The organism is Streptomyces sp. NBC_00448 (assembly GCF_036014115.1).
In the GTDB taxonomy this organism is placed as follows: Bacteria; Actinomycetota; Actinomycetes; order Streptomycetales; family Streptomycetaceae; genus Actinacidiphila.
Genome location: NZ_CP107913.1, coordinates 9,569,159 through 9,626,829, shown reverse-complemented (window position 1 = coordinate 9,626,829; position 57,671 = coordinate 9,569,159). Strand labels below are relative to the sequence as shown.

The 57,671-nt window shown below is 69.1% G+C and carries 45 protein-coding genes and 3 pseudogenes (1 of these 48 cut by a window edge); 22 read left to right on the top strand and 26 right to left on the bottom strand.

Annotation, left to right across the window (positions count from 1 at the left end; translation table 11 throughout):
- Positions 1 to 575 precede the first annotated feature (575 nt).
- From OG370_RS41275 to OG370_RS41260, 4 genes are all read right to left on the bottom strand, one after another.
- Positions 576 to 4,616, bottom strand: coding sequence for an Eco57I restriction-modification methylase domain-containing protein (locus OG370_RS41275; protein ID WP_328473675.1), 4,041 nt, complete (start codon positions 4,614 to 4,616; stop codon positions 576 to 578).
- On the bottom strand, positions 4,616 to 7,546 hold the full coding sequence (locus OG370_RS41270; RefSeq protein WP_328473673.1) for a helicase-related protein: 2,931 nt from the start codon (positions 7,544 to 7,546) through the stop codon (positions 4,616 to 4,618). The genes OG370_RS41275 and OG370_RS41270 overlap by 1 nt, the downstream gene beginning before the upstream one ends.
- Before the next feature lie 32 nt (positions 7,547 to 7,578).
- Positions 7,579 to 13,878, bottom strand: a complete 6,300-nt coding sequence (locus OG370_RS41265; RefSeq protein WP_328473671.1) for a protein kinase domain-containing protein — start codon at positions 13,876 to 13,878, stop codon at positions 7,579 to 7,581.
- Between the two features lie 520 nt (positions 13,879 to 14,398).
- A complete protein-coding gene (locus tag OG370_RS41260) occupies positions 14,399 to 15,658 on the bottom strand; it encodes a tyrosine-type recombinase/integrase (protein ID WP_328473669.1) in 1,260 nt (419 codons plus the stop codon).
- 344 nt (positions 15,659 to 16,002) lie between these two features.
- On the opposite strand from OG370_RS41260, the gene OG370_RS41255 reads away from it, so the two are divergent.
- From OG370_RS41255 to OG370_RS41230, 6 genes are all read left to right on the top strand, one after another.
- On the top strand, positions 16,003 to 16,383 hold the full coding sequence (locus OG370_RS41255) for a hypothetical protein (protein WP_328467943.1): 381 nt from the start codon (positions 16,003 to 16,005) through the stop codon (positions 16,381 to 16,383).
- Between the two features lie 20 nt (positions 16,384 to 16,403).
- Positions 16,404 to 17,408 (top strand): DDE-type integrase/transposase/recombinase, encoded by a 1,005-nt coding sequence (locus OG370_RS41250; protein ID WP_328467945.1) that lies wholly within the window; start codon positions 16,404 to 16,406, stop codon positions 17,406 to 17,408.
- 517 nt (positions 17,409 to 17,925) lie between these two features.
- Complete coding sequence (locus tag OG370_RS41245; protein ID WP_328473667.1) at positions 17,926 to 18,711, top strand: endonuclease domain-containing protein; 786 nt, start codon at positions 17,926 to 17,928, stop codon at positions 18,709 to 18,711.
- Between the two features lie 418 nt (positions 18,712 to 19,129).
- Positions 19,130 to 19,255: a hypothetical protein gene (locus OG370_RS41240; protein ID WP_328473665.1), complete on the top strand. Its 126-nt coding sequence runs from the start codon at positions 19,130 to 19,132 to the stop codon at positions 19,253 to 19,255.
- Positions 19,256 to 19,439: 184 nt separating this feature from the next.
- On the top strand, positions 19,440 to 19,820 hold the full coding sequence (locus OG370_RS41235; protein ID WP_328467943.1) for a hypothetical protein: 381 nt from the start codon (positions 19,440 to 19,442) through the stop codon (positions 19,818 to 19,820).
- 20 nt (positions 19,821 to 19,840) lie between these two features.
- Positions 19,841 to 20,845, top strand: a complete 1,005-nt coding sequence (locus OG370_RS41230) for a DDE-type integrase/transposase/recombinase (RefSeq protein ID WP_328467945.1) — start codon at positions 19,841 to 19,843, stop codon at positions 20,843 to 20,845.
- A 66-nt stretch (positions 20,846 to 20,911) separates the two neighbouring features.
- Here OG370_RS41230 and OG370_RS41225 read toward each other — a convergent pair whose 3' ends face one another.
- From OG370_RS41225 to OG370_RS41210, 4 genes and pseudogenes are all read right to left on the bottom strand, one after another.
- The gene (locus OG370_RS41225) at positions 20,912 to 21,748 is read right to left on the bottom strand and encodes a hypothetical protein (protein ID WP_328473663.1); all 837 of its coding nucleotides are present in this window, start codon (positions 21,746 to 21,748) and stop codon (positions 20,912 to 20,914) included.
- Between the two features lie 58 nt (positions 21,749 to 21,806).
- Positions 21,807 to 22,502: a DUF4145 domain-containing protein gene (locus OG370_RS41220; protein ID WP_328473661.1), complete on the bottom strand. Its 696-nt coding sequence runs from the start codon at positions 22,500 to 22,502 to the stop codon at positions 21,807 to 21,809.
- Between the two features lie 195 nt (positions 22,503 to 22,697).
- Positions 22,698 to 23,282 (bottom strand): restriction endonuclease, encoded by a 585-nt coding sequence (locus OG370_RS41215; protein WP_328473659.1) that lies wholly within the window; start codon positions 23,280 to 23,282, stop codon positions 22,698 to 22,700.
- Positions 23,283 to 23,409: 127 nt separating this feature from the next.
- Positions 23,410 to 23,819: pseudogene (locus OG370_RS41210) on the bottom strand (restriction endonuclease).
- A 282-nt stretch (positions 23,820 to 24,101) separates the two neighbouring features.
- Between OG370_RS41210 and OG370_RS41205 the strand changes: the two are divergent.
- Together OG370_RS41205 and OG370_RS41200 are read left to right on the top strand one after the other, a co-directional pair.
- A complete protein-coding gene (locus OG370_RS41205) occupies positions 24,102 to 24,995 on the top strand; it encodes a hypothetical protein (protein ID WP_328473657.1) in 894 nt (297 codons plus the stop codon).
- On the top strand, positions 24,992 to 25,198 hold the full coding sequence (locus OG370_RS41200) for a hypothetical protein (protein ID WP_328473655.1): 207 nt from the start codon (positions 24,992 to 24,994) through the stop codon (positions 25,196 to 25,198). Before OG370_RS41205 ends, OG370_RS41200 begins: the two co-directional genes overlap by 4 nt.
- Positions 25,199 to 25,297: 99 nt before the next feature.
- On the opposite strand, the gene OG370_RS41195 is transcribed toward OG370_RS41200, so the two are convergent.
- Positions 25,298 to 25,801: a relaxase domain-containing protein gene (locus OG370_RS41195; protein WP_328473653.1), complete on the bottom strand. Its 504-nt coding sequence runs from the start codon at positions 25,799 to 25,801 to the stop codon at positions 25,298 to 25,300.
- A 159-nt stretch (positions 25,802 to 25,960) separates the two neighbouring features.
- Between OG370_RS41195 and OG370_RS41190 the strand changes: the two genes are divergently transcribed.
- Positions 25,961 to 26,161 carry a hypothetical protein gene (locus OG370_RS41190; RefSeq protein WP_328473651.1) on the top strand — a complete coding sequence of 67 codons (201 nt, stop codon included), beginning with the start codon at positions 25,961 to 25,963 and terminating at the stop codon, positions 26,159 to 26,161.
- 146 nt (positions 26,162 to 26,307) lie between these two features.
- Here OG370_RS41190 and OG370_RS41185 read toward each other — a convergent pair whose 3' ends face one another.
- From OG370_RS41185 to OG370_RS41175, 3 genes are all read right to left on the bottom strand, one after another.
- The gene (locus OG370_RS41185) at positions 26,308 to 27,765 is read right to left on the bottom strand and encodes a restriction endonuclease (protein ID WP_328473649.1); all 1,458 of its coding nucleotides are present in this window, start codon (positions 27,763 to 27,765) and stop codon (positions 26,308 to 26,310) included.
- A 225-nt stretch (positions 27,766 to 27,990) separates the two neighbouring features.
- Positions 27,991 to 28,641 carry a hypothetical protein gene (locus OG370_RS41180; RefSeq protein ID WP_328473647.1) on the bottom strand — a complete coding sequence of 217 codons (651 nt, stop codon included), beginning with the start codon at positions 28,639 to 28,641 and terminating at the stop codon, positions 27,991 to 27,993.
- A complete protein-coding gene (locus tag OG370_RS41175) occupies positions 28,589 to 32,443 on the bottom strand; it encodes a hypothetical protein (RefSeq protein WP_328473645.1) in 3,855 nt (1,284 codons plus the stop codon). The genes OG370_RS41180 and OG370_RS41175 overlap by 53 nt, the downstream gene beginning before the upstream one ends.
- Positions 32,444 to 32,545: 102 nt before the next feature.
- Between OG370_RS41175 and OG370_RS41170 the strand changes: the two genes are divergently transcribed.
- Together OG370_RS41170 and OG370_RS41165 are read left to right on the top strand one after the other, a co-directional pair.
- A complete protein-coding gene (locus tag OG370_RS41170; protein ID WP_328467943.1) occupies positions 32,546 to 32,926 on the top strand; it encodes a hypothetical protein in 381 nt (126 codons plus the stop codon).
- A gap of 20 nt (positions 32,927 to 32,946) precedes the next feature.
- On the top strand, positions 32,947 to 33,951 hold the full coding sequence (locus OG370_RS41165; RefSeq protein WP_328467945.1) for a DDE-type integrase/transposase/recombinase: 1,005 nt from the start codon (positions 32,947 to 32,949) through the stop codon (positions 33,949 to 33,951).
- Positions 33,952 to 33,964: 13 nt separating this feature from the next.
- Here OG370_RS41165 and OG370_RS41160 read toward each other — a convergent pair whose 3' ends face one another.
- The 3 genes from OG370_RS41160 to OG370_RS41150 form a co-directional block, all read right to left on the bottom strand.
- On the bottom strand, positions 33,965 to 36,364 hold the full coding sequence (locus OG370_RS41160) for an AAA family ATPase (protein WP_328474884.1): 2,400 nt from the start codon (positions 36,362 to 36,364) through the stop codon (positions 33,965 to 33,967).
- A 235-nt stretch (positions 36,365 to 36,599) separates the two neighbouring features.
- Complete coding sequence (locus OG370_RS41155; RefSeq protein WP_328473643.1) at positions 36,600 to 37,688, bottom strand: IS3 family transposase; 1,089 nt, start codon at positions 37,686 to 37,688, stop codon at positions 36,600 to 36,602.
- A 5-nt stretch (positions 37,689 to 37,693) separates the two neighbouring features.
- Complete coding sequence (locus OG370_RS41150) at positions 37,694 to 38,104, bottom strand: transposase (protein ID WP_328459253.1); 411 nt, start codon at positions 38,102 to 38,104, stop codon at positions 37,694 to 37,696.
- A gap of 77 nt (positions 38,105 to 38,181) precedes the next feature.
- On the opposite strand from OG370_RS41150, the pseudogene OG370_RS41145 reads away from it, so the two are divergent.
- The 3 genes and pseudogenes from OG370_RS41145 to OG370_RS41135 form a co-directional block, all read left to right on the top strand.
- A pseudogene (locus OG370_RS41145) lies at positions 38,182 to 38,901 on the top strand (IS30 family transposase); the annotation flags it as partial.
- Complete coding sequence (locus OG370_RS41140) at positions 38,882 to 39,214, top strand: integrase core domain-containing protein (protein WP_328473641.1); 333 nt, start codon at positions 38,882 to 38,884, stop codon at positions 39,212 to 39,214. The pseudogene OG370_RS41145 and the gene OG370_RS41140, both read left to right, overlap by 20 nt.
- Before the next feature lie 26 nt (positions 39,215 to 39,240).
- Positions 39,241 to 39,463: pseudogene (locus OG370_RS41135) on the top strand (transposase); the annotation flags it as partial.
- 256 nt (positions 39,464 to 39,719) lie between these two features.
- On the opposite strand, the gene OG370_RS41130 reads toward OG370_RS41135, so the two are convergent.
- Both OG370_RS41130 and OG370_RS41125 read right to left on the bottom strand, forming a co-directional pair.
- The gene (locus tag OG370_RS41130) at positions 39,720 to 40,238 is read right to left on the bottom strand and encodes a hypothetical protein (protein WP_328473639.1); all 519 of its coding nucleotides are present in this window, start codon (positions 40,236 to 40,238) and stop codon (positions 39,720 to 39,722) included.
- On the bottom strand, positions 40,235 to 40,996 hold the full coding sequence (locus tag OG370_RS41125; RefSeq protein WP_328473637.1) for a hypothetical protein: 762 nt from the start codon (positions 40,994 to 40,996) through the stop codon (positions 40,235 to 40,237). The genes OG370_RS41130 and OG370_RS41125 overlap by 4 nt, the downstream gene beginning before the upstream one ends.
- Positions 40,997 to 41,864: 868 nt before the next feature.
- Here OG370_RS41125 and OG370_RS41115 point away from each other — a divergent pair.
- From OG370_RS41115 to OG370_RS41095, 5 genes are all read left to right on the top strand, one after another.
- Positions 41,865 to 42,911 (top strand): aldo/keto reductase, encoded by a 1,047-nt coding sequence (locus OG370_RS41115; RefSeq protein ID WP_328473635.1) that lies wholly within the window; start codon positions 41,865 to 41,867, stop codon positions 42,909 to 42,911.
- 100 nt (positions 42,912 to 43,011) lie between these two features.
- On the top strand, positions 43,012 to 43,356 hold the full coding sequence (locus OG370_RS41110; protein ID WP_328473633.1) for a VOC family protein: 345 nt from the start codon (positions 43,012 to 43,014) through the stop codon (positions 43,354 to 43,356).
- A 43-nt stretch (positions 43,357 to 43,399) separates the two neighbouring features.
- Positions 43,400 to 44,170, top strand: a complete 771-nt coding sequence (locus tag OG370_RS41105) for a transposase (protein WP_328473631.1) — start codon at positions 43,400 to 43,402, stop codon at positions 44,168 to 44,170.
- A 66-nt stretch (positions 44,171 to 44,236) separates the two neighbouring features.
- A complete protein-coding gene (locus OG370_RS41100; protein ID WP_328473629.1) occupies positions 44,237 to 44,731 on the top strand; it encodes an NUDIX domain-containing protein in 495 nt (164 codons plus the stop codon).
- Between the two features lie 69 nt (positions 44,732 to 44,800).
- Positions 44,801 to 45,364 carry a hypothetical protein gene (locus tag OG370_RS41095; RefSeq protein WP_328473627.1) on the top strand — a complete coding sequence of 188 codons (564 nt, stop codon included), beginning with the start codon at positions 44,801 to 44,803 and terminating at the stop codon, positions 45,362 to 45,364.
- Here the strand turns inward: OG370_RS41095 and OG370_RS41090 are convergent.
- Together OG370_RS41090 and OG370_RS41085 are read right to left on the bottom strand one after the other, a co-directional pair.
- On the bottom strand, positions 45,361 to 46,044 hold the full coding sequence (locus OG370_RS41090; RefSeq protein ID WP_328473625.1) for a response regulator: 684 nt from the start codon (positions 46,042 to 46,044) through the stop codon (positions 45,361 to 45,363). The two genes, OG370_RS41095 and OG370_RS41090, sit on opposite strands and share 4 nt — an antisense overlap.
- Positions 46,041 to 47,762 carry a sensor histidine kinase gene (locus tag OG370_RS41085; RefSeq protein ID WP_328473623.1) on the bottom strand — a complete coding sequence of 574 codons (1,722 nt, stop codon included), beginning with the start codon at positions 47,760 to 47,762 and terminating at the stop codon, positions 46,041 to 46,043. The genes OG370_RS41090 and OG370_RS41085 overlap by 4 nt, the downstream gene beginning before the upstream one ends.
- 218 nt (positions 47,763 to 47,980) lie before the next feature.
- Here OG370_RS41085 and OG370_RS41080 point away from each other — a divergent pair, with 218 nt between their 5' ends.
- The gene (locus OG370_RS41080) at positions 47,981 to 49,372 is read left to right on the top strand and encodes a cation:dicarboxylate symporter family transporter (protein WP_328473621.1); all 1,392 of its coding nucleotides are present in this window, start codon (positions 47,981 to 47,983) and stop codon (positions 49,370 to 49,372) included.
- Between the two features lie 70 nt (positions 49,373 to 49,442).
- On the opposite strand, the gene OG370_RS41075 is transcribed toward OG370_RS41080, so the two are convergent.
- From OG370_RS41075 to OG370_RS41045, 7 genes are all read right to left on the bottom strand, one after another.
- Positions 49,443 to 50,168 (bottom strand): glycoside hydrolase family 16 protein, encoded by a 726-nt coding sequence (locus OG370_RS41075; protein WP_328473619.1) that lies wholly within the window; start codon positions 50,166 to 50,168, stop codon positions 49,443 to 49,445.
- A gap of 220 nt (positions 50,169 to 50,388) precedes the next feature.
- On the bottom strand, positions 50,389 to 51,345 hold the full coding sequence (locus OG370_RS41070) for a hypothetical protein (RefSeq protein WP_443060833.1): 957 nt from the start codon (positions 51,343 to 51,345) through the stop codon (positions 50,389 to 50,391).
- A gap of 2 nt (positions 51,346 to 51,347) precedes the next feature.
- Entirely contained in the window at positions 51,348 to 52,274 is a 927-nt protein-coding gene (locus OG370_RS41065) for an SRPBCC family protein (RefSeq protein WP_328473617.1), read from the bottom strand.
- A gap of 6 nt (positions 52,275 to 52,280) precedes the next feature.
- Complete coding sequence (locus OG370_RS41060) at positions 52,281 to 52,952, bottom strand: hypothetical protein (RefSeq protein ID WP_328473615.1); 672 nt, start codon at positions 52,950 to 52,952, stop codon at positions 52,281 to 52,283.
- A gap of 600 nt (positions 52,953 to 53,552) precedes the next feature.
- Complete coding sequence (locus OG370_RS41055; RefSeq protein WP_328473613.1) at positions 53,553 to 54,569, bottom strand: iron-containing redox enzyme family protein; 1,017 nt, start codon at positions 54,567 to 54,569, stop codon at positions 53,553 to 53,555.
- Positions 54,553 to 54,927, bottom strand: a complete 375-nt coding sequence (locus OG370_RS41050; protein ID WP_328473611.1) for a CDGSH iron-sulfur domain-containing protein — start codon at positions 54,925 to 54,927, stop codon at positions 54,553 to 54,555. Before OG370_RS41050 ends, OG370_RS41055 begins: the two co-directional genes overlap by 17 nt.
- Positions 54,911 to 55,594 carry a HemK2/MTQ2 family protein methyltransferase gene (locus tag OG370_RS41045; RefSeq protein ID WP_328473609.1) on the bottom strand — a complete coding sequence of 228 codons (684 nt, stop codon included), beginning with the start codon at positions 55,592 to 55,594 and terminating at the stop codon, positions 54,911 to 54,913. Before OG370_RS41045 ends, OG370_RS41050 begins: the two co-directional genes overlap by 17 nt.
- 455 nt (positions 55,595 to 56,049) lie before the next feature.
- Here OG370_RS41045 and OG370_RS41040 point away from each other — a divergent pair, with 455 nt between their 5' ends.
- Both OG370_RS41040 and OG370_RS41035 read left to right on the top strand, forming a co-directional pair.
- Entirely contained in the window at positions 56,050 to 57,624 is a 1,575-nt protein-coding gene (locus OG370_RS41040) for an FMN-binding glutamate synthase family protein (RefSeq protein WP_328473607.1), read from the top strand.
- A gap of 30 nt (positions 57,625 to 57,654) precedes the next feature.
- On the top strand, positions 57,655 to 57,671 hold the 5' end (the start) of the coding sequence (locus OG370_RS41035; RefSeq protein ID WP_328473604.1) for a thiamine pyrophosphate-dependent enzyme. Its footprint extends 1,741 nt past the window's final position; the window shows 17 of its 1,758 coding nt (coding positions 1-17); its start codon is at positions 57,655 to 57,657; its stop codon lies beyond the right edge, outside the window.

Here is a 57,671-nt window from a genome sequence, read left to right as displayed (position 1 = left end):
AAGCTGTCCAGATCAAAGGGGGAACCTCAGTTGTCACTTCTCATCGACATCTTCGGGCTGTCTGATCGCCAAGTGCTGCCCGAAACCATCGATAAACGTTGCTCGCTCTCGCTTACGAAACCACAAGATCGACCCTCCAGCTACGTCTTCTCACCGCCTCGTGGGGGAACGGGGCAATCGAGTTGGAAGAGGATGTCCCAGTACGCCGGGTCGGGCCGCCGTCTGTCCGAGTCGACCACGATCACCGATAGCAGGGGATCCGCTTCGGCAGTTTCGCGGGCAGCTTCAACAAGGACGGTGACCTTGTCTTTCGGTAGAAGGGCTGCCAACCTCGGGTCTGCCCATTCAGCGAGCCGATCCCAGCTGAGCACCTGCTTGCTGCGAACGACGAGCACAAGCGCCCGCCGGAAGGTGGCCCCAAGACGGGCTCATCCAACCGGCCCCGCCCGGCCACGGCCGTCTGAACCTTCCGGGTGTCCTCGTCGTCAACGGACACGATGCGCTGCGGATGATGACGGTCGTAGGCCGAGGGATCCGTTCGAGCCGTGCCCTCCGAGTGATGAGGCGCAGGAAGGTCAGTCAGATTCGCTTCGGGCGGGGTGTCGCGGACCGTGGCCGGGGAGCGGGGTGAGGGCGGAGGTGAAGTTCTCGCCGTCGACGAGGGGGGTATCGAGGGAGACGCCAGCTGCGGCCATGCGGTCGTAGAGGTCGAGGATCAACTCCTTGGTGCGGTAGGAGCCATACTTGGCCTCATCCTTGCGCTTCACGATGGGGAAAGTATCGAGGATGTAGTCCACGTCTTCGCGGGCGACGCCGTAGAGGTGGAAGAAGAGTGCGTCCAATTCGGCCCGGATGACGGCGCGGCGTTCCTCGTCCCAGCGGAAGGGCTCTCCGACGTCGCCGAGGTCACGGGAAAGGGCAACCATGTCCCAGGCGGTATAGGTGAGCTCAAAAACGCGGGCCACGATGAAATCCTCGAAGGGCTGAAGGACTCCCGGAAGCAGAACGGGAAGTTGCTGCCAGATGAAGAAATTCATCGTTACTCCGCCCACCTTTTGACGGCTTGCGAAGTCATGTACGAATGACGTCTGGCAGGCGACAAGGGTAAGTGCCGTCCACGGCTCTTGTTTGGCGCACATCAAAGGAACCTTGTTGCCGACGGCGGACTTCGGAAAAGCGAACGAAATCGCAGTCCGCTCGTCAGTGGCGCGGCAGATGTCGCGCCAGCCTAGAAGCCAGTCACGGTCCCAGGACTTGTGGGCGGATTGGGCGTCGACCTCAGGCTCAGCCACCCAGTAGCGCGGAAGGACCACCGCAGAAGGATCGTGCTTCTCCGCGAGGGTGAAGTCTTGGGTGGAGCCGTCTAGGTCGTAGGTCGCCCAACGGTGGTCGTAGTGGTGCAGCATCTTCGCTTCGTAGAGCGGGAGCATCCGGGCCGCGCCGCGGGTGAAGGTGTTACCGGTGAGGGTCCAGCCGTCGGCTTCGAGCTGGTCGCGGGTATGGAAGAGGTGCGAGTCATTCGACATGTGGAACATCGTCATAAACGACAGGCCCCAGGGGTTGCCGTTGGGGTCGCCCTCCTTGATGAGGACGGGGACGCGGCGGTAGATGCCGAGGGTGATTTCGGCGTCGCGACGGGTGCGGAAGACCGGGCAGGTACCAGTGTTGGGGTTGAGGAGGGTGATCTCCTCCGGGGTGAGGATGAAGCGCTTGTCCGCCGCGTCGAGTTCAGCCGGATCGTGGAGGAAGAAGGCAAACGTTGCGGCGGGTTCGCGGGCGGTGCGACCGGCGAGGGTGAGCAGGCTGAACTTGAATGAGCGGTGCACGCCGGGAAAGAGCGGCGCGGCGTTCTCGAAGTCGTAGAGCGAGGCGAGTGAGCCGCGCTGGACGAGGTCCTTGAAGAAGAATTGTGTGGTGGCGTCGGTGGCGATACCTGTGGGCACGATCACGCCGGTCCGACCCGTGGGGCCCATGAGACTGCGGTCGGTCTCGGCGAAGACGGCGTAGGTGTTGATGTCGCCTCGGCCCGTGAGCGGGTAGCGCACCGAGGAGCGTAGGAACTGGCTCTCGCCCTCGGCGCGGCGCTTGGCAGCGGTGAACTCGGCGAAGAGCTCGGGATTCGTTGCCGGTAGGTCTGCGATGAGATTCTTTCGGGCGGCGGCGTTCGGGGCGGCGGCGATGGCCGCGTCACGCTGAGCGAAGAACTCCTGCTCCTGGAGCTTGATGCGCTCCCACGGCGGGTTCCCCAGCACGCAGGAGAAGCCGCCGGCCCAGCCGACATACGTGTCGACGCTAGCGTCCGCAGTCGCGGGGACGAGGAAGACGTCGGGGAACTCCAGGTGCCAGTGGAAGAACTTGTACTGCTGGGCGATACGGACGATCTCGTCTCGTGTGGTCGCCGGTATGCCGCCGCCGGGGTTCTGGAGGTCGCGGAAGACGCCCTCCGTCACCGGGGTAGGGGCGCTCTGGACCTTGGGCCAGACGAAGGCTGCGCACCAGGCGTCGGAGGCGTTGAGGGCGTGGAGGTAGTCCGCGGACTGTTCCAGGTCGCGGAAGCGGCTGGACTGGATGCGGACGTCGCGCAGGGTGTCGGCCGGGGCGTCGGTGATGTCGCGCAGGCTAGCCGCAAAGGAGGCGTTGGAGACCCAGATGCGGTCTTCGGTGTGGAAGCTGAGCTGGCCGCCGCGTTCGGTGGCGTTCCGCTTCTTCAGAGCCGAAGCGATCTTTCTGTCGTCGCCCTCGATCGGCTTGAAGGCGTCGTCGGGTATGCCGCCCGCCAGCAGGGCTGGGGTCGCCCCCAGCAGTGCGTTGCCGTGCTTGATGTGGGCGTCGAGGAAGCCCAGCGGCTTGCCGGGTTCAAGGGCCTCGAGCCACAGGGAGACCTTGGCGAGTTCGACGGCCATCGGGTTGAGGTCCACGCCGTAGATGCAGCGGGCGACGACCTCGTGGAGGGCGTGGCGTACGGCGTCGATCGTCGGCTCAGGGTTCTGGTCGCGGACGGCGGCGACGCGCTTGGCGATGCGGCGGGAGGCGGCGACGAGGAAGTGGCCGGAGCCGCAGGCGGGGTCGCAGACCGTCAGGGACAGCAGTTCGTCGACGATGGCGTCGCGGGCGTCGGGCTGGCCGGCGCGGGTGGCGCGGATCTCGCCTCGCTTGACGGCGTCGTCGATGACGGGGTCGAGGGCGGAGTCGAGCAGGCAGTCGATGAGTGAGGAGGGGGTGTAGTAGGAGCCCGTGGTCTTGCGGGTGTTGCCGGCCAGCTCGACGAGTTCGAAGGTGCGGTCGGTGGCGTTGTGCTTGGGGACGAGTTCCAGCAGGGACTCGTAGATGGAGCCGAGTTCCTCGGCGTCCAGGTGGCGGTAGTCGACGACGCGGTTGCGCCGGGAGGTGGTGTCGCGGACGATCGACAGGGCGCGTACGGCGTCGAGCAGGGGCTCGTTGGACAGGGCGAGGTCGTGCAGGAGCTTGTCGGTCTCGGTGTCGTCGAAGATGCCACCGAGGGCGGGCAGCCCGAGTTCCGGGCGGCCGTCGTCGTTGCCGAGGCCGGACAGGACGAAGCGCAGCGCCTGGTAGAGGTCGCCGTGGGAGGTTCCGCGGCGTCGCTGGGCCTGGCGGCGCAGCCGGGCGGAGGAGAAGTAGGTGGCGTAGCGCTCCTTGGCGCCGGCGTCCGCGGTCGGCATCAGCAGCGCCTCGCGGTCCTCGGCGACGAAGAGGAACAGCATCCGGTAGACCGTCCGCAGCAGGGCGTAATGGAAGGTCTGGACGTCCAGCGTTTCGCGCAGCTCACGGTTGGCGGGGTGCTTGAGGAAGCCCGTGCCCAGCGTGGTGATGGCGGTCTGGACGCCCTTGCGGAGCTGGTCCAGGGCGCGGGTGCCGGAGGCGATGGCCTCGGTGCGCCACTTCTCCAGCCAGCACGCGGACGGCGCGGCGTCCTCCCCCACCTCGAAGCGGGAGACGTGCAGGAGCCGGTAGAGCAGCACGAATTCGCTGAAGAGCTCGCCGTCGAAGATCGCCTCGAGGTCGAACTCGACGTACGAGGCGGTCGCCAGCGCGCTGGAGTCACGCAGTAGCCGCACCTGGCGGCCGTTGGTGAGGACGCCCCACAGGTGGGCCTCCGTGCGGTTCAGGCACTCCTGGAGCATCGACTGCGGCGGGACCGTGCCCGCGCCGCCCGGCCGCCGGTCGAGGTCGGCGTTCCAGGCCGGCTGGTGGATGAGGACGTGCCGCCAGCGGTGGGAGACGAGGAACTTCTTCTCCTCCTCGGAGTCGGCCGCGATGCCGGACTGGCCCATCGGCGTGAGCGGGCCGAAGCCGAGTTCGCGCCAGAGCGGGGCCAGCCAGTCGTTGCCGGCGATGCCAGTCGGGTCGCTGGCCGGGGCGCCGGTCTCCGGGTTCTCGGAAAGGCGCTTGCGCACGTCGCGCCAGAGCGGCTTGAGGTACTCCCAGCTGCGTTCGGCCTCGTCGCGGACCGAGCGGGAGGTGGGCAGTCCGTAGTCGGCGGGCTTGGTGCCGGGGACGTCCTTGCCCTCGCTGATGCGGACCAGCATGTCGACGGGCAGGAGCGCGCCGACGGTGTGGACAGCGGAGAAGACCTGGTTGCGGGTGGTGGCGGACATCAGGCGGCCTCTCCGGACACGGCGGCGGGCAGGTAGACGTAGACGCCGAGGATGTCGGCGGGCTTCTGGGCGGTGACGCGAAGGCCTCGGACGATGTCGTCGGCGGCCTTGCGGACGCGGCGGTGGGACTCGTCGAGGCCGGCGGCGAGCTCGTCGCCGTACGACTCCAGGTAGCCGGTCACCTCGGGAAGCTGGGCGAGGATGCGGGTCATGGTCCGCATCCCGAAGTCCGGGGCCGTGTTCGTGGTGGCGGTGGCGTCGAGCAGTGCCACGGCCTGTTCCTGCGTCAGCCACTGCGCGTTCTTCGGTGAGCCGTGGAAGGCGAGCAGGCGGGCGTCCTCCGCCACGAGCTGCTTGTCGCCGCTGCGCGAGGGCAGCGTGAGGTGGAAGCGGTAGCGCACGAGCAGCAGCGTCGTGCGGGTGGCGACCGCGTCCGTCGTGATGACGCCGCAGCGGCGGGCCGGGCGGACGCCGTCGGCCTGGGTGTCCAGTGCCGCGTTCAGGACATGTCCGGCCAGGGCGCCGACGACCGGGTCGGTGCGGACGAGGGCGGCTTCGCCGCGCGCCACCGCGGGGTCGGCCCGGAACGGAATGGGGCGGTCCTTCTCGATGATGTCCGCGCCGACGACCGGGGCGAGCGCGTCGCGCAGGCCGGCCGGAGTGCCGCCGACCTCGGCGGTGAAGTCCGCGCCCGTAACGCGCAGTACGCCGCCGAGGGCGTTCAGGCAGTCGCGTACGAAGGTGGCGATCTCGCCGGCGCTGCCGAGGGCCTCGCGCACGGAGGCGACCTCGCGGGCGACGTCCTCGGGGTGGATGGAGCGCTGGGCGAAGCGGGAGCGGGAGGCCTTCTCGCGTTCGGCGGCCGAGTTCCAGTCCTGTTCCAGGTCGGCGAAGCTCTGCTGGAGGGCGTCGGAGCCGAACAGGGTCTCCTGTTCGCCCTGGCGGCCGCGCAGCAGCAGCCACTCGACGATGGCGTCCGTGACGCCGGTGGACATCTCGTCGGGCACGGAGACGGAGATGCCGAGGTCCTTCTTGATCTGGCGGTGCTTCTTGATGAGGACTTCGAGGACCTTGCCGTCGATGCCGTTGTCGTCGCCGTACAGGGTGATGACGCGGACCTGGTCCTTCTTCTGGCCGTACCGGTCGACGCGGCCCTCGCGCTGGTCGTGGCGGGTCGGGTTCCAGGCCAGGTCGTAGTGGAGGACGGCGTCGAAGTGGTGCTGGAGGTTGACGCCCTCGGAGAGGCAGTCGGTGGCGATCAGGACGCGGCGGGCGGCGGCGTCCTCGCCTGCCTCGGTCGCCAGTTCCTCGATCCGCTGGAGGCGCTGCTGCGGGGAGAGGGTGCCGGTGACGGCCTTGACGACGGTCTTGGCGCCGAGCGGACCGCGCTTCTTGGTCTCCGGGTCGTTGGCGAGCTGGTCGGCGAGGTATTCGGCGGTCGGGATGTAGCGGCAGAACACGATCGGGTTGTAGCCGTCGGCGAGCAGTGCCTTGAGGTGCTTGATGAGCGCCTTCAGCTTCAGGTCCTGCTCCGGGCCTTCCAGCTCGGTGGCGCGCGTGGCGAGTTCGGCGAGCCGTGATCCCGCGTGCTCCTCGGTCTCGGCGCCCGGGGCGACGTCCATGCCCTCCAGGGCGTCGCTGTCGGCGGAGTCGCTGGTCAGCGGGGCGCCCAGCCGGTCGGCTTCCTCGGCGGAGGCGGCGACCGCAGCGGCCGAGCGGGTGCGCAGGGTCTGTGCGGCGGCGCGGGGCGAGGAGACCAGGGAGCGCAGCAGGGCGATCGCGGACCACCAGGCGATCCGGGCCTCGCGCCTGCCCTGGGAGCCGGCGGCCTCGACGCGGTCGCTGGCGTAGGCGATGGCGTCGTCGAGCAGGGCGCGGTAGGCGGGGGCGAGCTTGTAGGTCTCGTCCTTGAAGTAGCGGTCCGAGGGGAACGCGGTCTTCTCGGCGAGGCTGTCGTCGCTGAGGCCGTCTGCCTTGGTGAGGTACTGGCGTACGTCGGCCCGCTTGCGCGCGACGAAGTGCTGGGCCAGCAGGACGCGGCCCGCTTCGCTGTCCAGGTTCACTTTCGCCAGTTCGGGCTTGACCAGGCCGAGCAGGTTACGGAACGCGGATTCCTTGCCGGAGTGGGGCGTCGCCGTGACCAGCAGAAGGTGGCGGCCGGCGTCCGCCGAGACGCGCTTGAGGAGTTCGTAGCGCAGCTGGTCCTGGGTGTTCGTGGATGTGTCGTCGGCCGCGACGCAGGTGTGGGCCTCGTCCACGATCACCAGGTCGGGGCAGTGGCGCACGAAGTCGTCGCGGTGGCGGGTGGATTTGATGAAGTCCGTGGAGACGATGACGTGTGGGTACTTGTCGAAGAGGGACTGGCCGAGGTCCAGGCCGCGTTCCAGGCGCGAGACCGTGGAGGCGAGGACGAGTTCGGCGTCGATGCCGAACTTGGTGCGCAGTTCGCCCTGCCACTGCTCGGCGAGCGCGGGCGAGCAGAGCACGGCGAGGCCGGTCGCCTCGCCCTGGGCGAGCAGTTCGCTGGCGATGAGACCCGCTTCGATCGTCTTGCCGATGCCGACGTCGTCGGAGATGAGCATGCGTACGGTCTGCTGGCGCAGGGCCATGAGCAGCGGGACGAGCTGGTACGCGCGGGGCTCCACGGCGATGCCCGCGAGCGAGCGGAAGGGGCCGGCGCCGGAGCGGAAGCCGATGCGCAGTGCGGTGCGCAGCAGGCCGGCGGCGCGCTGGTCGCCGAGGTCGGAGGGCTCGGGCGCGGCGAATTCGGCGCCCTTGACCTCCTCGAAGGTGGGGAAGACGGCGGCGATGTCGTCGTCGGAGCCGCCGAGGGGGCGGAGGACGAGCATGTCGGGGGCGCTCTCGGGGAGCACCACCCATTCGCGGCCGCGTGCCGTCACCAGGGAACCGGCGGAGTAGGTGAGTGCCATGTGAGTCGTCGCGTCCTTGTGGTGATCGGGCGTCAGTGGGCGGCGGTGCCGAAGTCGCGGGGGCGCTCGGCGGCGATGGCGTCCCAGTCGGCGTCGTGCGGGAAGCGGACGACGTCCCAGCCGGCGTCGAGCAGTCGCTCCTCGGCGTCCTCGTCGCGCAGGGCCGTCATCTCCGTGCCGGGCAGGTCGACGAAGACGGCGAGGTTGGCGCTCCCCAGGCGGTACACGTAGTCGGCCTGGGCGTTCGCCTCGGTGATCAGCGTGGCGCCGTCGTCGGGGAGGCGCAGCCCCTTGGCCTTGAGCCAGGTCAGCAGGTCGTCCTGGGCGATGGCCTCGCCGGCAGCGACCTCGACCGGGGTCGGCGCGCCGGAAGTCTGCTCCAGCAGCCGCTTGAACTGCTCCGACCGCGACTCGCCGCGCCTTTCGCGCGTCGCCGTCGCTGACGCGAGCCGCAGCAGCAGGTCCTTCACGGTGTGCCGGTCGATCTGGACGTGGTTCAGCTGGTTGCCGTAGGTCAGGAGGCACTCGTAGCAGCCGCGGGCACACGGCCGGTCAGGGTGCGGGCCGCCCAGGTCGTTGCCGTCCTCGTCGAAGTGGCAGATGGCGAGCGCCTGCAAGGCCGCCTTCGCCAGGGCGTCCTTCTCCGACTGGAGGCGGCGGAGCACGCCCGCGCCGCCCTCGGCGGCCTCCGTGAACAGGATGCGGTCGCGCGGGCCGTCGTCCGGCGGGAGGAGTTCGCTGCTGAGCTCGGAGTCCTCCAGCTCGAAGGTGGCCTCGATACCCCGCTCCAGGGCGTACATCAGCGACAGCGCGATCGGCTCGGGCAGCGGCTCGTCGAGGGTGGCAACGAGGACGTTGCGGCGGTCCTCGACGTAAGGGATGACGCGTTTCTTGCGGCGCTTCTCGTTGCCGTCGGCGTCGATGCGGGGCATCTCGCTGGTGTCGCCGGACGCTTCGGAGGCGTCCTTGTCGTTCATCCAGCGGCCGTCGCCGAGGTCGAGCCAGTAGCCGGCGGGCTCGTCCTTCTTCGCCCGGACGCGGCCGGTGTTGGTGATCCGGACGGTCGCCGAGTCGCCGTACGCCACCTGTGCGATCGGCTTCCCCGACGTGTCGGCGACCATGGCGTCCTGGCGGCCCTTGCGGGTGCCGTGGTCCTGGAAACGGTACGAGGTCTCCAGGCGGAAGCCGGCGCGGCGGCGCTCTTCCTCGTCGGAGGAGATCCGCTCGCGGCGGGTGGTGTAGACGGTGTGCAGGTGCAGAAGGCCGTACGTGGCCGAGCCCAGGGGCTCGGCGCACATCTCGCAGCGGTCGGCGCGCTCTTTGGGGTCGTGGTGGTAGCCGCAGCTCGCGCAGCGGCGGGCCTCGGTGGTGGCGAGATCGCCCGAGGCGTCCGGCGGGAGCTGGATGCGCGTGACCTGGTAGCGGGCGCCCTCATGGTAGATGAGCGACCCGGGGCCGAACTCGCGGATGGCGAGGAAGCGGGGACGCTGCAGGTAGTCGCCCTCGCCGCGGCGGCGGCCGGTTGTGGGAATGTAAGCGGCGAGCGGCAGGCGTGGGAAGGAGTAGCCGGGCAGGAAGCCCTCGGAGGCGAGGTAGCGGTATGGGTTGAAGTCGGACAGGACCGACTTGCTGTCAGCGCTCTCGTTCATCAGCAGGTTCAGCTGGGTCTCTGCCTCGCGGCGACGGGCGTTGGCCCGGATCCGATCGCCCTCCGTCAGGCTGTAGTCGAGGCGGCGCTTGTTCTGGATGTACTGGTCGTCGAGCGCGGCCGTGAACAGGTCACGCCACCGGTCGAAGGCCCGGTCGAACCGTTCGGGCACGGTCGTTACGCGGTCCTGTATCCAGTCGTCGTGCCACCACGTGGTCTCGGCGAACTTCGGCAGCAGGGGGGCGAGTACCCGCAGCGCGGAATCGACCGTGCGGCGCTGCGCGTCAGCGTCGAGGGAGGCGGCGAGGAAGTCCGGCAGGAGCCTCAGCTCGGGCTGGGGGCGTTCCCCTGTGTCGGCGAACGAGACATCGAGGACCTGGGGTAAGGCGCGGCCCAGCTTCAGGCCGGTCTCCGCGATCCAGATGCCCTGGAGGTGAGACAGGACCAGGTCTTCGTTGGCGAGGTCCAGGCGCGGGGGCGCGACGGCGCCGGCGACCATGCGCTCGGAGCGGCGGAAGTAGTACTGGTCGTGGCTGTTGCCCGTCGCACAGTACGTGGTGACGAGGGCGGGCTGGCCGCTGCGGCCGGCGCGGCCGCTGCGCTGGGCGTAGTTGGCGGGCGTCGGCGGGACGTTGCGCATCATCACCGCGTTCAGCGAGGAGATGTCGACGCCGAGCTCCATCGTCGGCGAGCAGTAGAGCAGCTTCAGCTCGGCCTTGCGGAACGCCTCCTCGCGCCGCTCGCGCTCCTCCGGGGCCACCTGCGCGGTGTGCTCGCGGGCGAACAGGCCGGCCAGCTCGGCGGCCGCGCTCTGGTACAGCTCGCGGAAGAAGGTGTTGACGCGCGGGCCGTCGCCGCTCTGGTAGGTGCGGGTCAGAGGGTCGTGGGCTCCTGTCTCGCCCTTGCCCGCACGCCAGATCAGGGACTGGGCGGCGACCCGGTAGCCGGTGACCGCGGGTCCCGTCGGGCGGTGGAAGCGGCCGGCCCGCCGCGGGGTGTCGGCGACCTCCTTGACCAGGCCGGCCGTGGCGAGGACCTTCAGCAAGTCCTCGATGACGAGCTGGAGGTCCTCGTTGCCGAGCTTCTTGAAGGCCCGGTCGGTGCGCTGCAGGTACTTGCCGAACTTGCCGCGCGCCGACAGGAACAGGCTCGCGCGGTCCAGGCCGGGACGGGAGGGGTGCGGGTATGCGGTGCCGATCCTGGGCTTGTCGGAGGGGGAGAGTACCCAGGGATCGATGAGGCGCTCCTCGCTGGCCCGCTGGAGCGAGTCGAAGTCGTCGCGGAAGTAGGAGACGTCGATGGCCAGGGCCCGGCGCATCTCGTTGAGCAGCGCCTTCGTCACTTCGGCGCGCAGGGCGGGGTCGGCGTCGCGCAGCGCCTGGTGGGCATTGGTCCAGCGGCCCTGCGTGCCGGCGACCCATGCCAGGTCCTCGTAGTCGATCTCCAGCAGGCCGGTCTGCTCCAGGTTGGGCATGGTGATGCGCCAGCCGCGCTCCAGGTCCAGGTAGAGCCGGAAGGCGATCACATCGCGAAGGGTCTTCGCCGCGCTGCGGGCCAGTGAGGGCGCAAGGTCGCTCTCGCCCGTGTAGTCGAGGGGCGCCAGGCCGATCCCGTTCGTGACGCACAAGGCGAGCTCTTCGTGACGCAGGCCCTCCTCCCCCGCGTCCAGTGCTGCCCGGTACAGGGCGCCGCGCAGTTGCGTGATCTGGACGAAGTCGTTGAAGTGGCCGGCCTGCAGGGAGGCGTCCTGGCGGTTGTCGACGAACGTGAGGAGCTTGCGCGCCTCCTTGTCCAGGGCCTGTTCGGGCACCGACTTCAGGGACCGCACCACGGAGGCCGATATGAGGGAGGTCGCCGAGGAACGCCCCTCCTGGTCGAGCGTGGCCAGCTTCGCGAAGTCCTTGCCGCGGGTCTGCTCGTAGGCGACGCCGCAGTGCAGGCAGAACAGGAAGGGCGAGGGGATGAACGCGGCGTGCAGCTCGCCCCTGCCCTCGTAGCCGTGCGCGTCGACGGTCACCGCGCGCGGGACGCGGTCGCGGTAGGTCTTCTTGACGACCTCCTGGCCTGCGGCGTCCAGCTCCAGCCAGGACTCGGGCAGCCGGCGGTCGTCGACGGCGTACTGCGGGTTGGCGGGCCACGGGCGGTCGGGGTCGATGTAGAGGTAGCCGTCGCCCTGGCGGCCGCCGGTCGCGGCGGTGTCGCGGCGCGCCTCGTAGCGCACGTCGCCGTTCTTCTCGTCGCGCCAGACCGTCAGGTACTCCTGCCCGCACTCGCGGCAAAAGGCGAGCGGCATCAGCAGTTTGCCGCCGCTGCCGGGCTGTTCGAGCTGGTAGGCGCGGGTGAGGTAGCGAGTGGACTTGTCCTCCAGCGTCACGTAGACGGTGTCGCCCTTGGACAGGAACTGGTGCAGACGGAAAGCGAACAGCGGCCGCTCGGTGACGGGGTGGCGGGCCTGCGATCCGGCTTCCAGGGTGGCGCGGACAGCGGCGGCGCACTGCTCCGCGGATAAGCCGCTGTGCTCGGCAAGCTCCTGCGCGGCCTCCTCGATCTTGGCAGGCCTCTGGCGGACGAGCCGGCCGGTGGTCGCGTCGGTGGCCAGGCCGAAGCGGGTCTCGATCCACCGCGCCAGGGGGTCGCGGACGAGGTCGCCGTAGGCACGCGGGGCCGCTGGTGCCTGGAGACGCTCGGCGGAAACGGTGTCCGGGACGTTGCCGGTGGCCCGGATCAGGGTCTCACCGATGACATGCTCGGGACGGACCTTGGTCCCGAACAGGGTGGAGGCGACGTCCGCGACGACCTTCTTCTGCTCCTCCAGCGTTCCCTCGGTGGACATGGTCGCGGAGGTACCGACGCACTGGAGCGCATCGGCCTGGCAGGCCTCGCGGACGCGGCGGATGAGCAGGGCGACATCGGCGCCCTGGCGGCCGCGGTAGGTGTGCAACTCGTCGAAGACCAGGAACTGCAGACCGCTGGCCATCTTGATGAGGCTCCTACGGTCGTCGGGCCGGGTGAGCATCAGCTCCAGCATCACGTAGTTGGTGAGGATGATGTCCGGCGGGTTGTCGCGGATCTCCCTGCGGCGGGCGTCGTCCTCCTGACCGGTGTAGCGGGCGAAGGTGACCGGCTCGCGGCCTGCTCCGTAACCGTCGCGCAGGTACTTCTCCAGCTCCTTGAGCTGGCTGTTGGCGAGGGCGTTCATCGGATAGACGATGATCGCCCGCACCCGCTTGCCGGCTTTGGGGCCCTCGGTCTCACGGTCCTTGAGGACCTTGTCGACGATCGGCACGATGTAGGCAAGGGACTTGCCGGAGCCGGTGCCGGTGGTCAGCACATACGACTCACCCGAGCGGGCTGCCTCCACCGCTTCGCGCTGGTGCTGATGCAAGGTCAGCGGACGGCCGTCGCACACCGTGCCGCCCCCGGTCTTCTTGGCCTGGAAGATGCGTGCGCACTCCTCGTGCAGCACGCCCTGCCCGGCAAGTTCCAGGACGGTGCCGCCGCCGGCGAAGAACGGGTTCAGCGACAGCCAGGGGTCGGGCCACTGCGACTTGGCGCTCAGATCCTCCTCAACGAACGCCGCGACGCGGTCGTCGCGGACAACGGTGCCGCCCTCGGTGAAGGCGCGGTAGTCCTCGATGAGCTTGCGGTGGACGCCGAACACATCCATGCCGGCCGGGGCAGAACCGGGACGGACCGCATCGCAGGCGGACGGCTCGGAGACCATAACGGGGGCCGCAGAGGGGGCGGGCCGGGAGGCCCGCAGGGCCCGCACGGGGTCGAACGCGTCCCAGGCCGGGAGCTGCGGGATGTCACCGTCGAGGGCCAGTGGGAGGAGCGCGTCGCGGACGGCGACGGCGTCGGCGGGACGATCGGCCGGGCCCTTGGCCAGGAGGCGGTCAACGAGACGGGCGAGTTCGGCCGGAACGTCGGACCGGATGAGGCGCACCGGGGTCGGGGCCTGGTGAAGGTGCTTGTGCCCGAGTTCCTGGCGCACCTCGCTGACGAACGGCGGAACTCCGGTCAGCATCTCGTACAGGACACAGCCCAGCGCGTACAGATCCGCGGCCTGTGTGACCTGCTTGGCCTCGAACTGCTCCGGCGCCATGTAGCGGGCAGTGCCGACGGCGACACCGGTGCTGGTGAGGTCGGCCTCCTGCGGGTCGTCGACGATGCGGCCCATGCCGAAGTCAAGGATCTTGACGGTGCCACCGCGGGTCAGCATCACGTTGGCGGGCTTCAGATCGCGGTGCACGATGCCGGCGGCATGCGCGGCTGACAGTCCGTCGGCTATCTGGACGCCGATGGCAGCGGCCCAGGGGACGGGCAGTTGCTGCTCCTCCGTAATGAGATCACGCAGGGTCTCACCGTCGAGGTACTCCATCGCAAGGTAAGGCAGGCCACCGTGGGAGTCATCCACACCGCCGTCGATAAGACGGGTGAGGTGCGGGTGGTCCAAGCGCCGCATGATGCGCACTTCGCGGGCGAAGCGGTCCACGGCCTTGGTGTCGGCCCGGGTATCCACCAGCACACCGGAGCGGCGTCGAAGGATCGTCTTCACCGCGACGGTGCGTTCCGGGCTTCCCGCAGCGGCCAGAAGGTCCTCCGCTTTGTTGACCTCCCCCATGTTCCCCGAGCCGATGGCCCCTACGAAGCGGAACCGACCACCGATTAACTCCTGGCCCACTGCCCCTCCTCGGCACTACGGCCGCAGCCCGCTTCCGGACAGACAGCCCCCACCCCGGCGCCGCAGCCCGTCCTGACGGAGCGACAGGAGCAACGACGCAGACCGTACACGAAAAACGACATCTTCACCACAGCATTGGCGTTGACGACGTCAACAGACTAACTCTATGGTGTGCGCGTGCACCGAGATGGCTGACACAGCAACTCCCCTACACTGGCCGCTCTTTGAGGCTATAACGCGCCGCCCGCCATCGCCTGAAAGTGGGCGACAAGGACCGCTCAGTACCCTCTTTGGCGCATCAACCCTGATCTGACACCTCGCTCGCCGAGTTGCACGCCGGCCTTCACACCCGCGCCCCGTCTGCGGGCGATCATGGCCCGAGTTCCACGTAGTTGGCGCACATCAGCGGCGTTCAACTGCAAGGGCAGGGTCGCTTCTCGCTCGGTGAGACCCCCGACGGTTCACGCTCGCGTACAGGTAGTGGCGAAACAGTCAGTGATAGCCGTACGCGGTCAAGACGTCACTCTTGGATGTCCTGTAGGGCGGCTGTGATGAGCTGGTTAGCGTGGCGTTGGTGGCCGCGGAGCGGTTTGGCGTAGATGCGGTAGAGCACGGTGAGGCTGTGTCCGGCGCGTCGAGCTGCTTCGGCAGGGGGGATGCCGGCGGTGATCCACAGGGAGATGCCTGCATGCCGCAGGGAGTAGGGGACCTGCGCGAAGGGTGTCTCGGCGTCACGGGAGAGCAGAGTGCGCCGTCGGGCGGCAGACCAGATCCTGCAGTATTCGCTGGAGGTTATGCGGCCGCCTCGTACCGCGCGGAAGAGTCGGCCGTCGGGTGCAGTGCCGTAGTGATCGAGGTGGGTGCGTAGCAGGTGGACGAGGTCGGGCGGGATGGGGATGGAGCGGGTGGCGTTGCGGGCTCGTCGTTTGAGTCCGCGGGTGTCGTGGGGGCGGCCGTCGTCGGTCCAGCCGGAGCCGGCTTCGGGATGGCTGCGGACCAGAACGAGTTCGCCCCAGGTTTCCGGGCCTCCTTCCGGGCCGGGGAGGAGGCAGTCGCGTTCGGTGAGCGCGGCGGTCTCGGCCGGTCGCATCGCCGCGTAGTAGAGGCAGCCGAAGAACGCCTCCAGGTGCGCGCCCCGCGGGCCCTGCTCGCGTACGGCAGTGATCAGGTCCCGGGCCAGGCGCGGGCCGGGCACGTAGCGGAAGTCGACCTCGATGTCCGTCAGCGGCGTCTGCCAGTCCACCTTCGGCAGCGGATTGGCCTGGAGTCGGTCGCATGCGACGGCGTAGACCAGGGCGTTGTTGAATATCATGCGCTTACGCCGGACGGTGTTCTCCGCGGCGTGGCTGCCGTCGAGTTTCTGCGAGATCGCGCCGAGTGCTCTGCGCAGGTTCTCCTGCCTGACGGCATCCGCCAGGGGCAGCGAGTGACGGGCGATCCACTCCAGGCACGCCGCCATGTCCGCCGGAGGCTCCTCCGCCGCCTTTCGCGGGACCCACACGCCATGCTCGTCCCGGGTCATGCGGAACGCCCACGAGATCAGCGCGCCGCGCAGACCCGGCGGAGTGTGGCACCGCGTCGACGGGGTGGTGAGGGCTATCGTCACGGTGGCGAGAGCGTCGGCGATGCCCGCCCGGTGCTTCGCTGAGGCGCGCGGCCACTTCGCCTGCGCGTGCTCCACGGCGTGCTCGAACCACGTGATCCTGTTCCTCGCGCGCACCTCGGCAGCCGGCAACCCTGTGGCGGTGTCGAACTGCTCGCCCAGCCGCAGGGCGCCCATCAGCTCGGCACGACGCCCATCCGCCTGCGCGCCTCGAACTGATAACTCTCACTGTGATCCCTGCCGGCGACACGCCACCGCACGCAAAACGGCCGGCGCCGGCCTGGCCGGATCCGGAGCTTGTAGATACGCACGTCGAAAGTCAGCACGCCCGCCCACCCATGCATGACGGCTCCCAGACAGCGACCTGGAACACCCGCCTCCGGCGCCTACCGGCAGCGGGTGCCCACTGGCTCGGGATGATCCAGCTCAGTACGAGCATCCCCCTCTCTGTCAGCCTTGTGTGAGACATCCGGCTTTGCCGGGTTAGCCTGAGAGGGCACCGACAGGAGAACCATCCCCTCATGACCAGCACGAATCCCGCGCCCGATCCCGCGCCCAGGCCGAAGCGTCGCTCCTTCAGCCCGGAGTACAAGCTGCGGATCGTCGCCGAGTACGACGCGGCCCCGAAGAACGAGAAGGGTGCGATCCTGCGCCGAGAGCGCCTCTACCACTCTCACGTCAAGGAATGGCGGGCCGCTCGGGACGCCGGCGCCCTGGAGAACCTGGCCGACCGCCGCACGAGCCCCGCGAGGCCGAAGAAGTCGGACGCCGAGACGGAGAACGACAAACTGCGTCGCCGGGTGGAGCGGCTCGAGAAGGAACTGGCCCAGAACAAGGCCGCCCTGGAGGTCATGGGAAAAGCTTCCGCGCTCTTGGACATGATCTCCAGGGGCGCGGACTGAAGTCTGCCGCCGCCCCGGTCATGAACGACGCCTTCCACGGCGTCGAGACCGAGCTAGGTGTCGTGGCCGCTTGCCGACTGACCGGCCGCTCCCGCGCCACCCACTACCGCCGGCTGCGGCCACCGGCCGCACCCCGACCCCGCACGGCCGGCGCCCAGCCGTCCGCCCTGAGCGCCGAAGAGCGCCTGGCCGTAATGGAGTTGATGAACAGCGCCGAGTACGCGGAACTGCCGCCCGCGCAGATCTGGGCCCGCGAGCTGGATGCCGGCCGCTACCACTGCTCGGTCTCCACGATGTACCGGATCCTGCGGGAACACAGCCAAAGCGGTGAACGCCGCCGCCAGGCGACCCACCCTCCCCGGGTGGTGCCGGAACTGGTCGCCACCGGCCCGTCACAGGTCTTCTCCTGGGACATCACCAAGGTCGCCGGACCGACGAAGGGCGTCTGGTACCACGCCTACGTCATCATCGACATCTTCAGCCGGTACATCGCCGGCCACACCGTCGAACGCGCCGAGTCCGCCCAGCGGGCGGAGGAACTGATCCGCGAGACCATCGCCCTCAACGGCATCGTGCCCAACACCGTGCACGCCGACCGCGGCACGTCCATGACCTCCAAGAAGGTGTCCCAGTTGCTGATCGATCTGGGCGTCACCCGGTCGCACTCACGACCCAAGGTCTCCAACGACAACCCTTACAGCGAGGCCCAGTTCAAGACCACGAAGTACATGGCGGACTTCCCGGAAAGGTTCGACTCCCTGGCCCATGCCCGTGAGTGGTTCGAGGCGTTCATCGCCTACTACAACCACGAGCACCGTCACTCCGGCATCGCCTGGCACACCCCCGCCAGCATCCATTTCGGCACCGCCGACGAGGTCCGCGACCAACGGGCCGCCACCCTCGCTCAGGCATACGCACACCACCCCGAACGCTTCGGGCGCCGCCCCCGGCCACCCGAGATACCCCGGACTGCCTGGATCAACGATCCCGCCAAGCGCCGAGAACCAACACCACAAAGCTCATAGCATCACAACTGTCTCACTGGACTTGAAATCTTCCGAGGGGCGGAGGACTGCCGCGCCCTTCGCCGCCGTCGACGGGGTGGGCCGTTCGGCACCGCGGCGTGAAACTTCTTCCATCCCGGGATGCTCTCACGCATGTGTCGGCGTCTCATCCGAACGACGACATGCGGTCTGGGGCGATCGACTCCCAAGGCGCAATCGAGGTTTGGGGCTCCGTCTATAGCCCCCCGGGCCTCAACCTCGCCATGGTAGGTCCCATGGGGGCTTCATGCCGGGTTGGTAGTCTTTGGCTTGCTCTCGGCCGCGACCTTGTGCTCTGCTCCTCGCCATGCCAATGCTGTGCGCCTCTGGCGATGGAAAGCCCGCGACGAGGATCGGCGGCACCAGGTGCCAAGCCTGCTACCGCTACTACCGGAAGCACGGAACCTTTGAGAGGACCGGCCTCCGACCCCCGATCAGCATCGAGGTAGTGCGCCAGAACGTAGAGCGCACGGAGTCGGGATGCATGGTTTGGAAGGGGATGACGGACAAAGACGGCCGCCCGCTGTACTACGACGGTGACCGCTACGCAGCAGGCAAGAAGCCGCTCGTCTACGTCCAGCGCTGGGTGTTCGAGCACTACTCCAACACGCCGCTCACGTCGGGACAGACAGTCACACGCAACTGCGAGAACGCGTTACTGTGCGTCCATCACGAGCACGCGACCTTGTGGCGGAACCTGGGAAGCGAAGCCTTTGTGAACGGTAGACGTGATCGGGCCGCCGACGATGCCACTCCGGCCGAAAGATGCACAAACGGGCATATATTCGACGATGGCAACATTCCCTATGTGAACCCGAAGACAGGCGCCCGGAGCTGTCGGCGCTGCACGCGCGACTCGAAACTGCGTTCCCGCGGGATTGACCCAGAGGCGGTGCCGTACGAGCCCTATCGCAGGGGTGATACACAGTGCCGATCAGGCCACGAGTACGCCGTGTTCGGCTTCAAGAACCGCGGCGAGGGCCGGATATGCAACGAATGCGTCCGGATCAAGAGCGCGAAGGGCAACCTCAAGAAGGGCTATGGCCTGACGTTCGGGGACATCGCCCAGATGCTCAGGGACCAGGACAACGCCTGCGCCACATGCCTGACCCCCTTCATCAAGGTCGATCCCGACAACTTCCGGATGGGCGACGCCAACGTCGATCACTGCCATGCCTACGGGCACAACCGAGGGCTCCTCTGCATGGACTGCAACATCGCGTTTGGCAAGGTCAAGGACAACATAGAGACGCTCAGCAGGATGATCGACTATCTGAAGGCGTAAGAGACCTGATCGCCGTTTGTATCGATGCGGAGCGACCTGAGCGCAAAGCTCGCCCGATCAGCTAACGCCCCCGGCCCTGCCCGGGGAGCCGCCGCTCGACCACCAGCACCGGCCGGCACGTCAGATCGTTCAGCGCCGACCGCCCTGCGACGACCACCCTCTCTTCCGCGGCGCACGCCGCCCCTACCGATGGAGATCGGTCATTCAGGTGATGGACGCTCAGGCGGTCACCCTCCCGCCGACGGTCACCCCACCCCTGCGAGCCTCTTGTCGACCGGTTCCCGCGCAACGAGTGCTCGCACCGGAACAGTCAGGCGCTTGAGAGTGAGGTTGCGCATCCGCGGCGGGTGGTGAGGTGACCTTTCAGTACGATCACGCGGTACAGACGGCACGAGTCTTGCGGGGATGGTGAGGGACGATGGCCGACGATGCCACCTTTATTGCGCAGTATCTCAGCAAGATCGCAGCCGATCTGAAGGGCATTGACCTGGAGCGGGAGCGGATCTGGCCGGGCCGGGCAGGAGAGCCGTATCGCGGGGTGTAACGCTCACCACGGTTTTTCCGTTGATGGGATTTCGCAGGTCAGAGGCGAAACGCGGGCTCAGCGTGCACTCGCATTTCATCTCTGGAGCCGCGCAGAGCCGGTGTCCCTCTCTGTCAGCCTTGTGTGAGACATCCGGCTTTGCCGGGTTAGCCTGAGAGGGCACCGACAGGAGAACCATCCCCTCATGACCAGCACGAATCCCGCGCCCGATCCCGCGCCCAGGCCGAAGCGTCGCTCCTTCAGCCCGGAGTACAAGCTGCGGATCGTCGCCGAGTACGACGCGGCCCCGAAGAACGAGAAGGGTGCGATCCTGCGCCGAGAGCGCCTCTACCACTCTCACGTCAAGGAATGGCGGGCCGCTCGGGACGCCGGCGCCCTGGAGAACCTGGCCGACCGCCGCACGAGCCCCGCGAGGCCGAAGAAGTCGGACGCCGAGACGGAGAACGACAAACTGCGTCGCCGGGTGGAGCGGCTCGAGAAGGAACTGGCCCAGAACAAGGCCGCCCTGGAGGTCATGGGAAAAGCTTCCGCGCTCTTGGACATGATCTCCAGGGGCGCGGACTGAAGTCTGCCGCCGCCCCGGTCATGAACGACGCCTTCCACGGCGTCGAGACCGAGCTAGGTGTCGTGGCCGCTTGCCGACTGACCGGCCGCTCCCGCGCCACCCACTACCGCCGGCTGCGGCCACCGGCCGCACCCCGACCCCGCACGGCCGGCGCCCAGCCGTCCGCCCTGAGCGCCGAAGAGCGCCTGGCCGTAATGGAGTTGATGAACAGCGCCGAGTACGCGGAACTGCCGCCCGCGCAGATCTGGGCCCGCGAGCTGGATGCCGGCCGCTACCACTGCTCGGTCTCCACGATGTACCGGATCCTGCGGGAACACAGCCAAAGCGGTGAACGCCGCCGCCAGGCGACCCACCCTCCCCGGGTGGTGCCGGAACTGGTCGCCACCGGCCCGTCACAGGTCTTCTCCTGGGACATCACCAAGGTCGCCGGACCGACGAAGGGCGTCTGGTACCACGCCTACGTCATCATCGACATCTTCAGCCGGTACATCGCCGGCCACACCGTCGAACGCGCCGAGTCCGCCCAGCGGGCGGAGGAACTGATCCGCGAGACCATCGCCCTCAACGGCATCGTGCCCAACACCGTGCACGCCGACCGCGGCACGTCCATGACCTCCAAGAAGGTGTCCCAGTTGCTGATCGATCTGGGCGTCACCCGGTCGCACTCACGACCCAAGGTCTCCAACGACAACCCTTACAGCGAGGCCCAGTTCAAGACCACGAAGTACATGGCGGACTTCCCGGAAAGGTTCGACTCCCTGGCCCATGCCCGTGAGTGGTTCGAGGCGTTCATCGCCTACTACAACCACGAGCACCGTCACTCCGGCATCGCCTGGCACACCCCCGCCAGCATCCATTTCGGCACCGCCGACGAGGTCCGCGACCAACGGGCCGCCACCCTCGCTCAGGCATACGCACACCACCCCGAACGCTTCGGGCGCCGCCCCCGGCCACCCGAGATACCCCGGACTGCCTGGATCAACGATCCCGCCAAGCGCCGAGAACCAACACCACAAAGCTCATAGCATCACAACTGTCTCACTGGACTTGAAATCTTCCGTGTAGTCGCGAGCACCAGACAGTGGCGCGGATCATTCGTCGTTTTCACTGGGCACGTCGTAGCTGTCGCGCATCGCCTCGTACAAGGCCTCATCGTCGTACTCGACGCTGACGTACTCGGGCTCGAACAAGTCGTCGTCGGGGTCGATACTCTCGGACGACCGCATCACCTTGACCAAGAACTGCTCCGCGTCGGCAAGCAGGTCAGGGTCGTCCAGCCAAACGCCGAACTCGAGACCAAGCCGCGAGCTCTCGGTTCCGTTGGTACTGCCCACCCACAGCCGCTTGGGGGTGAAGCCAGTGACATCGACGACGCCCGCAGGTGATCCATCCTCGTCGTGCCACCACAGATGACCCAGCAGAAACATCTTGGCGTGGATGAGGGGTACCGGGCGGCTTCCGATCTTGCGGAACCCGAATGAGCGGATGCTCGGGACGCGCAGTCCGGCCCGGTACGAGTACGGGCCGACCGCCGGAGGCGGCCCGTCGTAGCGGGAGACCAGGTCGGTCATCTCAGCAAAGACCTCAGCAGGAAAGCCGTTGCCCTGCTGGGCATACTGCTTGAGCTGTTCGAACTTCTGTCTTCCCCGCTTCTTCAGCTCCTGCTTCGTGACAACTACGCACGCAGAGGGGAACCTGCCGATGGCGCCGAGAAGAGCCGGATCGTCCAGCCAAGGTACGCATCCGAGGACTGCGGCACCGAGGGACCGGTACTGTTTCCAGCGGCCATCGGGGTCGGTCAAGAACTCATCCATACCGGCGACCAGCCCGGTGAGAACATCCGTACCGAAGTAGGCGCCGCTGCTCCGCTGGCCGGTCCCGGCCTGGTGATGGAACGCGTCCGGGAATTTCAGTCCGTCATCGCTCATCGTCTCCCCCTTCAGCGTTGGGATGAGTACCCGCAAGCCCACCCGCTGGGAGGCGAGCCTAGGGCGCGCTTACCGCGGGAGTAGTGGTGGTCGCCGTGCTGCCGGCGTTCTTCCGGGCCTGCCGGGCAAGGGTCTGGGCAGCCGTTTTCGCCGGCGCGATGAAGACACCATCAAGGAGCATGTCCATCAGTTCGACGATCGTCGCCGCTTCATCGGCGCTGATCGGATCGTCGACCAAGTCGCCGTGGGCAGCGTCGTTACCGGCGAACCGGACTTCGTGTGCGGCATCCCGGACGTGCTCGTAGATCAAGTGCTGAGCGTAAAGAGCATCGATCTTGGCAACGAGATTGCCCGACGTGATGCCCTTCGCCTTGGCCGTTGCCTCCACGGTCGTCCTCGCCATCAGGACGGCGGCCTGGATGTTGCCCACCCGCAGCGAGCTGTGAGCCTCTGCTGCCGCACCTGCAATGGCCTTGGGCACGCTGTCGGGATACCCCCTCACCGGCGGCTTGTCGGGAACCCATCGGAGGAAGACGCTCTCGTCTTCGCCATCCTCGTGGGCTACCAGCGCAATGCTCGCTGCGTTGCAGGCCGGGCAGGTGTACATCTCCCAGAACGTCGGCACCAAGCGCGGCCTCACGCCGGGTGCCGCGGGCACGGGGGCATGCCCGCCTGTCGCCGTCACGCTGAATTGGACGAACTCCATCGCTGCGAAGGCACCACACCATCCGCAGTTCGTCGTCGGCACTCCCATGAGAGAACCCTAGAGACACACCGCTCCAGCGGCGCGGGATTTCCGACGACCCGACCCCTCCGGAAGGGCCCGCCGCTGTCCACAAGCAACCCGAATGAGGCTGATCGGGCACGTCGTGACCGGCACGGCGACTGTCTCTTCCAGGAGTCTGCGCTGCGCAGCCGGCGTCGGGGCCCTGAGGTGTGGATCCGGTCGTCAGCCGTGGTCCGGGCGAAGGCGGCGGTTGGTGCCGGAACGGCCGATGTCCAGGTCCAGGAGCGACATCAGCGTGGTGCCGCTGTTCCAGAAGCCGAGCAGGTCGACGTCGAAGAGCACCAAGCCGTGCCGGGCGGCGAAGGACCGGGCCTGCTTGGTGAACTTGCACGAGGCGACGAACAGCGGGACGTCCGCTCCGTGTTCGTCGCGGACGGTGCCGTTGAACTTTTGAAGGTCGGAACTGCCGACCGTGCGGTGCTTGGCGTAGCGCTTGCACTGCACCACGATCTTCCGGCCGTCCGGCAGCCGGCCCACCACGTCCGCGCCCAGATCGTTCGCACCGTCCACGCGCCGCACCTGGGTGCACCCGTCCCGGCGGCACAGCTCCGCCACGTATTCCTCGAACTCCCGGTCTCCCAGGAGCCAGACCGCCTCCATCGACCGCAGTGCCTGGATCCGGGCCTGCTCCGCGAGCCGGATCTTCTCAGCGCGCGCCTCACGACGCCCAGCCCGTACCAGAACGCCCGTCACACCCCCCGCGGCCAGGACGGCTAACACCACCAACAGCACCATTCCCGCTCCCATGCCCTGTCCCCTCCCGCGGCTTGGCATCACGCGCTCTACAGCTCCCCATCCGGCGGTGGAACTATCCGGCCGGGCCGGACTGGTGGCGGATGCCGGCTGCGCGCCCTTCGTCACCGGTCGGCCCGGCCTACGCGGAGGCGGCTGGGCCAGCAACGACAGTCCCGTCGGCCTGGAGGCGGTCCAGGCGCTCGTAGAGGGCGCGCACCAGGCGGGCGCGGTCCTGGACGCAGCACACGGTGCCCTCCAGCGTCACGGACAGCCGCACTTCCGCCTCGCGCAAGACGACGTCGGCGAGCGCCCGGCGCCCGCTGTCCGCCGGCAGCTGCTCGGCGCGGCACCGTACGCCCGCGGCGACCGCGCGGGCGTGCCGGTCAGCTGCAGGCCGATCTGCTCGTAGTCGCGCTCCGGCAGCGTGCCCGGGCCGGTCCACGCCAGCACCGCCTTGATGAGGCACTCGTACAGAACGCGGTCCAGCGGGAGTTCCGCTTCGATCAGCCCGTCGGGGTCCCACAGGATCGTGTGCGCGGAAGTGTGCATGGCGGACCTGACTGCAGGGGCGATCTCGCACCGGTGGCCGCCGGTCACCGCGGGGCGTCCTGCTCGCCGCCAGCCGCGCCGTCCTGGTCGTCGATCCGCTCGAGGACCAGGCGCCGGAGTCCCTCCGGCGGGAGCGCAGTTTGAGCGCGCTCAGCAATCTGCAGCGGTCGAATAACTGCCGCACCAAAAACTTTGGAGCACTGTGTGACATTCCCACTTCTACTCTGCACATGACTCCGTACAACCAGATGACTGCTGATCTCCGGGCGCGCGGCAACAACGGTGGCCAGGGCGGAAGTGGTCCAAGACGGAGGCATCTTTATGCGTGTGGTACGTGAGGTCGCGGAGGCCGTCGACGACGGCCTGTCCGCCGGGCGGTCGGCCCGGATTCGGAGGGATGCCGTTCGGGTCAGCGAACTGGCCGCGAGCGGCTTCGAGGGGCCGGCCTACGAGGTGTTCGAGGACGAGCTTTGCCGGGATGCCTGGCCGATCTTGCGCGGCATGCTCCGCGAGGGCCAGCTCGCCCGGATCGCGCTGAAGTGGTGTGCGGAGCGGGGCTTTCCGTTTTGGATTCACCCCGACGACTACGCGCTGCTGCGCTCGGACCCCGGGGCCCGCGACGAGATCCTCGTCGACGTGGTGATGCGGGCGCGGGCGTCGTTCCGCCGCAAGGCGCTGGTCAAGGGCGGGTGGAATCCCGACTACAAGCACGGTCAGGGGGCCAGCTGCCTGACCACGTACTTCGTGGGCCAGTGCATCTGGGAGTTTCGCCGCGTGTACACGAGGTGGGCGAAGGACCGCCAGCAATGGGCCAAGCAGCACGCGTTGTACGACGGTTCGGAGGAGGCCGCGCACGCGCACCCGAAGCTCTTCGGCCCGCTCCTGCAGGCCGGCTACCTTTCCGAGCCCGAGGCCGCCGTCCTCAGCACCAACTTCGAGGACATCCTGAACGAGCAGCCTCCGGTCACTCAGGCCGTCATCCGCATGATCGTCGAAGGGTACGCGGACACCGAGATCGCGGACGCGCTGCGCCTCACCCATGCGGCGGTCCGGATGCGCAAGACCCGCTTCCGTGGCGTCCTGTACGACGCGGCCCGCCAGCGGCGTATCTGGCTCCCTGAGCAGCTTCACACGAAGGCCGGCAACCGCCACCGCAAGCAGCAGGGGGCCGCGTGACCGTGCAGCTGCTCGTGGTCCTGATGCTCGTGCTGGGCATGTGCATCCTCTTCTCCGCGCTCGCCGGCCTCGTCGGATTCGGCATCGCCCGCCTGCTCAAGGCCCCGGTCGACCGGGCAATCGGCTGGGGGAGCATCGTGGCACTCAGCTTCATGACCCTGTGCATCGCCCTGCTAGCGATCATCGTGCCGCTCGTAAGTTGAGGGCTGTCACGTGCGTGGGCGCACGGGCTGCACAGCCGTACTGTGCAGCCCGTCGCCACCGGACACCGGCCCCTGCGGCTCCCGCTCCGCTGCCGCGCGCTACGCAGCACGCCGGCAGCTTGTGCCGGACGGCGTACAGCAGGTCGCCATCGGGTGGTCCAGGACCTGGCACAGCTCCAGCACCCGCCGGACCTCGTCATCACCCAGCGCCCATACGACCTGAACAGTGGCCGGCAGCCGGAACACCAGATCCATCGCCAGCCACGGCGAGCTGATCTGCTCGACAGGACGTCCCAGCACCGTCGCCCGCCGCGCCGCCGCCGGATCGACGCCCGCCCCCAACAGCTCCGCATCGATCCGGTCCGCGTTCGGGTGCCGGCCCTCCCCCAGCAGCAGCTCCGCCTGCCGCTCGGTGACCTCCGACCCGGCCACCAGACCCAGCCCGGCCAGGCCCCGGCCCGTCCAGAAGCCGGGCGGGACACCCGCCTCATCCTGAGCGGCGCGCAGCGGCGTCCTCGCCGCGCGGCGGCCGTCGCCAACCATCACACCGCGAAACAGGTACCGCCACCCGGCACCCGATCCGACCTTCGACTCGCTCAGCACCCAGCTGTGCAACCCCGCGCGCGACCGGCAGCACGGCCCGGTCCCGGGTCCCTCCCGCCAGGCGGGAGACCGTCACCGGATTTCCCCAGCGGCTCCCGCCAGGCGGGCAGAACCGGCAGCACGCGACGGTAGTCCGCGGCCGTGGGCACAGTGCGCCGCATGGCCAACGAACTGCTCCACGGAGACCTCTGCCCGCTGTGCGACCGGCGCCTCACCCGGCGGGTCACCGCCACGGTCCGGTCAGCCCAGTCCGACCACCCGACACGAATCGACTCGGTACCCCACTGCGACCACTGCGCCAGCGACATGCTCCGCGCGCAGGAGTGGGCGGACCTGATGCGCGCCCGCTACGAGAGCTGATCCCGGCCGTGTGAGTGCTGCGCCGCAACCACAGCAGTCTCATCCGCCCCGAAATTGCACTTCTACCGTCTCTTCCGACTCCACCGGTACCCAGAGCACGCCAACCTCCTTCTGCTCCGACAGCCGCCTCCGCTGACCGCACCACGTCACCCGCCTCGCTTCCACACGGACGACCACCATCGCCCCCGGCACCCGCCGGGGGCTTCGTGTTTCCCGGAGGACCGACGTGCCCTCCGCCCGGACGGCGCCGCGGACCGGTGCCACTGTGACGCGCTGGCCGCCTCCTCTGGAGCGATTGGCCGGGGTGCACCCGCCCTGCGCGGTGGCCCTACGCCGTGCTCCCGGGTAGTTCGATGCGCAGGAGCACTGGACGGGTGAGGGCGGTGTGGGGGCGCCAGTCCGAGTCCCACGCGTGCAGCAGGAGGTAGTACACGCCGTCGCGGGCGGTCAGGGCGGTGGCGGGGAGCGGCCTGGAACGCCTGGTCCGAATCCGGCGGGAGGTCCAGGCGCATCTCATCGGTGATGTCCAGCTCGCCCGCGAAGTAGCTGGAGGCGATGTACAGGGTGTTGCGGCCGGTGATGGCGGCCTGCCTGATCTGGCCGCCGAACTCGATCGGGTGAGGTTTCTCCTCCCCCGCGCGGCTGCCGAGGCGGGTCAGGGTGTGCGATCCGTTCCAGACACGCCCGGTAGGGCCGGTGGTCGAGAACATCCAACGTTCGCCGTCCGGTCCCGCGAGTAGCTGACTGTGCGGTTTGAACGCGCCGGCCACAGCCGTCAGGGCACGGCTGTCCCAGCGCACAACCGCGGACTCGCACGCCGTGAAGAAACTGGCCTCCGATCCGAGAAGGGCCGAACCCGAGCAGCCGCTCAGTGGGAACTCCCAGTTGGTCTTCCTCGTGTCCGGGTCCAGGCGCATCACGCCCTGGTCGCAGGTGAGCAGCATGGCGCCATAGGCAGTTGCGGTCATGCCGGTGAAGGTGAGCGCAGGAGGTTCGTCGGTCACCAGCAGCGCCTGGGCGCACACGCCATCGGCCAGGTAGGACACGCCAGGCTTGCCACTCGGATCCGTCCAGCGCGGGAGCTCCGGCGGATACGGGTTGAGCATGAGGCGTTCAAGCGGGACGTGGGAGCCGCCGCGCCGGCTGGTCCAGGAGAACAGCAAGTGCAGGAGCTGGTCGGGGTCGACCAGGCCGGTGAGCATGGCCTCGATGTGCGTGCGGTCCAGGAGAGTGATCTCGGGGTGGTACTCGGTGAACTCGTGGACGTGCTTGGTGAAGCCGGACATGGACACGAGAACGGCGGCCGTTCCCGGTGGGCGGACCTTCAGCCGCAGATAGAGCTTCGCGACTGGATCCAGATTGATCGGCTTGCGCTCCCACTTCGCCTCAAGGATGTAGTAGGCGCGGCCTACGGAGAAGCCCACATCGGTCTCGTCCCGGTTTCGGATGCCCCGCTGGTCGGAGTGCGCTTCCAGCCCCCAGGCGCGCAGCAGATCGCGCAGGAAGAGATTGAAGCGCTGCCCGCGGTGGGTCTCCGCCCCCTTGGGCATGTCCTTCAGCTGCTGGTATCGCGTCAGCAGGTCCCGCAGTTCGCCATCGTTCACGGCCGTCATTCTTGCGCCTGGACAGCAGGCTTCCGCCCCCGAGGAGGACCATCCGCAGGCAACTCACGGGGTGCCGAACCTGCTGCGGTGTCGAATGCTGGGGCTGAGGAGGATCCGATCGACCAGCAGCAGCGGGCTCCCGCTCCTCCCCCACTCTGTCCGCCTAAAAGATCCCACCCGGGACACCAGACCAGAGTCACCAACCCCCTCAAGATCGCTACTCCGTCACCAATGCGGCTTGGGCGGCGTGTCCTTGGCGTCATCCGCGAGCAGTGAGCTGACAGTCTGGCGATACCTGTCTGCCAGCTCCACGGCGCGATGGACCTGTGGTATCGGACGGGTCGGCCCGTCCGGGCGGGGGTCCGCGTCGGTAGGTTCCTTCGCCCTGGGTGCTTCGGCGGAGGCGCCTGCGCGGTGGTCACGGCCCGCATAGAGCGCCAGCAGCGCGTGCTCGTCGACGTCGAGCAGCTGTCCGTAGGACTTGAGCCAGTCCTGTTCGGCGTCGACTGGTTCGCCTGCAGTCCCCTCGTCGGCTAGTGCCGCAAGGACTTGGTGGTGGAGTCGCTGAAGTGCAGAGAGCCTGCTGCCTTGCTGGAATCCGAAAGCAGGTTCGTCGATGTTGTTCAGGATCGACGCCATTCGCCTAGCTCCCGGCGGCGGCCACCCGTTCGGCCAGGCGGTGCGGTGCGCCCACAGGTCGAGGATGGCACGGCGGCACTGCTCGGCCGCGTGGGCGGCCTCCTCTGCCGTTCCGGCCGTCTGTGCATGGTCGGCCGTGGTGATGAGGTCGGCGATGTGGTGGGCGAGCCACCTTGTGAGGGTGTCACCGGTTGCGGTGGCGTCCATTTCGTGGAGGATCTTCTCGCCGAGCTTCATCAGGTCGGTGTCGGAGAGTACTGACCCGCCCGGCTCCGTCGACGAGGTAGAGCCTGCTTCGCTGGGTCCGGGCCTTTGCGGGGCCGTCCGGTCTGAGGTCAATCTGTACCTCCACGATGAGCTGCATGCCGGTGGCGGCGAGGAATCCGAGCAGGTGCCAGCGGCCGACGGTGGTGCGGTAGCCCGAGGACTGGACTCGCTGGATACGGTGGCGCGCGTCGAAGTCCTCGTCGGACCACAGCGTTGTCCGTGCCAGGCGGCGTCCCGTCGGATCGAGCAGGGCGTCTCCGGTGGAGTCGACGGTGCACGCGGCCCACTGCCGGAACTCGTCGCCTGGCAGGGGGAGTTCCCAGGCCAGTCCGCGAGCTTGGTGATCGAGCCCGTCAAGGCTCTCGCGCTCGTAGGTGCCCGCGGCAAGCCAGCCGCGCAGCCGGAACGGCCCGTGCTCGACCTCGGCTTCCGTGTCACCCTGCATCGGCAGTCTCCACGACCAGAGGTCCTTCGCGGCTTGGAGGGCGCGCTGGAGCGCTCGTGCGTGGGCCGGGCCGACGAGTGCCGATCTGATCGAGACGGTGCCGCGTTCGTCGGGATGGGCGACGTCGGTGCTCGCCGCGACGCACACGTGTTCCGCAAGGGCGCCTTCTGTCAGGCCGAGCAGGGCGTCGAAGTCGGCGGGCCGGGTGCCGAGCCACTTGTCTAGCGGCCGGGTGCCGAACAGGGCGGGCTCTGCCGGGATCGCGGAGCGCAGGTCGGCGCGCCAGGCGGTGGCGGACACGGGGAGATGCCCGGAGAGCCAGTACATCCACGGGTCGTGCTCGTCCTCGTCGTACCTGCCGATACTCACCGGGGTTCCGCAGTCCACCAGTTCGCCAGCGGCGAGCATCATGGCGTGGTACTCCATGTACAGGTGGAGGCCCTCCTCCGGCGGGATGGACCCGTGACGGTGCATCATGCGTCCGGCGGTCTCCTCGTCGCGCAGCTCCCGGATGTCGGCCATCCAGTCGTCCTCGGAGAGCTGCCACTCCTCGACGATCCACCGTTCGGCCCGTTCGCTAACCTCCGCAATGTCCACCCCGAAGACGCGGGCCAGGGGCGTGAACCAGTACGGCAGCGTATCGGTGGCATCGAAGGCGTAGCGGGCGCCGGTCCGGTTGCGGTTCTCGTCTCCGAGGGGGCGGTGTCGGCCTCGGGGTGCGTGGCAGGCGGTGGGGCGGTTCGCCCAGGCGAGGTCGCCGGTGTCGTATCCGGGGGTGGCTGCGGCAAGGGTGAGCGCGGTGGTGCGGGCGAGTTCCCTGATCTGGGCGTGCGGGAGGGTGCGGTCGGTGGCGGTCGCGGCGATCACCGGCAGGTGGCGGGCCAGAACGGCAGGGTTGTCGTCGGCCACGCGTTGTAGGACGGTGAGCAGCCACACACGGGCCGACAGCCAGTAGAAGTGGAGGTCGCGGCTGCGGAAAGCTCCGGCGGTGGTGCTGTGCAGGCATGCGGCCAGGCGGTCGGCGAGGGCCGGGGACAGAGGGCTGCGGGTGTCGAGGAGCAGGCCGCGGGCGGCGTGGGCGGCCTGCCAGCGGACAGCCTTGCGTTGATGTCCGAACGCGCTCCACAGCAGCGAGCCGATGACGTCGGCCGGCGTGGTCGCCGGCGGCAGGTTCGGGCCGGGTGGCGTTGCGGCGGGGACCAAGGTGCGGAGTTCACGGGCGGCAGCGTCGGCCGCCTCGTGCGGTTCGGCGAGTTCGGCGAAGACCAGGGCCAGGTTGAGCATGTGTTCGGCCGTGAGGTGCGGCCGGTGCTCGTGGATCGCGGCCAGGAGGTCGCCACGGAGGGTCTGTGTCGTGGCGAAGGCGCTGAGCGCTGCCAGCAATAGGCCCGGTACGGCGCCGTGGGTGAGCTCCGGCAGGTGGCGGTTCAGGATGCCGGGCAGTGCCTGGGCGGCCCAGGACCGCACGCCGGCCCATGCCTGCCAGGTGCGGATGAGTTCGGCGATCGCCATCAGGACGGCGCAGGCGTCGATCTCGTGGTTGCCCATCAGGGCGAGCGTGGCGTCGAGGGCTTGGAGGCGCTCCTGGGGTGGGGTGTTGTGCACGGTTGCGGCGATGAGCTCCGCCAGTTCCTGGCGGTCGGGGTAGGTCTGGAGGAGACCGTTGAGAAAGGCGCTGTCGGCGAGCCGCCTCCATGCGGGTGCGCCGACGGCGGGTTCCTTGGCCTGGCGCATGCGGCTCGCGAAGGCCTGCCGGCGGCGCTGGGAGAACTCGTCATCGGTCCGGAACGGCATGACCGGATCGAGCATGGCGTGCAGTTCGCTGTCGGTGACGCGGTTGTCCTGCGCCCAGTCGAGCACGTCCTGGGCGAGACCGGGCTGTTGCACCGCGGGCACGCTGGAGCGCAGCCATCGGGCGGTGCGTCGCAGTTCCCTGCGGGCCAGGCTGATCCGCTGGGCGTCCCTGGGCAGGGCTTCGAGAAGGATCAGGGTTGTTGCGGTCCGCTGTTCGGGGTCGTCGATCAGGTGCTGCAGGTAAGAGGCGTCCTGGGGGGTGAGGAATCCGGTGGCGACGGATGCGGTGATCAGCGGGGTGACGGCGTCCGCAAGGGCGTGGCGCGTTTCGTCGTCCCAGCGGCTCGCGGCCGCGAAGGCGGTGGCCGGGCTGAGGGCGGCGGCTGCGTGCAGCAGGTTCTGGTAAGGGACGGCGTCCTCGTCCGCGGCATGGTCGGCTGCGGCCTCCCCTGCCACGAGGAGTCGCTCGGCGAGGTCGGTCGCCTGCTGCTCGGAGCAAGCAGGGGTGCCCCGGGCCGCAAGGCGGGCGTGTGCGCTCAGCAGGCGGGCACCGTTGTCGTCGATCCCTGCGGCGGCTTCCGTCGCACGGGCGAAGTACAACTCACCGAGGTGCGCTGACACCTGCCCGGCATACTGGGCGCAAGTGGCGAGGAGGTCGACGCGACCCGCTGCGGTGTGCTGGTGTTCCTGGGCGTGGATGGCTGCCCGTTCGCACAGGTCTGCGGCGAGGGCCGGGTCGGTGTTGCGGCTGTTCAGGGCGGCGGCCATGTCGAGCCACAGCCAGGGGGCTTGGCCGTGGACGAGGACCGGGCCGCGGTCGGCGAGGTCGTGGAGCAAACCGGGGTCGCTGGTGTGCGCGCCGGCGGCGAGGATCGCCTCGGTGGCCAGCAGTGCCCACGCCCGGTACGTCTTCGCGCCGCGGAACCAGCGGTGGGCGACGCTGTCGTCCTGCCGCCGGAGTTCCTCCGCAATGGCGGACGGGAGGGCCTCGGCGCCCTCGGCGAGGAGCGCCCGTGCCCGGAGCATGCACATACGCAGCAGCGGGGTGGCGTGGTCCAGCCATTGCCGCCGGTTGTAGGAGTGGCGGTCGCTGCCGGTGCGGTCATTGGGGTCTGTTCGGAGGTGACTGGGCAGACAGGCGGTGATGTCCGGGTCGCGGCCGTCGAGGACAGCGAGCAGGGCGTGCTGGCGCAGTGCCAGAACGGTGCCCGCTTGCGAGTGCCGCATTTCGGACGGAAAGTCGTAGGTGGGACGGAGCCAGCGCTCGGTGAGGCGCCGGGCAAGGGTGCGGTCGCCGTGCTGGGCGGCGCTCTCGCACAGTTGGACCTGCCAGGTGGAGGCCTGTGCGGCTGGTCTGTCCAGGCATGCCTGGACGCATCCGTCGATCCAGGCCCTGTCCGAGGCGTCGAGTCGGTCGCTCAGATGCGCGATGAAGGTGGCGTGGTAAAGCGGCGGGATGTTCAGGGACTCGAGGTCGACCCGTGCCTGCCGCGGAGTGGTGGAGGGGGCGGTCGTGAGGGCGAGGGCTGCCACGGTGTCGAGCAGGTCGGCGGGGCCCTCTCTGTCAGCCTTGTGTGAGACATCCGGCTTTGCCGGGTTAGCCTGAGAGGGCACCGACAGGAGAACCATCCCCTCATGACCAGCACGAATCCCGCGCCCGATCCCGCGCCCAGGCCGAAGCGTCGCTCCTTCAGCCCGGAGTACAAGCTGCGGATCGTCGCCGAGTACGACGCGGCCCCGAAGAACGAGAAGGGTGCGATCCTGCGCCGAGAGCGCCTCTACCACTCTCACGTCAAGGAATGGCGGGCCGCTCGGGACGCCGGCGCCCTGGAGAACCTGGCCGACCGCCGCACGAGCCCCGCGAGGCCGAAGAAGTCGGACGCCGAGACGGAGAACGACAAACTGCGTCGCCGGGTGGAGCGGCTCGAGAAGGAACTGGCCCAGAACAAGGCCGCCCTGGAGGTCATGGGAAAAGCTTCCGCGCTCTTGGACATGATCTCCAGGGGCGCGGACTGAAGTCTGCCGCCGCCCCGGTCATGAACGACGCCTTCCACGGCGTCGAGACCGAGCTAGGTGTCGTGGCCGCTTGCCGACTGACCGGCCGCTCCCGCGCCACCCACTACCGCCGGCTGCGGCCACCGGCCGCACCCCGACCCCGCACGGCCGGCGCCCAGCCGTCCGCCCTGAGCGCCGAAGAGCGCCTGGCCGTAATGGAGTTGATGAACAGCGCCGAGTACGCGGAACTGCCGCCCGCGCAGATCTGGGCCCGCGAGCTGGATGCCGGCCGCTACCACTGCTCGGTCTCCACGATGTACCGGATCCTGCGGGAACACAGCCAAAGCGGTGAACGCCGCCGCCAGGCGACCCACCCTCCCCGGGTGGTGCCGGAACTGGTCGCCACCGGCCCGTCACAGGTCTTCTCCTGGGACATCACCAAGGTCGCCGGACCGACGAAGGGCGTCTGGTACCACGCCTACGTCATCATCGACATCTTCAGCCGGTACATCGCCGGCCACACCGTCGAACGCGCCGAGTCCGCCCAGCGGGCGGAGGAACTGATCCGCGAGACCATCGCCCTCAACGGCATCGTGCCCAACACCGTGCACGCCGACCGCGGCACGTCCATGACCTCCAAGAAGGTGTCCCAGTTGCTGATCGATCTGGGCGTCACCCGGTCGCACTCACGACCCAAGGTCTCCAACGACAACCCTTACAGCGAGGCCCAGTTCAAGACCACGAAGTACATGGCGGACTTCCCGGAAAGGTTCGACTCCCTGGCCCATGCCCGTGAGTGGTTCGAGGCGTTCATCGCCTACTACAACCACGAGCACCGTCACTCCGGCATCGCCTGGCACACCCCCGCCAGCATCCATTTCGGCACCGCCGACGAGGTCCGCGACCAACGGGCCGCCACCCTCGCTCAGGCATACGCACACCACCCCGAACGCTTCGGGCGCCGCCCCCGGCCACCCGAGATACCCCGGACTGCCTGGATCAACGATCCCGCCAAGCGCCGAGAACCAACACCACAAAGCTCATAGCATCACAACTGTCTCACTGGACTTGAAATCTTCCGGGGCTGGTCCAACGCCTGAGCCAGTGGGCCGCAGCCCCGGGGCCTGACAGCAGGTGGTGGGCGTACGCTCCGGCGGCGAGGTCTTCGGGTTCCAGGGACCAGCCCCAGGTTTCGTGGGAGGGCAGGTCTGTTCGGCGCTGCAGCCATGCTTCGGCGTTGCGCAGGTGTTCGCGGGCCTGCGCGTGCGTGGCGTTGTCGTGGGCGAGGACGACTGCGGCGCGCATGTGGGCCGGGCCGAGCCACGGCTGCGAGGTGTCGCGTACCAGGCGGCGTGCGAGGGTCGGGCGGTTACTGTAGCGGGCGGCGAGGCCTGGTCGGGTGCGCAGCAGTTCTGTCAGCGCGGTGGTGGAGAACGTGGCCGTGCAGGCTCGGATGACCAGGCGTGCGGCCTGTACGCCGGTGCTGTTGTCGGCTGCTGCCCGCAGGGCGAGGTCGAGACGGCGGTCGCGGACATCGAGGCGGTCGAAACCGTCCGGGATGCCGGCGGGCGCGGGCTCGTCGAGGACGAGGTCGATGGTTTCGTCCCCGCGGCCGGCGTCGTAGAGGTGGTCTGCCACGTGCGTGGCAGCGTCGGGATCTGTGGCGCGTGTTGCCAGGAACAGGTCGGCGAGGCGGTGGTGGGCCTCGCGGAGGTCGTCGTCGGTGAGCACGCCCATGACGTACGCCTCGAAGTCCTCGTCCCGGAAGGCAATGGTTTCGCCTTCGAGGGTGACACCGGGCTGCAGGCCGTGGGCGAAGGCGGTGATCTGGGCGGTGGTGACGTTGAGGGCCTGCGCGAGCGGTTCGATCCGCACGGGGCGGGACAGGGCAGCCAGGAGCGCGAGCCATCGGAGGCCGCCCGCGTCGGTGCCCGTGGTCTGGAGTGCCGAATTGACCAGGTCTTCGAAGAGGTGATCCGGAGTGGTGCGGCACTGGGCGAGGATGCCGGGGATCCCGTCGCCTTGGGCCGTAGCAACGCTGAGCGCGTAGAACTGGGTCCGGGGATTTCCTGCGGTCGCCTCGTGGAAGAGCGCCGCTTCGGCGTCGGTGGCGCCGGGCGCGTAGCGGCGCAGGTGCGCGCCGGACAGGGCGGGGTCGAAGGGGCGCAGCGTGACGGTCGCGGTGGTGCCTTCGGTGAGTTGGGAGATGCGGTGCGAGCGGGCGGTGAGGATCAGGCTCGTCCGGTCGGGCAGGCCCAGGTCGCGCAGCCCCGGAAGGAAGCCTCGCTCCCGCTTACGTTCGGCGGCGGTGGCGGCGTTGTCCGCGGCATCGACGACCAGGACGAGACGACCGGTCTCGGGGAGCGTGTCGACGGCCTGCTGGAGCGTGCGGGTGAACTGCTCCCACAGGTCTTCCTCGTCGCGGGGTGCTTCCAGGAGCAGCGGGGTTCCGCAGGTTTTCGCCAGGTCGTTAGTGACCTGGGTGATGAACCTGCGCGGGCTGTGGCGGCCCTGTCCGGACTGGAGGTAGCCGCCGGCGCCGAAGCAGTCGTACATCACGACGAACGAGCCGGGCGGCAGGCTGTCCTGGAGCTGAGTCATGGTGGTGGACTTGCCGGCTCCGGCGCCGCCGTGGACGAGGACCCGCGCGCCGGGTGCGGCGAGGGCCGCGGCTGCGATCTCGGGGGCGCTGGGCGCGGGCAGCGGGTCGTCGACCTCGGCCAGCATCGGCGGGGCCGGGTAGAGGGTCTGGGCTCCGGGGACGCCGAGGGCGGCCAGGACGTCCGCGCGGCGGATGCCGGGCCGGTGGGCGAGGTCGGGAAGGGCGTGCCGCCGGATGAGGTCGAACAGCTTCAGCGCGGAGGTGTCGGGCTGGTCCGGGGAGTGGACGGACATCGCGACGCGGACGGCGAGCTCAAGGCTCACGCGGCCCTGCTGTCCGCAGTCCGAGAGGTCCAGCACCGTCAGGAAGTCGCAGAAGCCGCCGCTGCCCAGGTCGCCCTTCAGGCTCTGGTAGAGCGTGTTGATGACCGTGCGATCCTGGTCGGTGAGCGCGCTGAGCAGAGCAGCCGCCCGGAGAGTCCCCCGGGTGGCGGCGATGGCCTTCTTGGCTGCTTCGACCGCCCGCGCCAGCCGGGCGTCGGCCGGTTGGTTACTGACCAGCTGGATGGTCAGAACACGCAGTGCGTAGTCTCGGCCGTGGGCCTTGGCGAACTTGGTCCAGACGTCGGCGAGGTCGCGAATGATCGCGCGGGCGGTGCCGGTCGGTTTGCCGGTCACCGAGCTGGTGCGTTGCTTGATTTGGCACAGCCGCGACGCCGTCCACGCTTTGTCGGGGCGGGTGGTGCTGTGCTTGAGCTGGGAGATGACGAGCGCGGTGGCCGTCGTGGCGTCCTCGCCGCCGAAGTACTCGGCGACATCGGCTGCCTCATAGGTGTCATCGGGATCATCGACGTGCACCAAGCCCTCGACCGTAAGCACGCGTAGCGTGCTCGCCGGGTCGATCAGGGCCAGGGCCCGCCTAGAGGCCCACCAGAAGTGGTAGTCGTCACCGGCGTTGGACGGTCGTGCTCCCGTGATGTCCCCTCCTCAGTCACCGGGAATTGTTTCAGATCGCGCCTGCACCCGCCGGGTAGCCGAATCGATGAGCAAGCCTGGCGGAACCTGTCAACGTGATCAAGGCAGGTAGTTCGATCTATTGCTGGGCCGGGATCGTTTGATCGTGGTGTCGGAGGTCGGCCGGTTTGTTGATCCAGGCAGCCTCGGGAAGTTTTGGGGGCTCGGGTGGTCTGCGGACGAACCGCTCGGGGTGTTGTTGATAGGCGCTCGCGAGGACGTCGGCGCGCATCTCGCGGAGCTGGTCGGCGAGACCGAAGTGCACGTCGTAGGGAGCGTGCATCGCTATCCCCGAGTGTCGGTGGGTGAGGTTGTACCAGTCGAAGAAGCCGGTACACCAGGTGCGGGCGTCCTCGATGCAGCCGAACCGGTCAGGGAAATCGTGCCGATATTTTAGGGTTTTGTACTGACTTTCCGAGTACGGGTTGTCATTCGACGTCCTCGGTCTCGAGTGAGACTTGGTGACACCCATATTGCTGAGCATCTGCGCGACGTTGTGGGCGATCATCGGCGATCCCCGGTCGGAGTGGATCGTCAACTTCCCCCGTTCAACGGGGTACTTGGAGATAGTGGAGGACAGAAACTGCTCGGCGAGCTCCTTGTTCTCGGATGCGGCGATCATCCAGCCGACGGTGTAGCGGCTGTAGATATCAATGATCGTGTAGAGGCAGAAATAGCTGCCCGGATACGGGCCCTTCAGCTTGGTGATGTCCCACGACCACACCCGGTTCGGCGCGGTCGCGATCAACTCGGGCTTCTTGCGCGGCGGATGGACGGCCTGGCGCCGACGCTCACGGACCTCGCCGTGCCGGCGCAGGATCCGGTACATCGTCGCCTCCGCACACAGGTAGGTGCCCCGGTCCAGCAACACCGCGTAGATCTCGGCCGGTGCCATGTCGACGAACTCCCCCGACCGCAACACCGCCAACACCTCCGCTTCCTCGGCCTCGCTCAGGGCCCGCGGATCGCGCTTACGCTCCCGGGTCGGCTTCACCGGCGGCGGGGACGTGCGGTGGTGGCGATACCAGGTCGCCCGGCTCATGCCGAGCGCGGCGCACGCCTTCACCCGGCCGACCAGGTGGGACAGCTTGTCCAGGGCAGCCGCGCGGGCCGCCTCGAAGGCCGACCCGCCCAGGTCGCCGGCCACCTCAGCGGCCGCCGCTTCCACCGGGGTCACGTGTTCTCGCCGTTGTTCGTCGTGGCGCTGTCCGTGGCGAACTGGTCGAGCAGCGCGGAGAGTTTTGACTGCACCTCGATGACGGTGCGGGCCTTGCCCAACTCGGCTTGCAGCTTGGCATTTTCGGTCTCGAGCCGGGCGATCTCCTTGTCCCGCGGATCGGCCTTCGGCCGACCCGCCGGCGCGGCCAACGCCTCCTTTGCACCCTTGTCCCGCTGCTGGCGCCAGGTTGTGATCAGTGACGAGTACAGGCCCTCGCGCCGCAGCAAGGCACCCTTGGCCTGCTTGTCGAGCCCCTCATACTCGGCCAAGATCTTTGCCTTGTACGCCGCCGAGTACCGGCGATGACCCGCCGAGCGGGGTGTCACCTGCGGATCCGAGGTCCCGTGGTCGTTGGTACTGGCCACCAAGCACTTCTCCTTCTCCACCCTCGGCTCAATGAATCATCCAGTATGCCTGACTCGACCTACGTTGCCAGAGAGGGATCTACCAGGCCCTCTACATTCAGGGCCGCGGAGCGCTGAAACGCGAGCTCATCTTGTGTCTTCGGACCGGTCGCGCTCTGCGTGCGCCGCGGGCACGTTCACGGCGGAAGACCTGGGCGCACGTCACGCCAGAGGCGTTGATCAGCCAGAGGCCCGCCGAGGCCGAGGACCGCGCTGTCCCCGGCCACTGGGAAGGGGATTTGATCATCGGGCTGGGGCGTTCCGCGATCGGCACCGTCGTCGAGCGGTCGACCCGGTTCACCATGCTGGTTCATCTGCCCCGCGAAGAGGGATACGGCACGATCCCTCGAACGAAGAATGGCCCCGCACTTGCCGGCTACGGAGCGATCTCCATGAAGAAGGCACTCGCCAACACGATGTCGACGCTTCCCGAGCAGCTGACGCGGTCGCTGACATGGGACCGCGGCAAGGAAATGTCGGCACACACGCAGTTCAGGGTCGAGACCGGTATCCCCGTGTTCTTCGCCGATCCGCGCAGCCCATGGCAGCGAGGCACGAACGAGAATACCAACGGGCTCCTGCGCCAGTACTTTCCGAAGGGCACCGACCTCTCGCGCTGGTCCGCCGAAGAAATCGAAGCCGTTGCTCACGCGCTGAACACCAGACCCCGCAAGACACTTGGTTGGAGGACACCAGCCGAGGCGTTCAACGAGCAGGTACGGTTGCTCCAACAGACCGGTGTTGCAACGACCGGTTGAGTCCAGGCAGTACACCAGTTTCAAGCTGGCCGAACACCTGGGCGCGGCCGGAATCGCGGCCTCGATCGGATCTGTCGGAGATGCGTACGACAACGCCCTGATGGAGAGCACGATCGGCCTGTTCAAGACCGAGTTGATCAAGCCGAGGCGGCCCTGGAAGACCCTCTCCCAGGTTGAGCTGGCCACCGCCGAATGGATCGACTGGTACTGCCACCGACGACTACACGGTGAGATAGGCCACGTCCCACCCGTCGAGTACGAGACCAACTACTACACAGAACTCACAAAACCCCAGGTCAAAACCACAATCTGAGGTCTCTACCGAACCCGGGGCGGTTCAAAGTCGTCAACAGGAACCCCGGAGTCCGCGGCTTTCATGTGGTCAAAAGACGCTGGGTTGTCGAGCGAAGTATTGGATGGATCATGATGCACCGGCGCCTCGCCCGCGACTACGAGACGCTGCCCGCCAGCTCCGAAGCCATGATCCACGTCGCCTCGATCGACAACCTCACCAAGCGCATAAACGGACGAGACGACACCCACCTGGCGAGGAACGTACTAGGAGATAAAGAACAATCCACCTAGATCAAACGCCCTCTCAGAGCGTGTCGCCCTCCCAGTGCCACCGCCCCGCCGCGCCCATTTCGGGCTGTGGGCAGTAGCGGCTCGCCGCAGAGACCTGCAACTGCATCGGCCCCTGCTGCCCGCGTCCGCCATCTCGCGCTCAGGGAGCCCACCGAGGCGAACCGCTGGCGCCCTGCTCACCCGCGTGTTTTGGGGCCTGCGTGCAGGCATCCCCCCACGCGGGCTTCTCTCTGTCAGCTGGCCGGGTTATCGATCACCGATGTCCAACCCATTGTCAGAGCCCATTCGTTCTTCATCGATCCGGTCACCGAGATGGCGACCTTCTTCTTCACGCTACCGAGCGCGATCTCGTTGTAGACACCCGGGCCCGACCCACAGGCGGCACCGAAAGAAGCGATGCCGCTGAGGCGGATCAGAATTCGTCCAGGGCCGTTGCACAGCACCACGATGCCCAGCGTTCCGCGAGGGATCTGTGGCAGCACTGCGAGGTTGGCCGAGGCCCGCCTGCCCTGCGTCTGGTAGAGGACCTTCTGATGCTCGGGCAGGGGCAACGGCCGCCCGGGATTCCCTTCTGCCTGCCCAGCTGGTGAAGGCGTCGGCGACGGATTTGTCGCAGATGGCATCCCCGAGGAACGGACCGACCGTGCGGTCGACTCTTTCGGCGTCCCGTGCGGGTGCCCGGCGGAGGTGCAGCCTGCCATGCCTGCCGCGATCGCCAGTGCGGACACCGCCACGGCGAAGGAGCGGATCACCCCTCCCACAGGTACCAACCCACCCGGTAGGGGCCGTAGGCGGTGACCACGTGGCTGGTGACCGCGCAGTCGGCATACTGGTAGTGCGTGGTCCCGGTGAACTTGCTGCGCCACACCCCGTATTCCGCATTGACCGTCTTGTGCGCGGGAATGGTGGTGGAGATGGAGTTGCTGAGAGACGCGGTGACCGATGCGCTCAACGTGATCTCGTACTCGGCTTTGATCTTGGCGAGCAGCGCTCCGACAGAGACGTTGATTTTGCTGCTGAGGCTGACGCCGACGGTGGCCGAGGCCTGCGCATTGAAGGTGACGGTGGCACTGCGGGATGTGTTGTTGACGTCGGACTGAACGGCGCCGACGGGCCTCATGTACTTGCCGTACATCTTGGTCGGTGTGTACCACCCGCCGGGGATGCAATAGATCCCATCCGGGCTGACACCGTTGTAGATGTCGCCGTCCGTTGGGGCAGCAGGGTCAGCGGCCGTACCGGCGGGGTCGGTAGGAGCATCCGTCAGCGTTTCGGTCGGCGTGGCGGGAGGAGCCGTCTCGATGACCCCACTGTCACCGTCGTCGTTGCTCCCATCGGTCGGAGCCGGAGTGGGAGTCGTCTCGGTGGGGGTGGGCGTCGGAGAAGCCGTCGGGCAGGTGTCCTGCTCGCAGCCCGGCGCGCCGAGCGCTGCAGAAGTGCCGGCACCGAGGGAGCAAACGAGTAACGCCGCACCGCCAACGGCCGCTGTAGCAGCCAGGGCACGACGCATTGGTCTCTCCATAAGGAAAATCCTCTCGTGAGAGTACGCCGGAAACCATGTCCATCGCGATGTAAACACCCGGCGAAATATCGTGACGGAGCCATTACGAAGCGTCGCGACGGCCAACAGGGACGCTAGGTTCCGCCCACCACCCGAGGGAATATCCTTGGAGTTTCTTTACCGATCGCAGGCCCTGTCACTTCGGATCACAGTGAACCAATTTGAGCCATTATGTCAGTATCAGATCAGCTGAAAAAGCATGCAAAATCGGTTGATACAGCCTACGGTGTGACCTGCGCCACAAAGGTAAGGAGTTGAGGGTTCCTTGAGATTCAAGCCCTTCGCGAAGGCACATGTCGATCCATCGAGAGCCGACGGCCGCCTCTCAACGGACAACTTCTACGGTTATTTCCTGCCCCTCAGATCCACACGGAGAAGATGCACTCCGTCGAAATTCTGACCCGTTCAGGACGAGCAGCATTTACCGTCAACGCCGCATGCAGGCCCCCCATCGGCCCGATGCTCCAACACCCGTCCCGCCTCCCCGGCGAGTTCTTCGACAGGCACCGCAGTCTCAGCTTGATGTTTAACCTCGCAGGTCACCCGACCTGCTGATCTGCGGTTCTTTCCGGGACAGCCGAGGCGGCCGTTCTCCACGCTTCGAGATGTCGAGTAACGAAGCACGAGAGAACGGCCGCTGCGTATGAGTCTGTCTGTCCCCGGCTCCGCCGGTGATGCGTTGGGTGTCTTGTCCCGCTTTCGGGTCGAGTTCTACGATGTCTGTACGCCCGCGCCGACTCCCTCTTCGAGCTCACCGACGCGATCCTGTGCAAGGACGGGCCCGTGCAGACCTTGGTCGACATTTTCAGGAGCCGCCATGCGCTACCAGACCTTCGGCCGACTGACCGGACTACGAGTCTCGGAGTACGTGCTGGGGACGGAGAACTTCGCCACCTCGGACGCCGGCGCCGGTCCCGAGGGCTCGCGGCAGATCTTCGAGGCCTTCGTCGGCACCGGCGGCACCACGTTCGACACGTCCAACCTCTACCAGGACGGACAGGCCGAAACCGTGCTCGGCGGCCTCCTCGGTGGCCGACGCGACGACTTCGTGGTGATCACCAAGTACGGCGGGACCAGGCAGGCCCAGCCCCGCCCCGGCACCACCGGCAACAGCCGCAAGATCATGATTCGTTCCCTGGAGGCGAGTTTGCGCCGTCTGGACACCGACTACGTGGACGTCTTCATGCCGCACTTTCCCGACGGAACGACCCCGGTCGAGGAGATCCTGGCCGGGCTCGACGACCTGATCCGATCCGGCAAGATCCTGCACGGCGGGCTGTCGAACTTCCCGGCCTGGCGGGTCGCCGGCGCCGCGGTCCGGGCGGACCTGCGCGCTCAGGCTCCACTGGTCGGCATCCAGACCGAATACAGCCTGGCCGAACGATCCGCCGAGCGGGAACTGCTGCCCATGGCGCAGGCCCACGGCCTGGGCGTGGCCCTGTACTCCCCGCTGGCCGGAGGTCTGCTCACCGGCAAGTACCGACAGGGCGGACAGGGCAGGCTCACCGCTCGCGGCGACGCGATCGAGGCCACCGCACAGCGCACCGCCGTCGTCGACGCCGTCCTGGCGATAGCCGACGAGGTCGGCGCCAGCGCGCTTCAGGTCTCCCTGGCCTGGCTACGCCGCCGGGCCGCACTCGCGCAGACGGCGCTGATCCCGATCGTCGGCCCCCGCACCCTGACGCAACTGGAGGAATACCTCGAGTCTCTCCACCTCGAACTCGGCGACCATCACTATCAACACCTGGACGATGTCAGCGCGGTACGCCTGGGAACCCCGCACGAGGATGTCGCGGCCGCGCTGAGCTGCGGCTTCGACGGCGACCGCACGCTGCTCGAACCTCCCCCTGTTCCCGTCATCTGACCATCGCTCGACTCATGCTTCGATTCTCCGGATCCATCCCACCCGCGATCTGAACCCGACCCGATGAGGAGATCACCCTTGAGCACCTCGGCACTTCACCATGGCAGCATCACCATCGAGGCTGCGGACCCGCCGCGTTCTGGGTCTGCACCGTCGGAGGAGAACCAGCCGGCAGCGACTCCGACGTCCTCCTTCAAACCGACGCCGCGGACGGTCTCCGGTTCCACTTCCACCGCAGCTCCGAAACACCCGGCGGCGATCAGAAGACGCACCTCGACTTCCGTGTCGCATGGGGCAGCGGCAGGGCGAGGTCGACCGTCTCACCGCCCTCGGGGCAAGGCTCCGCTGGGAAGTGCTCGACGAACACCCCGGCATGCGCCTGACGGTGCTTGCCGATCCAGAGGACAACCTTTTCTGCGTGGTCGAAGTCCAGTCCGCCGAGTAAGCGTTGTCCCGTAACTGCTGGCCACCGGTGAGATGATCATGCTGTGTCTGGTGTGATCACGGCGTCGGAGCCCTCCTGGATAGCCCCGTTCAGTGGGTTGAGCCCGCGGCAGTTCAGCAAGCTGATCACTGCACTGCGGCGGGAGGGTGCAGACCCGGTGCGCAAGGGCCGGCCCTGGAGCCTGCCGCTGGAGGACCGGGTCCTGCTGGTCGCCGCGTACTGGCGCACCAACCTCACCCTGCGCCAACTCGCCCCGCTGTTCGGGGTGTCGAAGTCCGCCGCGGACCGGATCGTCGACCACCTCGGACCGGCGCTCGCGCTTGAGCCCCGCAAGCGGTTCCGCAAGGACACTGTGCTGATCGTGGACGGCACGCTGGTCCCCACCCGCGACCACAGCGTCGCCGCGCAGTCCAAGAACTACCGCTACTCCACCAATCACCAGGTGGTCATCGACGCCGACACCCGGCTTGTCGTGGCAGTCGGCCCGCCGTTGCCCGGCAACCGCAACGACTGCAAAGCATGGGAGGAGTCCGGCGCCAGGGCCGCGGTGGGCCGCGCCACGGTCATCGCCGACGGCGGCTACCAGGGGACCGGCCTGATCATCCCGCACCGACGAAAAGCCGGCCAGAGCGAACTTCCCGCCTGGAAAGAGGAACACAACACCTCCCACCGCAAAGTCCGCGCCCGCGTCGAACACGCCTTCGCCCGCATGAAGACCTGGAAGATCCTCCGCGACTGCCGCCTCAAAGGCGACGGCGTCCACCACGCCATCCTCGGCATCGCCCGCCTTCACAACCTCACCCTGGCCGGGTGACGTAGGAGTAGGCAGGTCAGCAAGCGCACCGTAGATCATTTACGGGACAACGCTTAGTGTGCCGGGATGCCGTCTGTGAAGCTGCGTCATGCCGTCCGTGCGCTCATCCTCGACGAGGAGGACCGCATCCTGCTGTGCCGTCACGTCATTTCGCGGCCCGCGGGGAGGGTGGTGTGGGCGGCCGCCGGCGGCGGGATCGAGCAGGGTGAGACGCCCCTTGCCGCGCTCCGCCGTGAGGTGCGCGAGGAGGTGGGGCTGGTTCTCGGGGCCGATCCGCCGCACGTCTGGCACCAGGAAGTCGTGGGTCCCGGGTACGCCGCTGGCTACGAGGGGGTCAGCAACGACTACTTCCTCGTGCGCACCGCCACGTTCACTCCGCGCGGGTCCCTGTCCGACGAGCAGCTCGCCGCGGAGGCCATCCGCGGACTGAAGTGGTGGCACCCGCAGGAGATCGCTTCGTACGCGGGCAGCGATCTCTTCTCCCCCCGCGACCTCGCGACTCCTTTGACCGCGCTGGTCGCCGCCGGCCCTCCGGCAACGCCGGTGCGGCTCGGCGTCTGAGCAGGCAGCCCCGTATCGGGGGGCGGGCAGAACCCGCTTTCGCAGGCGACCGGGTCGAGGGGTGGACAGATGCTGGTGACGTTGACCGGAGGAGCCGGGGCGGGGAAGACCACGCTGGCCGCCGCGCTGGCGGCCACCGCGCCCCGGTTCCCCGTACGGGTGCTGCACGGCGACGACTACTACTTCCGGAGCCCCGAGCGCGGGGTGTGGGCGCCGGACGAGGCCGGGGCTCCGCGGCTGGACGTGGGCGACCCCCGGTCACTGGACCTCGTACGCCTCACCGCCGACGCCGACACCGCGCTGGCCGCCTCGGCCGTCGTCATCGTCGAGGGCCTCTTCGCCCGGTACCTCGACCCTCCGGCGGCGAACGTGCGCTTCGACGTCTTCGTCGACCTGCCCGCCGACCTCCGCCTGGTCCGGAAGATCGAGCGCAAGTGCCTGCGGGACGGCTTCCCGCTCGACGTGCTCCTCCGCAACTACCGGAGCCACCGGCGCGGCGCCCACGCACGGCACGTCGAGCCGGTCCGCGACGACTGCGACCTGGTCGTCGACGGCGCCCTCCCCGTCGACGGCCTCGCCCGACAGGTCTGGGCGGCGATCGCCGCCGACGGGCTCGCTCCCGGCTCGGCCTAATCGGCGGTCAGCCAGCGGTAGTGCAGCTCCGGGCGGCCGACCTGGCCGTACTGGGGGCTGCGCTCGACGCGGCCCTGCTCGACCAGGTGCTCCAGGTAACGGCGGGCGGTGATGCGGGAGATGCCGGCCGACGCGGCGGTCGCGGCCGCCGTCAGCCCGGCCGGGGCGACCCTGAGCGTGCGGACGACCGTCTCCAGCGTGGGGGCGCTGAGCCCCTTGGGCAGGGCCGCGGGCCTCGACGGGCGCAGCGTGGCCAGGGCCCGGTCGACCTCGTCCTGGCTGCCCGCTTCGCCTGCCGCGGCCCGGAACCGGGCGTAGCCGAGCAGCCGGTCGCGGAGCGTGGCGAACGCGAAGGGCTTGAGGATGTACTGCACGACGCCGAGCGAGACGCCCTCGCGGACCACCGCCAGGTCGCGGGCGGAGGTGACCGCGATGACGTCCATCCGGTGACCGGCGGCGCGCAGCGAGCGGGCGAGTTCCAGGCCGTGGCCGTCGGGCAGGTAGAGGTCGAGCAGGATCAGGTCGACCGGGGCGCGCAGCAGCAGGCGGCGGGCCTGCGCCGCGTTGTGGGCCTTGCCGACGGCGGTGAATCCGGGCACGCGGTCGACGTAGAGCGCGTGCGCGTCGGCGGCGACCGGGTCGTCCTCGACCACGAGCACGCGGATGGCCTGCTCGCTCATGCCTGTCCTCCTCCTGCCGGCCGGCCGGCGCCTTGTCGGGTGGATACGGGTACGGACACCGGTCCGGGGACAGGTACGGCTACGGGTACGGGGATCGGTTCGGACACCGGTCCGGGCTCGGGGCGCAGGGGCAGCCGCGCGGTGAAGACGGCGCCGCCCTCGGGCCCGGCGGTCAGCGTGAGCGTGCCACCGTTGCGCGTCACGGCCTGCCGGGCCAGGGCCAGGCCGAGCCCGCGGCCGCCGGCCGGCGCGGGCTTCGTCGACCAGCCCCGTTCGAAGACCGCGTCGGTGTCGCCGGAGGGTACACCGGGACCGGTGTCGGCCACCCGCAGCAGCAGCTCGCCGGGGGCCTCGCGGGCGGTGACCGTGACCCCGATTTGTGCGGCCGGCAGACCCTGCGTCGCGTCGACGGCGTTGTCGATCAGGTTGCCCAGGATGGTGACCAGGTCGCGCGGTGCCAGGCCGGCGGGCAGCAGCCCGTCCTCCAGCCGGCTGTCGTCCGTGATCACCAGCTCGACCCCCTGCTCGTTGGCCTGCGCCGCCTTGCCCAGCAGGAGCGCGGCCAGCACGGGTTCGTCGACCGCCGCGACCACCTGGTCGGTGAGGGCCTGCGCCGCCCGCAGTTCGGACGTCGCGAAGTCCACCGCCTCGCTGCCGCGGTCCAGTTCGACCAGTGAGACGACCGTGTGCAGCCGGTTGGCCGCCTCGTGCGCCTGGGCGCGCAGGGCCCGGCTGAAGCCCCGTTCGGAGTCCAGTTCGCCCATCACCACCTGGAGTTCGGTGTGGTCGCGCAAGGTCACCATGGTGCCGCGCTGCTCGCCGCCGGAGACCGGCGCGGTGTTGACGACGACGACTTGCTCGGAGGTCAGGTGGAGTTCGTCGACGCGGGCCTCGGGGGCCAGCAGCGCCGCGGTCAGGGCGTCGGGCAGGCCGAGTTCGGCGACCTGCCGGCCCACGGCCTCCTCGTCCAGGCCCAGCAGTTCGCGCCCGCCGTCGTTGATGAGCGCGATGCGCTGCTCGCCGTCGAGCAGCAGCAGTCCCTCCCGTACGGCGTGCAGCGCGGCCTGGTGGTAGTCGTGCATGCGGTGCAGGTCGCGGGCGTTCATGCCGTGGGTGTGGCGGCGCAGCCGGGCGTTGACCAGGTAGCTGCCGATCCCGCCGAGGGCCAGCGCGCCGGCCGCGACGCCGATCAGCGCGGCCAGTTGCCTGCGGGAGCGCGCGCTGATCGCCTCGACGGTGATGCCGGCGCTGACCAGCCCGGTGATCCGGGTGCCGGACCGGATGGGGGTGATCACCCGTACCGACGGCCCGAGCGTGCCGGTGTAGGTCTCGGCGAAGGTGCGGCCGTGCAGCGCCGGTGCGATGTGGCCCAGGTAGCGGTGGCCGATCTCGGCGGGGTCGGGGTGGGTCCAGCGGATGCCGTGGGTGTCCATGATCGTCACGAAGTCCACCCCCGTGTCGCGCTGCACGGACAGTGCGTACGGCTGGAGTTCCGCCGTCGGATCGCCGCCGCGCGCGGCCTGCTCCACCGCGGGGGTGTCGGCGACCGCCCGGGCCACCGCGGTGGCCTGGCGGCGGGCGGACTGCTCCGCCTGGCGCCCGTCGCTGACGTAGCCGAAGATCGCGCAGGCGGTCACGGCCAGGGCGACCAGGACGGCCTGCATCGCGAACAACTGCCCGGCCAGGCTGCGGGGGTAGGGCATGCGTGGCGCCGCCATGGCATCGGCCCGCCTCTCGACTCTGCGTGAACTCAACGACCACAACCGTGACGCACGTCACGTGGCCCGCGATAGTCGCGGGGACCGCCAGGACGTGAGCCGCACGCACTGCCGTGTCCCGGACGCCCGCCCGCGAACCCGTGCACCCGCGGCCCCGCGAGCCCGTGAACCCGCGGCGCACCCCCCGGACGCCACCGACGTCGTCAAGGAGACCAGCCATGCCCGTAACGCCGGCGGGGACACCGCCCACCCCCCAGCGGGACCGCACACAGTACCTGTACCTCGCCGTGATCGTCGCGGTGCTGCTCGGCATCGCCACGGGCTTCCTGTGGCCGCACTTCGCCAGGGAACTCAAGCCGCTGGGAACCGGGTTCGTCTCCCTGATCGAGATGATGATCTCGCCGGTGATCTTCTGCACGATCGCGCTCGGCGTCGGCTCGGTCCGGCAGGCGGCGAAGGTCGGCCGGGTCGGCGGCCTCGCGCTCGGCTACTTCGTGGTCATGTCGGCGGTCGCGCTGGCCATCGGTCTGGTCGTCGGCAACATCCTGCACCCGGGCGCGGGGCTCCACCTGACCGAAGCGACCCGGCACATCGGCCATACCGCGGCGGCCGACGCCCACGTCGGCCCGGTCGACTTCCTGCTGGGCATCATCCCCACCAGCCTGCTGTCGGCCCTCACCCAGGGCCAGGTGCTCCAGACGCTGCTGGTCGCCCTGCTGGTCGGCTTCGGCCTCCAGGCGATGGGCCGCTCCGGCGAGCCGGTGCTGCGCGGCATCGGGCACCTCCAGAAGCTGGTGTTCCGGGTGCTGTCCATGATCCTGTGGGCGGCGCCGATCGGGGCGTTCGGGGCGATGGCCGCGGTCATCGGCGAGACGGGCACGGACGCGCTCAAGGCCCTGGCCACCATCATGATCGGCTTCTACACGACCTGCGTGCTGTTCATCGTCGTGGTGCTCGGCACGGTGCTGCGGCTGGCCACCGGCGTCAACCTGTTCCAGCTGCTGAAGTACCTGGGCCGGGAGTTCCTGCTGATCCTGTCCACCTCGTCGTCGGAGTCCGCGCTTCCCCGGCTCATCGCGAAGATGGAGCACCTGGGCGTCAGCCGCCCGGTCGTCGGTGTCACGGTGCCGGCCGGGTACTCCTTCAACCTCGACGGCACCATGATCTACCTGACCATGGCCTCGCTGTTCATCGCGGACGCGCTCGACCGGCCGATGGGTCTGGGCCGGCAGATCGGCCTGCTGCTGTTCATGATGCTGGCCTCCAAGGGCGCCGCGGGCGTGTCGGGTTCCGGCATCGCCGTCCTGGCCAGCGGCCTCCAGTCGCACCAGCCCGCGCTGGTCGACGGCGTCGGCCTGATCGTCGGCATCGACCGCTTCATGAGCGAGGCGCGCGCCTTGACCAACTTCGCCGGCAACGCGGTGGCCACCCTGCTCGTCGGGACCTGGGTGCACGAGGTCGACAAGGAGCGGGTCGCGCGGGTGCTGGCCGGCGAGTTGCCGTTCGACGAACGCACCCTGGTGGACGCGGAGCCGGCGTCCACCCCCGAGGGCGCCGGCGCCCCCGAGGTCCCCGCCCCCGGCGGCGCCCCGGACCCCGCCTACGGGTGAGGCGATCGCGCGGCCCCGGGCACCAAGCCCGCTGCGCGGGGCCGTGGACGCCTAGCGGGCCCCCGGCGGTCTACGGGTGGTAGGGGGTGTAGGTGACGGAGGAGACCTTGAGGTAGCGGGCGCCGTCGGCGGTGGCCCAGGTGGAGGAGTCCGGGTTGCCTGGCCAGTCGCCGCCGACGGCGGTGTCGATGATGAAGTGCATGCCGACGCCCGGTGCGGTGGTGTACCACTTGGTGCCCTGGAAGACGTCGTCGACGGCGAAGTCGATGTGGTCGGGCCACCAGCTGAACGAGTAGGTGTGGAAGCTGTTGGTCCAGCCGGCCGAGTTGTACGAGGCCCACTGGGTCTGGGCGTTGCTGGTGTCGTGGAAGGTCTGGTAGACGGTGTCCGGGTCGGAGCCGACGATCTCCGCGCCGTCCATCTCCGGCAGCCACGGGTCGAGGTACGCCGCCCACACCGCGGGCAGCAGGCCCTGCCCGTCGGGCATGTTCGCGGTGAACCGGTAGGTGCCGTAGCCGTAGAGGGCCTGGGACTCCACGCGGCCGGAGTAGTACGTGTCGCCCGACTGGTAGGTCTTGATCATGAGGGTGCCGCCGTCGTACCAGACACAGCTCGGCGTGTAGGTCTCCAACTCGTTGTTGGCGGTCCACCTGCCGCTGACGACGTTCCACGCGTCGACGGTCTGCGGTGCGCCCCAGGAACTGGCGTGCGCGGACGGCTGCACCATGACCAGCGTCAGGAGGCCGGCGACGACGGCGCCCAGGACGCGGCCCAGCCGGATGCGTAGGCGTGACATCGAAGCTCCGTTGCTCGGGTGCTCGGGTGCTCGGGCGACGTGGGTGTCGCGGTGCCGCTCTCTTCCGCCGGACTGTAAGCCAGTGTCCAGTACCTGACAAGATGCCCTCGATGCGGCCCGGCGAGATCAGGACTGCGAACGGATCACCCCGTTCGCAGTCCTGAACGTGCCTCGTCCTCCTCCGACGGCAACGGCCGCCACATGTGGGCTCGTCGCGGGGTCAGCGCGGCCGGTGGCGGCGGGAGGCGGCCGCGCGGCGCGAGGGAGCGGGACGGCGGTGGCCTTGGCGACGGGGGCGGTGCCGGGAAGGACCGGCGTACTCGGGTGCGCGCTCTCGCGGCCGCTCGGCGTCCGGCGCCGTGCTCTCCTTCTCCGCGTCCTGCGCGTCCTCCGCCTCATCCGAGTCCTCCACGGCGCCCTTCGCCGTGTCGCCGGCCTCGTCCGCGGCGTGCTCCGTGGTCCCGTCCGCGATGTCCTTCGCCGTATCCGCCGTGTCTCCCGCGCCTTCCGCGGTCGTGCTCGCCGTCGCGCTGATGTCCTCGACGGCTTCGCCCGCGACGTCGGACGCCGTGTCCGCGACCTCCCCCGCGGCGTCGCCCACCGCCGCCCCGGCCGCTTCCGTGGTCTTGCCGGCGCCCGAGCCGACGTCCTCGACGGCTTCGCCCGCGCCCGAGCCGACCTCCTGGACGGCTTCGCCCGCGCCCGAGCCGACGTCCTCGACGGCTTCGCCCGCGCCGGCGCCCAGTTCGCCGACGGCGCGGCCGGCGCCTTCACCGACGGACCGAGCCGCCTCGCCCACCGGCCGGGTGATCTGTTCGAGGATCTGCGGGTTGCGGTCGATGGTACGCAGCACATTGGCAAGGATCGCCGCCACGTTGTCGAGGCGGACCTTGAGCAGCGCCTGTGCCTGGACACCGGTGATGTCGAGTGCGACCCGACCGAGCACGACGTCCACTCCGACCTCGAGTTTGAGAAGGTCGAGCACTTCCGCGTGGAGCGCCACGCGCGCCCGCAGATCCTGGACGTCGAGATCGATCTCGTCGACGTGGAGGTCCTTGACGTCGAGCAGGACGTCCGGATCGCCACTCGTGCTGCGGGCATCCTGCGGCGCCTCCGCCTCGTCCGGCATCACCTCCACCTCGTGCGACGTCTCGTCCGTTCTCCGGTCATTGTCCATGGTCAGCCGGCCTCTTCCTCGGCCTCGTCGTCCTCGTCGACGCCTTCTTCTTCCTCGTCGTCCTCGGCGTCCTCGTCGCTTTCGTCCTCGTCGTCCGCTTCCGCCTCCTCTTGTTCCATGGCCTCCTCGTGGGTCTGTACGACCTCGCCCTCGCGGATCTCGCCGCGCCAGCCCTCGGCCTCCTCCTCGGCGAAAGTCACGTACCGCTGGAAGTTCTTGAAGTCCAGCCGCGCCCGGCGGCCTTGAGCACGCCAGAGGTTGCCGGTCTTCTCCACGATGCCGGTCGGGTAGTAGACGAGGACGAGGATGATCCGGGTGAGCGTCGGGGTGATCTCGTGGAAGCTGACGGCACCCTGCGTGGTGCCCAGGGACCCCTCGGACTTCCAGACGATACGGTCGTCGGGAAGCTGCTCCTGGACGGTCGCCTTCCAACTCCGGGTGGACGGGCCGATCTTGACCGTCCACTCGCTGGTCGCCTCTTCGCCGCGCTCAGCCTGCTGGACCCCTTTGGTGAACCCGCTGAAGTTCTCGTACTCGGTCCAGTGGTCGTACGCGGTGCGCAGCGGAACCCCGACGTCGATCATCTCGACGATGTTCGTGGCCTTGGTGTCGCCCGACGAGTCGTCGCCCGAACCACCGCCGGAGACGGCGTCCTTGATCTTCCCGGTGACGCCGCTCTTGATGTCCTCGCCCTTCTCGGCGGCGATCGCGGCGGCCGGCGACTCACCGTGCAGGACGCGCTTGCCGACCTTCGGGACGGTGCCGCTGTCCTCGTCGACATCCATCAGCTTGTCGGTCGCGTCGGTCAGCCTGCTTCCGGCCTTGCGGGCGGCGTGTTTGGCGCGGGCGCTGAGATAGTGGCTGACTTCGTGCCTGAGCAGGGTGATCGGGCTCGGGTCGGTTTCGTTGGTCTTCTGGTCGGTCGCCATGAACGGTCACCTCTCCCGCCGGGCGTGCGGGGTTGCCTTCTTGGTGGGTCGGCTCTTCTTCGCCGTCGTCTTCCGAGCGGGTGACGGCTTCTTGCCGCCGGGTTTCCCACTCGGTGCCTTGGCCGCGGCCGGCTTCTTCGGTGCCGCCCGCTTCTTGGGCGCCACCCGTTTCTTCGGCACGGCCTTCTTGGCGGCAGGCTTCGGCTCGGGCGGTTCGGCTTCACCCGCCGCCTCGTCCTCGACGGCGGTGTCGTCGTCGGCATTGCCGCCGTTGCCGTCGCTGCCGTCACCCGCCTCCGGTGCCGCCGATTCCCCGTCGTCCGCGGATTCGTCGTTCAGGCCGAGCGTGCGCTCGTGCAGCGCCCCGGTGAGCGCCGTGATGCCGTGGTTCGCCACGCCGCGGGCGGCCCGGCTGAGGCGGCCGTGCGCGTGCGCACCGCTGCCGGTACCGTGCCCGCTCTCCGGGGCCGTACCGCCCTCGTCGTCGCCACCACCCTTGAGGGACGCCGGTACGCCGGGCACCTTGCGAACGCCGTCCGCCACGAGTGAGCCCGGCCGCAGGCCCCTGCCGGCCAGCAACGCGGCGGCGGTCAGCGCCATCTGGCCCTTCTTGCCGCGGCCGAGCAGGTACCCTCCGGCCACGGCCGCGGCCATGCCGAGGTTCTTCGGTTCGCCCATCACGCTTCGCCTTCTCACCGTCGAGTGCGTGGTTCCGGACGAGGTCCGGCATCGCGTCCGAGGCCGGCTCCTCCGCACGCCGGGGTGGCCGCGCGAAGTGGTCACGTCCACGAGTCGCCGCCCGACCACCCCCGCACGGGATGACACCAGAGGTGCACGGCCCGGGGTGGCCCGTCGTTACGGCTCCTCGCCCTTCCAGCCAGTCTCGTCCTCTTCCACGGCTTCGCATCTGGGGAGGGCGATGTGCAGCCGACGCTTCCGCCGCTGACGACCTGAATCAGCGCGGCACACCGCCTGTTGGGCCGCGAAAGACAAATGTTGCCGACCGATCACGAACAGCTCCCGTGCGGTCACTCCTCGGCTCGACCGCCCCGCGCGCGGGGCGGGTGGACCGCGGTGGGCCTCCGGGAGATGTCCGTCTGCGCGCAGCCGAGTTCGTCGCCGATCCACCGCTGCGTAGGTTCCTCGCCGGACCGTGATCCGGCAGGCCGAGCGGACCCGCCGGTCGCCAGCCGGGCCGGCGCCCCGAAGACACCCGGCCGACGGCGGGCGACGGCAGGTACGGCGGCGACGCCACGTCGGCGAGGGGGCCACTTGCTGTCACAGCGACTGGCGCAGGGCTGATCCTCCCGACCGCCACGCACGCAGGAGGTGCGCGGCCAGGCGGTCCTCCAGAAGGACGGTGGCGTCCACCCCGAAGGCGACGTCGCCGGCCAGGTGCGGCTCGTCGGCGAGCAACCCGCCGACCACCTCGTGCCGTACCACCTGCTCGTGGACCGCGTCCGCCTCGACGTGCTCGGTGTAGAACCGCACGGCCGCGGGGCCGGCCCCGGTACGGCGCATGGCGGCCGCGAGTCGCCGCGAGCCGGGCGACGAGGTCACCTCGACGCAGCCGAAGTGCCCCACCAGAGCCCCCCGCGACCTGCGGTGCATGCCGAACAGCGTCATCAGGTTGACGACGGCGAGCATCTCCGCGGGCGCGTGGTCCACGTAGCGGCCGTAGGCGGTGTCCAGACCAAGGTCGTCCATCAGGTCGGCGAAGAGCCGGGCGTGCACCTCCTCGGCCCTTCCCGCACCGAACTCGTCGTACTCGATGGCGACCATGGCGGCCTTCGCCCGCCCGCGCAGTCGTGGGATGACCCAGGCGTGCGGGTCGGCCTCCTTCAGGTGGTACAGCGAGCGCAGGGCCGCGTACTCGCGCACCTGCCCCAGGGCGCCCTCGTGTTCGAGGTGGTACGCGACGCTCCCGCTCCGGTCGGCGGGCTCGACGAGGAGGTCGGCGAACGCGTCCTCCGGAGCGCGGCCGGGTACGTCGGCGCGCAGTGCACGCAGGAAGCGGTCCTCCAGCGCCTCCCGGAGCGGCGCGAGGACGGGCGCCCATTCCATGGACTCGTCGACCCCGGCGAAGCCACGGTAGTGCAGTTCGTACAGCAGGTAGAGGGCCAGTTGCAGGTCGTCCCCGTAGGGCGCGTCGGTCGTGGCCGCGTGGCGCAGGTGGTGCGGGCCGGGCCGGTGGTTCGCGGTCAGGGCCACCACCACGGCACTCGACAGCGGTCCGCGTGAGCAGGGCACCGCGGGTGCGGTCCGGTCGCGCTCGGTGCTATTCCGGGTCGCCACGTGGCTCGTCCCTTCCGGGGTGTTCGGTCCCGCACGGACGGCGGTGACGGCGGTGGCTGGTGTCGCACCAGGGGGCGGTTCGGGTACGCCGGCACGTGCAGATCGCGACCGCGAACCTGTCGCTGGCAGCCACGGTGCCGTCTTCACGGACCACCTCGACCGGGCCCTCGACCAGGATCGGCCCCTCGGGATCGACGGTGATCCGGCGGGGGCGGCGATCCCGTACGGCGTCGCGCAACTCGGGCTCGCTCGGCTCGACTTCACGAGGGTCGGGGTGCGCGACGGCCTCGCGTGACCTGGTCTCGCGTGAGTCGGTCTCGCGTGAGTCGGTCTCGTGCGTCTCAGGTTCGCGCGGCACGGATGACCACCAGTTCCTCGTGCTCGTCGGCCGGTCCGATCAGGCCCTGCGCCCGCAGCCAGGGCAGGCGGCGTCCGAGTACCGGCCCGAAGGGCACGTACTCACGCGCCACGACCTCGGCGGGCAGACCGGCACTCTCCAGTTGCCCCAGGGTGAGGTCCACCCCGCACAGGCCGGAGTGCACCATCAGCAGGACGCCGGCCGGGCGCAGCAGCGCCGGAGCGTGCGAGCAGACCCGGTCCACGACGTGCCTCCCGTCGTTTCCCGCGTCCCAGGCCCTGGCGGCGCCGGCCGGCGGCCGCGACTGCGGCGAGGGCACATAGGGCGGGTTGGTCACGACCATGTCGTAGGTGCGCCCCCCGGCCGGGCCGGCCAGGTCGCCGCGGCGGACCCGAACACGCTGCCGCTGCAGCACCGCGTTGGCACGGGCGCTCATCACCGCCCGCCAGGAGACGTCGGTGGCAGCCACCCGGGCGCCCATCCGCGCGGCCAGCACCGCCAGCGCCCCGCTGCCGGTTCCGATCTCGAGCACGTCCGCTCCTGCCAGCGCCTCCTCCGCCCGCAGGGCACGGCCGAGCAGCCGCGTGTCGGCCTGCGGCGTATACACCCCCGGTAGCGCCCACACCTTGCCGGAGCCTCGGCGGAGTGGCACAGCGACGGTCGTCACGGAAACACCTCCCGGTCTTGCGGTCGCGGCCTCCCCGGGGCCGCCGGCGTCGCAGGGCGAGCCTGTCGGTATCGAGGGGCTCACCGGCATCGGGGAACTCAGCGGCCCGGACGGGACAGGACCTTCGTGCGTCCGTCGCCGCGCTCGGGCGACCGCGGGCCGGATGTCGCCCGGGAGGGATCTATCGTGCATACCGTGGCCAAAGCCTTCAAACGTGGCGTCTCCATGTCCAGTCGGTTACCCACGCACCGGGGATGACACCTGCCGGACCGCCTCGAAACACGTCCCTCACGGACCCGGTCGGTACGGCCACAGCCCGTGAAGGGCGCCAGGAGGCGGTCACGGCGGGGCCGGGCCGCCCGAGCCCGGGCGTGACCGGGCGTCATCGGGCATGACCGGAACTTGACGCGGGCGGGCAGCATGGGGAGGGCCTGCGCGGTAATGCGGCAGGGGTGATGAGATCCCTTGCGGTGGCCCTGACCCTGCTCGCCGCCGTTGCCGCGGCCGTCGCCGCGGTGGCGGCCAGTCCGTGGTGGTGGACCGCCACGGTGCCTCTTGCCGCGCTGGGACTGCTCGGCCTGTACGACCTGTTGCAGCGCCGCCACTCGGTCCTGCGCAACTACCCGGTCCTCGGCCACGCCCGTTTCCTGCTGGAGAAGATCCGTCCGGAGCTCCAGCAGTACTTCATCGAGCGGAACTTCGACGGGCGCCCCTTCGACCGTGACACCCGCAGCATCGTCTACGAGCGGGCCAAGGGCACCGACGCGGAGGAGCCGTACGGCACCGAGCGGGACGTCTACGCGACCGGCCACGAGTTCCTCGTCCCGTCCATGGCCCCGCGCCCGGTGCCCGACGAGCCGCCCCGGGTACGCATCGGCGGCCCGGACTGCACCAAGCCGTACGACATGGCGCTGTTGAACGTGTCCGCCATGAGCTTCGGATCTCTGTCGGCCCAGGCGGTCATGGCCCTCAACAAGGGAGCGGCGGCAGGCGGGTTCGCGCACGACACGGGTGAGGGCGGCCTGTCGGAGTACCACCTGCGGCACGGTGGTGACCTGGTCTGGGAGATCGGCACCGGCTACTTCGGCTGCCGCGACAAGGACGGCGGCTTCGATCCCGGGGAGTTCGCCGACAAGGCCGGTCTCGACAACGTCAAGTGCGTGTCGCTGAAGCTCTCCCAGGGAGCCAAGCCCGGCATCGGGGGCGTGCTGCCCGGCGCCAAGGTCAACGCGGAGATCGCCCGGGTGCGGGACGTCCCGCAGGGGCGGACCGTCGTGTCGCCGCCCTACCACCGTGCGTTCGGCACCCCCCGCGAACTGGTCCGGTTCGTCGCCCGGATGCGCGAGCTGTCCGGTGGCAAACCGGCCGGATTCAAGCTCTGCGTCGGCTCGCGCGGCCAGTTCCTGGCCGTCTGCAAAGCGATGGTCGAGGAGGGCACCACACCGGACTTCATCATCGTCGACGGCGCTGAAGGAGGCACCGGCGCGGCGCCGCTGGAGTTCGCCGACCACATCGGCACCCCTCTCACCGAGGGTCTGATCACCGTGCACAACGCGCTGGTCGGCGCCGGGCTGCGGGACCGGGTCCGGATCGGCGCCAGCGGCAAGATCGCCACCGGCTCCGACCTCGTCAAGCGGATGCTCCAGGGCGCCGACTACGGCAACGCCGCCCGCGCCATGATGTTCGCGGTCGGATGCATCCAGGCCCAGCGCTGCCACACCAACACCTGCCCGGTCGGCGTCACCACCCAGGACCCGCGGCGCGCCCGCGCCCTGGACGTGGGCGACAAGTCGGCGCGCGTGCAGCGCCTGCAGTCCGCGACGGTGGCCAGCGCGCTGCAGATCATGGCGTCCATGGGTGTCGGCGACGCGTCCCAGCTGCGTCCGCACATGCTGCGGCGGCGGATCGATCCGTACACCGTCCGCTCCTACGAGGAGTTGTACGACTGGCTGTCGCCCGGGCAGCTCCTGGCGGAGCCGCCCGCGTCATGGGCCGCCGACTGGGCCGCCGCCGATCCCGACCACTTCTGAGCCGTCCCGCCCACCCCTGTTGGAGGAACCGTGGCCCGCACCGTTGC

Bases quoted from the DNA above. Each gene is read 5' to 3' on its own strand.
- OG370_RS41080 (WP_328473621.1), top strand. From the start codon at position 47,981: ATGCCCGTAACGCCGGCGGGGACACCGCCCACCCCCCAGCGGGACCGC.
- OG370_RS41090 (WP_328473625.1), bottom strand. From the start codon at position 46,044: ATGAGCGAGCAGGCCATCCGCGTGCTCGTGGTCGAGGACGACCCGGTC.
- OG370_RS41070 (WP_443060833.1), bottom strand. From the start codon at position 51,345: ATGGACAATGACCGGAGAACGGACGAGACGTCGCACGAGGTGGAGGTG.
- OG370_RS41255 (WP_328467943.1), top strand. From the start codon at position 16,003: ATGACCAGCACGAATCCCGCGCCCGATCCCGCGCCCAGGCCGAAGCGT.
- OG370_RS41230 (WP_328467945.1), top strand. From the start codon at position 19,841: ATGAACGACGCCTTCCACGGCGTCGAGACCGAGCTAGGTGTCGTGGCC.
- OG370_RS41275 (WP_328473675.1), bottom strand. From the start codon at position 4,616: ATGTCCGCCACCACCCGCAACCAGGTCTTCTCCGCTGTCCACACCGTC.
- OG370_RS41125 (WP_328473637.1), bottom strand. From the start codon at position 40,996: ATGCGTCGTGCCCTGGCTGCTACAGCGGCCGTTGGCGGTGCGGCGTTA.
- OG370_RS41170 (WP_328467943.1), top strand. From the start codon at position 32,546: ATGACCAGCACGAATCCCGCGCCCGATCCCGCGCCCAGGCCGAAGCGT.
- OG370_RS41215 (WP_328473659.1), bottom strand. From the start codon at position 23,282: ATGGGAGCGGGAATGGTGCTGTTGGTGGTGTTAGCCGTCCTGGCCGCG.
- OG370_RS41065 (WP_328473617.1), bottom strand. From the start codon at position 52,274: ATGGCGACCGACCAGAAGACCAACGAAACCGACCCGAGCCCGATCACC.
- OG370_RS41115 (WP_328473635.1), top strand. From the start codon at position 41,865: ATGCGCTACCAGACCTTCGGCCGACTGACCGGACTACGAGTCTCGGAG.
- OG370_RS41250 (WP_328467945.1), top strand. From the start codon at position 16,404: ATGAACGACGCCTTCCACGGCGTCGAGACCGAGCTAGGTGTCGTGGCC.
- OG370_RS41165 (WP_328467945.1), top strand. From the start codon at position 32,947: ATGAACGACGCCTTCCACGGCGTCGAGACCGAGCTAGGTGTCGTGGCC.
- OG370_RS41085 (WP_328473623.1), bottom strand. From the start codon at position 47,762: ATGGCGGCGCCACGCATGCCCTACCCCCGCAGCCTGGCCGGGCAGTTG.
- OG370_RS41220 (WP_328473661.1), bottom strand. From the start codon at position 22,502: ATGGGAGTGCCGACGACGAACTGCGGATGGTGTGGTGCCTTCGCAGCG.
- OG370_RS41110 (WP_328473633.1), top strand. From the start codon at position 43,012: ATGGCAGCATCACCATCGAGGCTGCGGACCCGCCGCGTTCTGGGTCTG.
- OG370_RS41240 (WP_328473665.1), top strand. From the start codon at position 19,130: ATGGCCGACGATGCCACCTTTATTGCGCAGTATCTCAGCAAGATCGCA.
- OG370_RS41245 (WP_328473667.1), top strand. From the start codon at position 17,926: ATGACGGACAAAGACGGCCGCCCGCTGTACTACGACGGTGACCGCTAC.
- OG370_RS41060 (WP_328473615.1), bottom strand. From the start codon at position 52,952: ATGGGCGAACCGAAGAACCTCGGCATGGCCGCGGCCGTGGCCGGAGGG.
- OG370_RS41180 (WP_328473647.1), bottom strand. From the start codon at position 28,641: ATGAAGCTCGGCGAGAAGATCCTCCACGAAATGGACGCCACCGCAACC.
- OG370_RS41225 (WP_328473663.1), bottom strand. From the start codon at position 21,748: ATGAGCGATGACGGACTGAAATTCCCGGACGCGTTCCATCACCAGGCC.
- OG370_RS41040 (WP_328473607.1), top strand. From the start codon at position 56,050: ATGAGATCCCTTGCGGTGGCCCTGACCCTGCTCGCCGCCGTTGCCGCG.
- OG370_RS41095 (WP_328473627.1), top strand. From the start codon at position 44,801: ATGCTGGTGACGTTGACCGGAGGAGCCGGGGCGGGGAAGACCACGCTG.
- OG370_RS41235 (WP_328467943.1), top strand. From the start codon at position 19,440: ATGACCAGCACGAATCCCGCGCCCGATCCCGCGCCCAGGCCGAAGCGT.
- OG370_RS41260 (WP_328473669.1), bottom strand. From the start codon at position 15,658: ATGGGCGCCCTGCGGCTGGGCGAGCAGTTCGACACCGCCACAGGGTTG.
- OG370_RS41075 (WP_328473619.1), bottom strand. From the start codon at position 50,168: ATGTCACGCCTACGCATCCGGCTGGGCCGCGTCCTGGGCGCCGTCGTC.
- OG370_RS41270 (WP_328473673.1), bottom strand. From the start codon at position 7,546: ATGGCACTCACCTACTCCGCCGGTTCCCTGGTGACGGCACGCGGCCGC.
- OG370_RS41100 (WP_328473629.1), top strand. From the start codon at position 44,237: ATGCCGTCTGTGAAGCTGCGTCATGCCGTCCGTGCGCTCATCCTCGAC.
- OG370_RS41190 (WP_328473651.1), top strand. From the start codon at position 25,961: ATGGCCAACGAACTGCTCCACGGAGACCTCTGCCCGCTGTGCGACCGG.